At 52.3% G+C, this 50,993-nt stretch carries 72 protein-coding genes and 4 tRNA genes (2 of these 76 cut by a window edge); 35 read left to right on the top strand and 41 right to left on the bottom strand.

The window, feature by feature from the left end; translation table 11 throughout:
* The 23 genes from EAW52_RS10845 to EAW52_RS10730 all read right to left on the bottom strand — a co-directional run.
* Positions 1–1,247 carry the 5' portion of a DUF4055 domain-containing protein gene (locus EAW52_RS10845; protein ID WP_122042405.1) on the bottom strand. The gene continues 202 nt to the left of window position 1, outside the view, so the window shows 1,247 of its 1,449 coding nt (coding positions 1–1,247); its start codon is at positions 1,245–1,247; the stop codon falls past the left edge of the window.
* The gene (locus EAW52_RS10840) at positions 1,247–2,560 is read right to left on the bottom strand and encodes a terminase large subunit domain-containing protein (protein WP_122042404.1); all 1,314 of its coding nucleotides are present in this window, start codon (positions 2,558–2,560) and stop codon (positions 1,247–1,249) included. Before EAW52_RS10840 ends, EAW52_RS10845 begins: the two co-directional genes overlap by 1 nt.
* Positions 2,538–3,053 carry an HGGxSTG domain-containing protein gene (locus EAW52_RS10835; RefSeq protein WP_122042403.1) on the bottom strand — a complete coding sequence of 172 codons (516 nt, stop codon included), beginning with the start codon at positions 3,051–3,053 and terminating at the stop codon, positions 2,538–2,540. Before EAW52_RS10835 ends, EAW52_RS10840 begins: the two co-directional genes overlap by 23 nt.
* A 376-nt stretch (positions 3,054–3,429) precedes the next feature.
* On the bottom strand, positions 3,430–3,585 hold the full coding sequence (locus tag EAW52_RS10825) for a hypothetical protein (protein WP_162997619.1): 156 nt from the start codon (positions 3,583–3,585) through the stop codon (positions 3,430–3,432).
* Between the two features lie 5 nt (positions 3,586–3,590).
* A complete protein-coding gene (locus tag EAW52_RS10820) occupies positions 3,591–5,225 on the bottom strand; it encodes a cellulase family glycosylhydrolase (protein ID WP_122042400.1) in 1,635 nt (544 codons plus the stop codon).
* 61 nt (positions 5,226–5,286) lie between these two features.
* Positions 5,287–5,790, bottom strand: coding sequence for a DUF2514 domain-containing protein (locus EAW52_RS10815; RefSeq protein WP_122042399.1), 504 nt, complete (start codon positions 5,788–5,790; stop codon positions 5,287–5,289).
* Entirely contained in the window at positions 5,787–6,278 is a 492-nt protein-coding gene (locus tag EAW52_RS10810; RefSeq protein WP_122042398.1) for a glycoside hydrolase family 104 protein, read from the bottom strand. Before EAW52_RS10810 ends, EAW52_RS10815 begins: the two co-directional genes overlap by 4 nt.
* Before the next feature lie 8 nt (positions 6,279–6,286).
* Positions 6,287–6,640, bottom strand: coding sequence for an alanine-zipper protein (locus EAW52_RS10805; RefSeq protein ID WP_122042397.1), 354 nt, complete (start codon positions 6,638–6,640; stop codon positions 6,287–6,289).
* On the bottom strand, positions 6,640–7,008 hold the full coding sequence (locus EAW52_RS10800) for a hypothetical protein (RefSeq protein WP_122042396.1): 369 nt from the start codon (positions 7,006–7,008) through the stop codon (positions 6,640–6,642). Before EAW52_RS10800 ends, EAW52_RS10805 begins: the two co-directional genes overlap by 1 nt.
* A gap of 208 nt (positions 7,009–7,216) precedes the next feature.
* Positions 7,217–7,762, bottom strand: coding sequence for an HNH endonuclease (locus tag EAW52_RS10795; RefSeq protein WP_122042395.1), 546 nt, complete (start codon positions 7,760–7,762; stop codon positions 7,217–7,219).
* On the bottom strand, positions 7,762–8,259 hold the full coding sequence (locus EAW52_RS10790; protein WP_122042394.1) for a hypothetical protein: 498 nt from the start codon (positions 8,257–8,259) through the stop codon (positions 7,762–7,764). Before EAW52_RS10790 ends, EAW52_RS10795 begins: the two co-directional genes overlap by 1 nt.
* Before the next feature lie 38 nt (positions 8,260–8,297).
* Positions 8,298–8,924, bottom strand: coding sequence for a recombination protein NinG (locus tag EAW52_RS10785; RefSeq protein ID WP_122042393.1), 627 nt, complete (start codon positions 8,922–8,924; stop codon positions 8,298–8,300).
* Complete coding sequence (locus EAW52_RS10780) at positions 8,921–9,343, bottom strand: hypothetical protein (protein WP_122042392.1); 423 nt, start codon at positions 9,341–9,343, stop codon at positions 8,921–8,923. Before EAW52_RS10780 ends, EAW52_RS10785 begins: the two co-directional genes overlap by 4 nt.
* Positions 9,340–9,516 (bottom strand): hypothetical protein, encoded by a 177-nt coding sequence (locus EAW52_RS25925; protein WP_162997618.1) that lies wholly within the window; start codon positions 9,514–9,516, stop codon positions 9,340–9,342. The genes EAW52_RS10780 and EAW52_RS25925 overlap by 4 nt, the downstream gene beginning before the upstream one ends.
* Positions 9,513–9,701 (bottom strand): hypothetical protein, encoded by a 189-nt coding sequence (locus EAW52_RS10775; RefSeq protein WP_122042391.1) that lies wholly within the window; start codon positions 9,699–9,701, stop codon positions 9,513–9,515. The genes EAW52_RS25925 and EAW52_RS10775 overlap by 4 nt, the downstream gene beginning before the upstream one ends.
* A 193-nt stretch (positions 9,702–9,894) precedes the next feature.
* Entirely contained in the window at positions 9,895–10,299 is a 405-nt protein-coding gene (locus EAW52_RS10765; protein ID WP_122042389.1) for a recombination protein NinB, read from the bottom strand.
* A complete protein-coding gene (locus EAW52_RS10760; RefSeq protein ID WP_122042388.1) occupies positions 10,296–10,487 on the bottom strand; it encodes a hypothetical protein in 192 nt (63 codons plus the stop codon). Before EAW52_RS10760 ends, EAW52_RS10765 begins: the two co-directional genes overlap by 4 nt.
* The gene (locus tag EAW52_RS10755) at positions 10,484–10,762 is read right to left on the bottom strand and encodes a hypothetical protein (RefSeq protein WP_122042387.1); all 279 of its coding nucleotides are present in this window, start codon (positions 10,760–10,762) and stop codon (positions 10,484–10,486) included. Before EAW52_RS10755 ends, EAW52_RS10760 begins: the two co-directional genes overlap by 4 nt.
* Complete coding sequence (locus tag EAW52_RS10750) at positions 10,759–10,956, bottom strand: hypothetical protein (protein WP_122042386.1); 198 nt, start codon at positions 10,954–10,956, stop codon at positions 10,759–10,761. The genes EAW52_RS10755 and EAW52_RS10750 overlap by 4 nt, the downstream gene beginning before the upstream one ends.
* Positions 10,953–11,732, bottom strand: coding sequence for a hypothetical protein (locus EAW52_RS10745; RefSeq protein WP_074830601.1), 780 nt, complete (start codon positions 11,730–11,732; stop codon positions 10,953–10,955). The genes EAW52_RS10750 and EAW52_RS10745 overlap by 4 nt, the downstream gene beginning before the upstream one ends.
* Positions 11,719–12,681, bottom strand: coding sequence for a hypothetical protein (locus tag EAW52_RS26180; RefSeq protein ID WP_177411902.1), 963 nt, complete (start codon positions 12,679–12,681; stop codon positions 11,719–11,721). The genes EAW52_RS10745 and EAW52_RS26180 overlap by 14 nt, the downstream gene beginning before the upstream one ends.
* A gap of 123 nt (positions 12,682–12,804) precedes the next feature.
* On the bottom strand, positions 12,805–13,113 hold the full coding sequence (locus EAW52_RS10735) for a CII family transcriptional regulator (protein ID WP_122042385.1): 309 nt from the start codon (positions 13,111–13,113) through the stop codon (positions 12,805–12,807).
* A gap of 2 nt (positions 13,114–13,115) precedes the next feature.
* Positions 13,116–13,319 (bottom strand): Cro/CI family transcriptional regulator, encoded by a 204-nt coding sequence (locus EAW52_RS10730; RefSeq protein ID WP_122042384.1) that lies wholly within the window; start codon positions 13,317–13,319, stop codon positions 13,116–13,118.
* On the opposite strand from EAW52_RS10730, the gene EAW52_RS10725 reads away from it, so the two are divergent.
* The 23 genes from EAW52_RS10725 (at position 13,318) to EAW52_RS10615 (ending at position 24,802) form a co-directional block, all read left to right on the top strand.
* The gene (locus EAW52_RS10725) at positions 13,318–14,184 is read left to right on the top strand and encodes a LexA family protein (RefSeq protein ID WP_372238889.1); all 867 of its coding nucleotides are present in this window, start codon (positions 13,318–13,320) and stop codon (positions 14,182–14,184) included. The genes EAW52_RS10730 and EAW52_RS10725 overlap by 2 nt on opposite strands.
* A 75-nt stretch (positions 14,185–14,259) precedes the next feature.
* Positions 14,260–14,499, top strand: a complete 240-nt coding sequence (locus tag EAW52_RS10720; protein ID WP_122042383.1) for a DUF1654 domain-containing protein — start codon at positions 14,260–14,262, stop codon at positions 14,497–14,499.
* A gap of 421 nt (positions 14,500–14,920) precedes the next feature.
* Complete coding sequence (locus EAW52_RS10715; RefSeq protein ID WP_122042382.1) at positions 14,921–15,199, top strand: hypothetical protein; 279 nt, start codon at positions 14,921–14,923, stop codon at positions 15,197–15,199.
* A gap of 140 nt (positions 15,200–15,339) precedes the next feature.
* Positions 15,340–15,537, top strand: coding sequence for a hypothetical protein (locus tag EAW52_RS10710; RefSeq protein WP_122042381.1), 198 nt, complete (start codon positions 15,340–15,342; stop codon positions 15,535–15,537).
* 470 nt (positions 15,538–16,007) lie between these two features.
* Positions 16,008–16,154, top strand: coding sequence for a hypothetical protein (locus EAW52_RS25920; protein WP_162997617.1), 147 nt, complete (start codon positions 16,008–16,010; stop codon positions 16,152–16,154).
* Positions 16,141–16,395 carry a hypothetical protein gene (locus EAW52_RS10700; RefSeq protein WP_122042380.1) on the top strand — a complete coding sequence of 85 codons (255 nt, stop codon included), beginning with the start codon at positions 16,141–16,143 and terminating at the stop codon, positions 16,393–16,395. The genes EAW52_RS25920 and EAW52_RS10700 overlap by 14 nt, the downstream gene beginning before the upstream one ends.
* A 15-nt stretch (positions 16,396–16,410) precedes the next feature.
* On the top strand, positions 16,411–16,626 hold the full coding sequence (locus EAW52_RS10695; RefSeq protein ID WP_122042379.1) for a hypothetical protein: 216 nt from the start codon (positions 16,411–16,413) through the stop codon (positions 16,624–16,626).
* Positions 16,623–16,805: a DUF1382 family protein gene (locus tag EAW52_RS10690; protein ID WP_122042378.1), complete on the top strand. Its 183-nt coding sequence runs from the start codon at positions 16,623–16,625 to the stop codon at positions 16,803–16,805. Before EAW52_RS10695 ends, EAW52_RS10690 begins: the two co-directional genes overlap by 4 nt.
* Positions 16,802–16,963: a hypothetical protein gene (locus tag EAW52_RS25915; RefSeq protein WP_162997616.1), complete on the top strand. Its 162-nt coding sequence runs from the start codon at positions 16,802–16,804 to the stop codon at positions 16,961–16,963. Before EAW52_RS10690 ends, EAW52_RS25915 begins: the two co-directional genes overlap by 4 nt.
* Positions 16,960–17,463: a hypothetical protein gene (locus tag EAW52_RS10685; RefSeq protein WP_122042377.1), complete on the top strand. Its 504-nt coding sequence runs from the start codon at positions 16,960–16,962 to the stop codon at positions 17,461–17,463. The genes EAW52_RS25915 and EAW52_RS10685 overlap by 4 nt, the downstream gene beginning before the upstream one ends.
* A gap of 82 nt (positions 17,464–17,545) precedes the next feature.
* On the top strand, positions 17,546–18,028 hold the full coding sequence (locus tag EAW52_RS10680; RefSeq protein ID WP_162997615.1) for an HNH endonuclease: 483 nt from the start codon (positions 17,546–17,548) through the stop codon (positions 18,026–18,028).
* On the top strand, positions 17,985–18,590 hold the full coding sequence (locus EAW52_RS10675) for an ERF family protein (protein ID WP_256680779.1): 606 nt from the start codon (positions 17,985–17,987) through the stop codon (positions 18,588–18,590). The genes EAW52_RS10680 and EAW52_RS10675 overlap by 44 nt, the downstream gene beginning before the upstream one ends.
* Positions 18,591–18,599: 9 nt before the next feature.
* On the top strand, positions 18,600–19,058 hold the full coding sequence (ssb, locus tag EAW52_RS10670; protein WP_122042375.1) for a single-stranded DNA-binding protein: 459 nt from the start codon (positions 18,600–18,602) through the stop codon (positions 19,056–19,058).
* Positions 19,059–19,315: 257 nt separating this feature from the next.
* Positions 19,316–19,522 carry a hypothetical protein gene (locus tag EAW52_RS10665; protein ID WP_122042374.1) on the top strand — a complete coding sequence of 69 codons (207 nt, stop codon included), beginning with the start codon at positions 19,316–19,318 and terminating at the stop codon, positions 19,520–19,522.
* An 8-nt stretch (positions 19,523–19,530) separates the two neighbouring features.
* The gene (locus EAW52_RS10660; protein ID WP_122042373.1) at positions 19,531–20,373 is read left to right on the top strand and encodes a DNA cytosine methyltransferase; all 843 of its coding nucleotides are present in this window, start codon (positions 19,531–19,533) and stop codon (positions 20,371–20,373) included.
* A gap of 184 nt (positions 20,374–20,557) precedes the next feature.
* Entirely contained in the window at positions 20,558–20,884 is a 327-nt protein-coding gene (locus tag EAW52_RS10650; RefSeq protein ID WP_122042371.1) for a hypothetical protein, read from the top strand.
* A gap of 75 nt (positions 20,885–20,959) precedes the next feature.
* Entirely contained in the window at positions 20,960–21,265 is a 306-nt protein-coding gene (locus EAW52_RS10645; protein ID WP_122042370.1) for a hypothetical protein, read from the top strand.
* A complete protein-coding gene (locus tag EAW52_RS10640; RefSeq protein ID WP_122042369.1) occupies positions 21,258–21,794 on the top strand; it encodes a hypothetical protein in 537 nt (178 codons plus the stop codon). The genes EAW52_RS10645 and EAW52_RS10640 overlap by 8 nt, the downstream gene beginning before the upstream one ends.
* Positions 21,787–22,038, top strand: a complete 252-nt coding sequence (locus EAW52_RS10635; protein WP_122042368.1) for a hypothetical protein — start codon at positions 21,787–21,789, stop codon at positions 22,036–22,038. Before EAW52_RS10640 ends, EAW52_RS10635 begins: the two co-directional genes overlap by 8 nt.
* A 109-nt stretch (positions 22,039–22,147) precedes the next feature.
* Positions 22,148–22,417 carry a hypothetical protein gene (locus tag EAW52_RS10630; RefSeq protein ID WP_122042367.1) on the top strand — a complete coding sequence of 90 codons (270 nt, stop codon included), beginning with the start codon at positions 22,148–22,150 and terminating at the stop codon, positions 22,415–22,417.
* A gap of 548 nt (positions 22,418–22,965) precedes the next feature.
* Positions 22,966–23,517: a hypothetical protein gene (locus EAW52_RS10625; protein WP_122042366.1), complete on the top strand. Its 552-nt coding sequence runs from the start codon at positions 22,966–22,968 to the stop codon at positions 23,515–23,517.
* 44 nt (positions 23,518–23,561) lie between these two features.
* Positions 23,562–23,768 (top strand): DUF4224 domain-containing protein, encoded by a 207-nt coding sequence (locus tag EAW52_RS10620; protein WP_122042365.1) that lies wholly within the window; start codon positions 23,562–23,564, stop codon positions 23,766–23,768.
* 2 nt (positions 23,769–23,770) lie between these two features.
* Positions 23,771–24,802 (top strand): tyrosine-type recombinase/integrase, encoded by a 1,032-nt coding sequence (locus tag EAW52_RS10615; RefSeq protein ID WP_122042364.1) that lies wholly within the window; start codon positions 23,771–23,773, stop codon positions 24,800–24,802.
* Between the two features lie 69 nt (positions 24,803–24,871).
* On the opposite strand, the gene EAW52_RS10610 is transcribed toward EAW52_RS10615, so the two are convergent.
* The 7 genes from EAW52_RS10610 to EAW52_RS10580 all read right to left on the bottom strand — a co-directional run bounded on the left by EAW52_RS10610 (position 24,872) and on the right by EAW52_RS10580 (position 28,623).
* Positions 24,872–24,958: transfer RNA gene (locus tag EAW52_RS10610), tRNA-Leu, on the bottom strand.
* 125 nt (positions 24,959–25,083) lie between these two features.
* A tRNA-Cys gene (locus EAW52_RS10605) sits at positions 25,084–25,157 on the bottom strand.
* 41 nt (positions 25,158–25,198) lie between these two features.
* Positions 25,199–25,274 (bottom strand) — tRNA-Gly (locus tag EAW52_RS10600).
* A gap of 64 nt (positions 25,275–25,338) precedes the next feature.
* Positions 25,339–25,896: a CDP-diacylglycerol--glycerol-3-phosphate 3-phosphatidyltransferase gene (gene pgsA / locus EAW52_RS10595; RefSeq protein WP_122042363.1), complete on the bottom strand. Its 558-nt coding sequence runs from the start codon at positions 25,894–25,896 to the stop codon at positions 25,339–25,341.
* Between the two features lie 32 nt (positions 25,897–25,928).
* Positions 25,929–27,755, bottom strand: coding sequence for an excinuclease ABC subunit UvrC (gene uvrC / locus EAW52_RS10590; RefSeq protein ID WP_122042362.1), 1,827 nt, complete (start codon positions 27,753–27,755; stop codon positions 25,929–25,931).
* Between the two features lies 1 nt (position 27,756).
* Complete coding sequence (uvrY, locus tag EAW52_RS10585) at positions 27,757–28,401, bottom strand: UvrY/SirA/GacA family response regulator transcription factor (RefSeq protein ID WP_010794643.1); 645 nt, start codon at positions 28,399–28,401, stop codon at positions 27,757–27,759.
* A 132-nt stretch (positions 28,402–28,533) separates the two neighbouring features.
* A tRNA-Ser gene (locus EAW52_RS10580) sits at positions 28,534–28,623 on the bottom strand.
* Positions 28,624–28,747: 124 nt separating this feature from the next.
* On the opposite strand from EAW52_RS10580, the gene EAW52_RS10575 reads away from it, so the two are divergent.
* From EAW52_RS10575 to EAW52_RS10545, 7 genes are read left to right on the top strand one after another with little or no spacing between them, the layout of a single operon-like run.
* Entirely contained in the window at positions 28,748–29,416 is a 669-nt protein-coding gene (locus EAW52_RS10575) for a Bax inhibitor-1/YccA family protein (RefSeq protein WP_010794644.1), read from the top strand.
* A gap of 46 nt (positions 29,417–29,462) precedes the next feature.
* Complete coding sequence (tusD, locus tag EAW52_RS10570) at positions 29,463–29,855, top strand: sulfurtransferase complex subunit TusD (protein WP_122042361.1); 393 nt, start codon at positions 29,463–29,465, stop codon at positions 29,853–29,855.
* The gene (gene tusC, locus EAW52_RS10565; protein ID WP_122042360.1) at positions 29,855–30,214 is read left to right on the top strand and encodes a sulfurtransferase complex subunit TusC; all 360 of its coding nucleotides are present in this window, start codon (positions 29,855–29,857) and stop codon (positions 30,212–30,214) included. Before tusD ends, tusC begins: the two co-directional genes overlap by 1 nt.
* On the top strand, positions 30,211–30,510 hold the full coding sequence (tusB, locus tag EAW52_RS10560; protein WP_026004118.1) for a sulfurtransferase complex subunit TusB: 300 nt from the start codon (positions 30,211–30,213) through the stop codon (positions 30,508–30,510). Before tusC ends, tusB begins: the two co-directional genes overlap by 4 nt.
* On the top strand, positions 30,507–30,821 hold the full coding sequence (locus EAW52_RS10555) for a TusE/DsrC/DsvC family sulfur relay protein (RefSeq protein ID WP_122042359.1): 315 nt from the start codon (positions 30,507–30,509) through the stop codon (positions 30,819–30,821). The genes tusB and EAW52_RS10555 overlap by 4 nt, the downstream gene beginning before the upstream one ends.
* Complete coding sequence (locus EAW52_RS10550; protein ID WP_122042358.1) at positions 30,818–31,789, top strand: glycosyl transferase family protein; 972 nt, start codon at positions 30,818–30,820, stop codon at positions 31,787–31,789. The genes EAW52_RS10555 and EAW52_RS10550 overlap by 4 nt, the downstream gene beginning before the upstream one ends.
* A 30-nt stretch (positions 31,790–31,819) precedes the next feature.
* Positions 31,820–32,827: a glutathione S-transferase family protein gene (locus EAW52_RS10545; RefSeq protein ID WP_122042357.1), complete on the top strand. Its 1,008-nt coding sequence runs from the start codon at positions 31,820–31,822 to the stop codon at positions 32,825–32,827.
* Here the strand turns inward: EAW52_RS10545 and cysG are convergent.
* From cysG to EAW52_RS10515, 6 genes are read right to left on the bottom strand one after another with little or no spacing between them, the layout of a single operon-like run.
* Complete coding sequence (cysG, locus tag EAW52_RS10540; RefSeq protein WP_074824346.1) at positions 32,824–34,215, bottom strand: siroheme synthase CysG; 1,392 nt, start codon at positions 34,213–34,215, stop codon at positions 32,824–32,826. The genes EAW52_RS10545 and cysG overlap by 4 nt on opposite strands.
* Positions 34,215–35,495, bottom strand: coding sequence for a serine--tRNA ligase (gene serS / locus EAW52_RS10535; protein WP_122042356.1), 1,281 nt, complete (start codon positions 35,493–35,495; stop codon positions 34,215–34,217). Before serS ends, cysG begins: the two co-directional genes overlap by 1 nt.
* Before the next feature lie 13 nt (positions 35,496–35,508).
* Positions 35,509–35,883, bottom strand: a complete 375-nt coding sequence (crcB, locus tag EAW52_RS10530) for a fluoride efflux transporter CrcB (RefSeq protein WP_010794653.1) — start codon at positions 35,881–35,883, stop codon at positions 35,509–35,511.
* Positions 35,880–37,208 (bottom strand): replication-associated recombination protein A, encoded by a 1,329-nt coding sequence (locus EAW52_RS10525; RefSeq protein WP_122042355.1) that lies wholly within the window; start codon positions 37,206–37,208, stop codon positions 35,880–35,882. Before EAW52_RS10525 ends, crcB begins: the two co-directional genes overlap by 4 nt.
* A 9-nt stretch (positions 37,209–37,217) precedes the next feature.
* Positions 37,218–37,841, bottom strand: coding sequence for an outer membrane lipoprotein chaperone LolA (gene lolA / locus EAW52_RS10520; protein ID WP_122042354.1), 624 nt, complete (start codon positions 37,839–37,841; stop codon positions 37,218–37,220).
* 21 nt (positions 37,842–37,862) lie between these two features.
* Positions 37,863–40,340 carry a DNA translocase FtsK gene (locus tag EAW52_RS10515; protein ID WP_122044772.1) on the bottom strand — a complete coding sequence of 826 codons (2,478 nt, stop codon included), beginning with the start codon at positions 40,338–40,340 and terminating at the stop codon, positions 37,863–37,865.
* A gap of 279 nt (positions 40,341–40,619) precedes the next feature.
* Between EAW52_RS10515 and aat the strand changes: the two genes are divergently transcribed.
* The 3 genes from aat to infA all read left to right on the top strand — a co-directional run bounded on the left by aat (position 40,620) and on the right by infA (position 42,378).
* Positions 40,620–41,309 (top strand): leucyl/phenylalanyl-tRNA--protein transferase, encoded by a 690-nt coding sequence (gene aat, locus EAW52_RS10510; protein ID WP_122042353.1) that lies wholly within the window; start codon positions 40,620–40,622, stop codon positions 41,307–41,309.
* A gap of 41 nt (positions 41,310–41,350) precedes the next feature.
* A complete protein-coding gene (locus tag EAW52_RS10505; RefSeq protein ID WP_010794658.1) occupies positions 41,351–42,058 on the top strand; it encodes an arginyltransferase in 708 nt (235 codons plus the stop codon).
* Between the two features lie 101 nt (positions 42,059–42,159).
* Complete coding sequence (gene infA / locus EAW52_RS10500; RefSeq protein ID WP_002553999.1) at positions 42,160–42,378, top strand: translation initiation factor IF-1; 219 nt, start codon at positions 42,160–42,162, stop codon at positions 42,376–42,378.
* Between the two features lie 51 nt (positions 42,379–42,429).
* Here infA and clpA read toward each other — a convergent pair whose 3' ends face one another.
* Together clpA and clpS are read right to left on the bottom strand one after the other, a co-directional pair.
* A complete protein-coding gene (gene clpA / locus EAW52_RS10495; protein WP_074824332.1) occupies positions 42,430–44,697 on the bottom strand; it encodes an ATP-dependent Clp protease ATP-binding subunit ClpA in 2,268 nt (755 codons plus the stop codon).
* 26 nt (positions 44,698–44,723) lie between these two features.
* Positions 44,724–45,083 carry an ATP-dependent Clp protease adapter ClpS gene (gene clpS, locus EAW52_RS10490; protein ID WP_026004116.1) on the bottom strand — a complete coding sequence of 120 codons (360 nt, stop codon included), beginning with the start codon at positions 45,081–45,083 and terminating at the stop codon, positions 44,724–44,726.
* Between the two features lie 227 nt (positions 45,084–45,310).
* Between clpS and cspD the strand changes: the two genes are divergently transcribed.
* Positions 45,311–45,583: a cold shock domain-containing protein CspD gene (cspD, locus tag EAW52_RS10485; RefSeq protein WP_010794662.1), complete on the top strand. Its 273-nt coding sequence runs from the start codon at positions 45,311–45,313 to the stop codon at positions 45,581–45,583.
* A gap of 31 nt (positions 45,584–45,614) precedes the next feature.
* Here cspD and EAW52_RS10480 read toward each other — a convergent pair whose 3' ends face one another.
* Positions 45,615–45,926 (bottom strand): SelT/SelW/SelH family protein, encoded by a 312-nt coding sequence (locus EAW52_RS10480; RefSeq protein ID WP_122042352.1) that lies wholly within the window; start codon positions 45,924–45,926, stop codon positions 45,615–45,617.
* Between the two features lie 65 nt (positions 45,927–45,991).
* Between EAW52_RS10480 and EAW52_RS10475 the strand changes: the two genes are divergently transcribed.
* Positions 45,992–48,193, top strand: coding sequence for a patatin-like phospholipase family protein (locus tag EAW52_RS10475; protein WP_122042351.1), 2,202 nt, complete (start codon positions 45,992–45,994; stop codon positions 48,191–48,193).
* Positions 48,194–48,221: 28 nt separating this feature from the next.
* Here the strand turns inward: EAW52_RS10475 and EAW52_RS10470 are convergent, their stop codons facing one another.
* A complete protein-coding gene (locus EAW52_RS10470; protein WP_122042350.1) occupies positions 48,222–50,513 on the bottom strand; it encodes a FimV family protein in 2,292 nt (763 codons plus the stop codon).
* Between the two features lie 171 nt (positions 50,514–50,684).
* Positions 50,685–50,993: the 3' portion of a MarR family transcriptional regulator gene (locus EAW52_RS10465; protein ID WP_010794666.1), read on the bottom strand. It continues 135 nt past the right edge of the window; the window shows 309 of its 444 coding nt (coding positions 136–444); the start codon falls outside the window, past its right edge; the stop codon is at positions 50,685–50,687.

Genomic DNA, 50,993 nt, shown 5'->3' with positions numbered 1-50,993 from the left:
GAGTCTATCTGTACGCGGACAAAGTTCTGATTGAGGGTGTACTCCATCTTGCCGGTGGCATTCATGAAGAGACCCATCCACTCCAGCACCTTGCTGTAGGCTTCGGATACGTTACTGACGACAAGCGATAGAACCGAATGCTCAGCAGCGTTCTCGTTCTGCTCCTGAGTTGCTGTCTTGGCTCCACTGCCCTGCTCGATCAGGCGAGCACCGAGAGCGATCATCTGCCGTTCTTTGGCGTCCATTGCCTCCTTGGCTAACGTGTTGGGCTGAGCTTGTAGAATGCCTGCAGCACCGCCTTGAGGAAGCAGCAGAGGCGCCCGAGATCCGAAGTAGATCCCGTTCGTTTCCATGTGATCACGCCACTGCTCATCAAGGCCTGAGATGAATACCTGCGGCTGACCCACTAGATAGGCGCTGTCTTCGTAGTCAGCACTGTTCCGGTAGTGGGCAATGTTCAGCTCCGCCATGTCGTATAGCGGGGCATCATCGAGATTGGCGTCGTTGCTCTGCGATCCAAGGAAGGTAAACGGAATTTCAGTCCAGGCAGCGCCGCGACCATCTGTTGGCTCACGAGCGTCGGAGATGTTCCAGCCACCCTCATTCCGCCATATCTCGACGGCATAACGTCCTTCATCGGTCAGCCTGAGCACTCGGTACTGGTCTTTGACCTCCTGACCGAAGCCGTCTGCAGTGTCTTCCTCGTATTGCTCCTTCAGAACCACAAGGGACAGGACGTGCTGACCACCGACCTGACGAGTACGCCAGTTGATGATGTCCTCGGCCTTGTATCCCGTTACCGTTGCCCTTATGCGCCCGGCCTGCATGTCAGCAAGCGATGCTCCACCCTCAATGGCTGGGTAATCTACCAACAGGCCATGCCGACCAGTCTCAAGCAAATGACCGATGACCGCCTGACTCTGCTGGTAGATGCTGACGCCTTGACCGTCGATGTCCTCGCTGACGTACTGGAGCAGAGAGGGAACCTTGAGCGTCGGCCATGTAGTGAATACCGCACCGACCAGACCGTTCTTTGTACGCCCTGTGGCGTTATAGAACACAGCACGAGCAAGGTAGGAGTCATAGCGCGCCTGGTTGGCCTCACTCTTGTCTTCAGGGTTGGGCCTAGGCAGGTAGTGCCACTTCTCGCCCTTGATCTTCTCCGAGCCTTTGCAAACGTCTCGCACGAGCCGCCAACGGCTAAGCGCGGCTGTCAGCTCGGGCCTTGTATATGTGACGTCGGACATCAGCGTGCAAATCCCATAGCAATAGTGGTGACAGGCTTGACGATCGGATAGTCCTTGTGGATGAAGTACCCACCGGCATCGTTCGCATGGTCATTGCCTTGTGTCTTGTCTGGCTCGCCGTTAGCAGCCCATACCTGCTGCTCTAGTGAGTCGGCATAGGTCGGGCACTTGTCGGCATTAACTCGGTAGCGGCGCTCACCCTGGGCATTGCAGAACATCGCATTCATGGCGTTGATGCGATCCTTCACCGGAGGGTTGCTTGGCGGCGCTATGACGGCAAAGCCTGCTTGTTTCAGCTGGGCTATGTCCGTTGTGCTGGCATTCACTGACTTTCGTGAGTCACCAGAGGCGTCAGGGTAAATCCTGATCTGCCGTGTGTTGCGATACTGACCATCGGCGTATAGCCAATAGCGTTCCTTGATCTTCTTGATCATATCGGGCGTGTCATAGCCGTTGATGATCTCATCCACAGCATGAGGCATACCCAGGCGCTTGACGTGGACGATGGCCGACATCTTGCCAACGTTGAAGTCCATGCCAATGAACAGGGGTTCTGCCGGCTGTATCGTCTCCTGCGAGGCGTTCAGCTTGCGGTCATACGTGTGGTAAATCGATCCAGACGTCAGGTTGACGAACTGGCCGTTCAGGTATGCTCTGATTAACTGCTCGGGATAAGACTCGAACAGTGAGGGAATGTAGTCATCAGGAAGGTTGAGTTCGTTGTCGTAGGTGCTCGCCTGGATCATTCCATAGCGCTGACCTAAACCCGGCTTCTCCCTTACCTGCTTGACGAACTGCTGATAGACGAACTTGAAGCCTTCCGGCGTTGTTGTAACGTCTACTCCGTTCTTCAGCCCGTCTACGTTGTAGCGCATACGAGCAATGATCTTTCGCCATGCCTGCTGAGCCTTAACCGCGGACATAACGTCCAGCTCATCCACAAGCGCATGACCAATCTTGAAGCCTACAATGGTTTGCGGCTTCTCCATGGATCTGCAGATGATCGTGCCTCGGTAAGCACGGCCACTGTAGACATGGATTTCGTGGTTGCTTTCCTTGATATCAGCTTTCAACCCCCAGTCATAAGCAACCTCTTCGAACGTAGGGTAGAAGATGTCGCGTATCTGACTGTACGTTGGAGCAAAATAGCCAGCGTTGACTCTGGGCCATTCCCAGAAGTGCTTGCAGGTCGCAGAGGATCCAACCCATGTTTTACCTGAGCCGAATCCAGCAACGAACGCCCTAAACTTCTGCGGCATTGCGAGGAACTGCGACTGCGGCACGTTCAGGTTAGGCTTCGGGGCGTCTCGCATCTGTTACTACCACCTCAACGCGTTGCGGCGGCGGACCTTCATCATCGCCTTCCAGCTTCTTCATGATGTCGGCTCGCTTGGCCTCAAGATCCCCGATACGACCCAACAGACGATTAATGATGTCTTCATATCCACGACGCTTACGTTGCCTCGTGATGGTTGAGCCAGCAGGGCCACTTGAGTCTGTGTCTACCTCAAGCTCGAGACCGTCACCATCTTCTGCTTTAGCCTGGGCTACCAGGGCCCGTCTAAGCTGAAGCTTGGCGATTTTGATGTCATCATCCAGTGTGCCTACGCCAATCTCATCCCAAATACTCTGCTCTTCGTCGGTGAGCGAGTCGGAATAGATGCCGTGTTTCCGAGCATTCTGGTTGCCGAAAGAATTTTTGGGGCCGGTACTTGTTCCGCCGTGAACACGGCAGCGGCCATTGGCCATTGCAGGGGCTTTGCATTTCCCACCGGCACGGGTTTTTGCCCCGCACTCATTGGGCATGAAATTCACCGCTTATGGGGTTTGTTTCGCGAAAAGGGCTATATAGATATAGCTCTAAATGAAAAAGGGACACATATGCTTAATCTTGATGAGTATCAACGCCAATACATGAATGAACTACGAATGCTCACAACTGATTTAGAGGGAAATGAGGTAATCGTAGGTCTCACAGTGGAAGAGTCTAAAAAGTACCTTTTACTAAACCCTCTCATGCAAGACAGCCACCAATCCGATGAGGAGGGGGATGAATACTTGCGACTCCATGAAAAACATGAGATTGCTCGACGCGAAATGGTGCTAGCGGAGAATGAGGCTCGCAGAAACACATCCCCTCGCCATTGAATGATTGGGCGGCTCTGCTTCTAGCCAGACCGCCCTACTCGATCACCCGCTGTATGAGTGCAACGCCAAAGGAGGCATGAACCTCCTCAGCGCCGTCGTAGAAAATTGCACTAGCACCCTTGAGCACTACGATCTCTGCAAGGACGAACTCTTCTGATCCATCGATGTAGTAGACCTTCCACTGTGTCATGGCCTTCACCCTCGGACAGGTGTCCATTCAGCCAGGGTCTTCTTGAACCAGGGCTTGAGCATTTCGCGTGTCTTGGCGTGATCAGCAGTGTCCAGATACATCTTCTCGCCGTTCATTGCACCATCACCTGCTGCGACCCATAGCGTTACGGGCACATTAGCCTTCTCTGCATCATCCAGAGCGACAGCGAGCGCTGCGCGAGCTGAATCGGTCGGAGGTATACCCGTCTCACCAATAAAGGATCGAACACCCTTGGCAGCGAAATACTTGTAGGCAGGCGTGAAGACCTTGGTTAGCTGATCAGTCGGGAAGGCATTCAAGTCTCCTGTCTGATACTTACCGCTTGAGTCATTGCTCAGGTCGCCGTATCCGTGCTTTTCGAAGATGAGGTTATTGGCTGGATCCTTAATGCTTCCTACGAACGAGGCGCTAAATTCAGCCCAGTTTCTTGCGCTTGCCCACCAGTTACCACATACGAATGCAGGCTTCTTGGTGACAGTACGGAAGATTGGCAAAGCGATGTTCAGGTCGGCTACAACCTTCTTTTCCATCTCTTGCCATGTGATGCCGTCAAACCCACCGCTAGACGGGTATGGTTCGTTGCCCATGCCGAAGCCCAGGACCATTGGGTCATCAAGGTCACGTGCGAAGTTGGCAAGGTGTAAACCCAGTTCTTTCGCTCCCCATCCATTCTTGTCATCGATGAGGATACGTTCCTGCACCTTCCAGCGATTACCTTGGCCAGCGGCTTGATTCGCAGCAAGCAATGCACCTGTCTGTTTTCCATTTGATGTCTGGTTTCGCCAGATACGCCAGTAGTGGTGAGGGTCGAAGATGATCCGTGCTTCACCATTGGAAGCCGCTCTGATCCATTCGTACCGCTCTTTAACCTTGGCCTTGAACGTCGAATCCAATTCGCACGTCTTGCTTGGTAGGCCAGTAGAGGTTTCAGCGACCATCGAACGCTGTAGATCATAAGGCCAACGGATGAGACGAACGCCCATCTCGCCAACCCAGTAGTCCACGTCTTTCTTGCTGAACCACTTGAAGTGGGTATTGGCCTCACCCGGCTGCACCTGAGATGCGTTAGGGTGAGCGCCGAAGTTCAGGCCAACCATTGGAATATTGGTCAGCTTCAGTGCTGTGCCTGGTACTGGAGCCGGATCATTGGCCGGTACGCTTGGAGTCACCGGGGCGGGTGACCCCTCAGACTTTGGGACAGTGAATACCACCGGCTTACCAGCCACCTTGCTAGGATCGAGCTTGTTACCTTCAAAGGTTACGCTGGTCTTATCATTGAACACTTCAACGTTGATGACCTTGCGGGTTGTGCCATCGCCGAGCGTTGCAGACTGGCCTATCTTCAGAGCCGCATTACTGGCTACTGAGATACGTGCAGCGTCGTCTGCTACCCATACGCCTAGGTTCCAATCACCTGTAGTTACCTGCTCATTAGGCCCAAGGCTCAAAGTGGTCATTTCTGCGCCACCCTCGGGCTCAGTAACCACGGGGGTTTCAGGGGTGTTAGGTACTGTTTTTGGGGGTGTTTCTGCACCACCCTTAATCACAGCTTCTAGCGCCTCTACGCGCTTCTCCAGCTCATTGAACTGGTCTAGGGTTGTTACCGTTACACCGGCCATGTGACTCTTCCTCGTTTGGTTGCCGCGCCGGACTACACAAACTCGGTCACTGGCCTATGGGTTATTGGTTGTTTCGGATTGAATCGTATGAACGTTCACAGGCACTGCCGGAAGACCTTGCTCGGTCAGCAATTTGAGCCAGCTCTCCCGCTCTTTCATCAGCCCTGCGGAGCAACTCGGCGAGCAAATCAGCGGTGTTGGCTCTTGTCTGGCTTCCGCTGGCAATACCGGTATTCGTGGAGCAGCTACGGAGGGATGCGGCGAGACGATCTGTTTGTTCGAGCAGGCGCTTACGAGTAGCGTCAGCACTACGAGCATCAGCCTGTTGCTGAGCCTTGATCTTTTCAGTCTCTGCACGGACGGTCTCTATATCATCTTGGTTGCGCTGCTCTTTCTCTCGCGCCGTTCTCTCTTCCTGCGCCCTGAGCGTTGCTTGCGCGGCCTGGGCGTCACTCTGCTGCTTTTCCCACTTGGCATTGGTTACGTTCACTCCATGCCGATAGGCTCCAAATAGGCAGCCAAGCGCGATGGCTAAGACTATTGCCCATTTCCAGAGGATGTTCACGCAAGCGAGCCTCCTGCCTGCTTATAGGCTGCAACGAGGTTTTCCATTCGGTGTTCAGGTTGTCCGTATCCAGCTCCAGGCAGCGATGCCCAGATGTTCCGACACTTGTAGATAGCTTCTTCAAAGTGTCCGGACTGAATGTGTCTGTATGCGCCCTGCTCTTTCAATTGCTGGATTGCGTACAAGTCCTGATTGATCGGGCCGAAGTCTTGAAGGTTGAGTTTGGCTTTGTAGTGCGGCCAGTAGCGGTACAGGATCTGGTATCTACCAGCGGCCGTTGAGTTCAATGGCTTGTAGTAGATATTTGGGTGATCGCTGTAGTCCCGCATAAGGATCAGCTTGTTAGGCGTTGAGCCAACCAACACACGGTATCCGTCATCGGTTGACGCATCGGCAAGCATCGCTTTACCAATCTCACTAAATGCAATGGTGTCTAGAAAGGCGATGACGTTTTCACCGCCTGCCTTGTCTGCGGTGATACGCGCCATGATTCTTCCTACTGAACGGGTTGCACTTTCTGGACGGCTTCAGAGGCTTTATCAGCGGCCTCGTTAGCCTTGCTTGCTGCCTGATCAGCCTTCTCTACCGCCGTATGGACAGTGGTGGAAAGCTGTCTGCTTAAGATTTGGTTCTGATCGATAAGCTCGCGGATACGCTTGACGCGTAGTGCGTCTTGGCGCTCGTAGGATTCGGAAAGAATGCGAACGGTTGTACTGGTGTTTGCAGCGTTGTATTGGCTTCCAGCCATGAAGCAGGCAATGCCTACAGCCGCTAAAAGAACCCAACTGCCGTGATGATCCCACCAGCGCCGAGTCTTTCCCTGTCTACGTATAAGCTCTGCGTCGGTCATTAGGGGTTCCTCTTGAGAAGCTCTGCCTTTAGTTCGGCTATCTCTTCCGTGAGGTACGTGATGTTTAGTTCCATCTTGGCGTTTGCAGCCTTGATATCGGCGAATTCTCGAATCAGGGCATTGTTCTGCTGCCTGGACTCCTCAAGAAGTCGCTGCACCTCGTCCCTGTGCGCCTTGGTCTCTTTATGAGCCTCGCGCTCTTGTGCCAGGGCATCGAGTATTTTTTCGCTTTCTTTTCCTTTGCCGCTTTTTTCCCACCAGCCCTTGAAGATGAACCCGCCTGCAAACATGACGGCGACGATTCCCCAAGCGATCCATTCGGATAGCCCAGCATTAGGCCCCGGAGGTGGCGGCAGATTTGTTGGCATCAGCCTTCTCCGGTTGAGGTGATGAATTAATTGGCCAGTACGTCGGCCAGCGCTCTGTCACGGCATGGGGCCTTATTCCACAAAGGAGGCACGCATGGGACTAAATAGGGCCTTATTTCAGGCAATAAAAAACCCGCCACTGAGGACGGGTTCTTCGATGTAAAATAGTTGCGATGCGTTGAAATGCACGAAACCGCAGGTTATATATTTATACGATCACTCGATCAGTATTGCAAGCGTCCTCAAGAATAAATTTGTGGATTCCATGATTTGCATACTCGCCATGCGCTAGCTCACGAGCGGCTCGAACAGCCTGAATGGCTTCCTCCTTGGTCTTGTAGCGCTTCATGAATACTGGCCGTCTTTCTATTGCAACCTGGGCAGTCCAAGTCTTACTCGCCTCGCAGTAGCTAACACCTTTCACTCCAGACTTATTGTGAGAAGGTTTTTGCGAGTTATGAACGTTCTGTGCGGCCGTAACTTCTCGCAGATTACTTATCGCATTGTTTAGCCTGTCACCATCGATATGGTCGAGTGCCATGTCGGGGAATTTCCCATACACATACAGCCATGCCAGTCTGTGCACCAGATATCTCTTCCCCATGATCTGCATGGAAGCATATCCCGTATCGGTCTTTGTGGTGCCAACCAGAACCCATTTATACCCTTTGCGCTTTGTCCCAACTCTCTTCTCGAACACTCCTGCCAAGGGACTGTAATGAAACTTCGCCTTCAATTGCTCTTGAGTGATCATCAAGCAGCCTCCTTGAAGATCATTCCAGCGTCGTCCAACAGCAAGCCAGCCCTCTTGTAGGCTTCTGTAAGTGTGTTTTCTAGCCAGCGATTAGTCTGTCCCCTCCATCTGCGCAAGGTGCTTTCAGGAGTGCCGTCAGTATCCCAAGTGTGCAATTGGTAGAACGACTCCTTTACTCGTCTCCGCTGCTTAGGCACAGCCCAGGCGAACACCGCCTTCGTGATGAATAGCCTATGCGCGGGGCTTTCTGCCCGAGGAATCAGATAACGGATAGCCGCATCCACTTCCATGTAGTTGAGGGAATATTTTGCAGACAGAATCGCCCAATGGAGTTCGCTCAACTCTCTGTGAAGGAGCGCTCTTGCCATGCTGTCCTGGGTAAGCTGATCGAATCTATCGAGAGGGCAAGGATTATCGCTGCGCCCTTCCTCGTAACCCGACTCATACTTATTCTGCCAGTCAGATTTGGCATGGAGGCTTATCGCGTCCACGGTCATAGCTCTTACTACTCCATGCGCTGCGTCTCGATAAACACTCATACTGCCGCCCTCTTCAATTCTCGTGTCAGTGCTCGGTAATGGGCCGTGATGGCCTTCAGGTCTTCAATCGTGTACTTGCGAACGCTCTGGTCAGCTTCCAGCGCTTCCACAGCCTCAAGGCCTATGCGCTGGATCAGTCCTATGCGGTAGTCAACGGCATTGCCGGATAGGTAGCGGTTGTCCTGCTTGCTCTGGGCATGGCAGTTGCGCTCATCGAATCTCAGGTGAGGCGCAGCACCTACGCTGCGATAGTGGCCGGCATCTACCGCATTGCCGTTCCAATCCAGGGGGCGACCGCTGGAGATGCAGCAGTGACCAGCCAGACGATCCCTCTCACGGATGAAAGCGTTGAACGAGATTTGTGCTTCCCTCATGTAGTCGGATCGGCTTTTCAGCTTCTCCTTGCGCACCTTGATCTCTCGACGGTCCCTTTGCTCCAAGGTCTTGCGCTCTTTCTGCTTCTTGGCCGCAGTGATCGCTATTGCGCAGTCAGGGCTGCACCAGGTCTGGAAGCTTCGTGCGGGAACGAACTCAGCGCGGCAGGCTGGGTTCTTGCACTTCTTAGCCTTGAGGCGGCGCGGCGATCTGGGAATGCCGGAAGGCTTTATGGCTAGACCACTCATACCGCCACCTCAACTGGAATCCACTCCAGTTGGCTTTCGCCATTACCGAAAGCAATTTGTGGGCGGCTCCATTCGTTAATCAAGCCGGACGCGGAAACCTTGAAGATGATGTAGTCGCCATACCCATGATCGCCATGGCAAAGGAAATCGTTAGGCACATAAAACCCTGACCACTTGGCTACCCTGCCTAAATTTTCGTCCAATAACCAATACTCACCGGCATCACAAACCTTGTAGTGAATATCGGCTTCTACTCCTTCAGGCCAATCCATGACCATTCCATCTTCCAGCCTAATGACAGGGCACCAGAGGCTGCCTTTCTTCAATGGAATCAAATTCCCATTGACGTCTTCTGCCCCGTTTACTAGGGCGTCTTCCCAGTATCTGACTTCAGCACTGACCTCTATGTACTTGATCATTGCCCAGCCTCCAGTAAGTTGTATTCACGTAGCCAGTCAGCGCCTAGGTCGTCATAGTGCTCACCGTCACCATGCGAAACCGCAACCCTGTCGGTCCTTTCTTCGTTGAAGTCATAGAGGTGCGGGTGTTTCTCTTGGCTGAACATGTCCAGCTGATCGTCTGGGAATCTCATAGGAAATTCACCTCATCCAGAGGCTTGTCAGCCAGCAACTTCATGACTCGCATTCTTTTCTTTTCGTCATTGATCTTGTCGGCGTACTCGCAAGCCGCGGCAAAGGTCTTGAACGTCACCGTTACCCCGTCATGATCAACAGTCACAGCACTGGGGTTTCCGTTGTTGATGATTAGGCCGGTCATTGGTAGACACTCCCTTTCTGCCCAGCCTCATTGCTACCCGCGCACTCCAGTTCGTGATCGCTGGCTTTCGGGCATCGCTTGTTGCCACAGGATGGGCAAAGAATCATGCGGTCTACCATTCCCTTCAGGACTATCTTCGTGCCGGGAATGACGGTCTCAAGGTCCGCAGTGCACTTATGGCAATTTCCACAGTTCATGCTGCGATCCCCCAATAGTCAGCGGTGGTGAACCGCACGCCCTTCTCAGCCGCAAAGGCTTCCATTACTTCAAACATGTCAGAGAACCACTGCTTGCTTTGCTTGCGGGTGGAGATGCCCAGCACGACGAACCCACCTTCCAGACCGGGGACGGCACGTTGTTTCTGTACTGCGGCGCTGAAGACATGTTTCCAGTCTTCCTCGCTCAGCTTCTCGCCATACCACTCCACCTGACGGGAGATGTCGCGGAGCATTGCCCACATGCGGCGGTTCTGAGCGTCTGTCCGGGCTTCTTCCTTCAGGCTCCATGTCCAGCCTGCAGATAGGTCAACCTTCTGCAGAAGCGCGATAGCGCGTTGGCGGTCCATCTCGTTGCGTAGAGGGAATGAAGGCTTTGTCATTTCTTACCTCCCACGCTGAACAGACGAGGCTCCACATCACGGCAGCGAGCGTGGTAGTACGCCTCGGTCTTGAACACGTCCATTGGGTCGCCCTTCTCGCTCACAGTAGCGGCGCAGCGGTAGCCGTCATCGAACAGGCTTTCTGCAAACTCTCTGAGCTGGTCACTAGTGAGGGTGTAGGTCCTCATGGCTTGGCCTCCTGAACCTTTTCCTCGTCCGGCACGAAGTCGGCATCAAGAGGAACGAAGAACCTAACCGGTGCATATGCCCCATATCCTTCAGGGATACTTGGGTGGGTGAACAGGTAAGCGTCTTCAGTGGAACGGATAATCCTCCCGTCCAAACGCTCTCCAAGCTGCCGCGCTGGCTTGAAGCGCACTATCTGCACGACACTGCCCGGCATAACCTGACGAACATCAGTGGTGATAATCGCAAGATCACCGGGCTTGAATTGATGTCTCATGCCGCTTCCCTCCCCATGATCTGCAAATGACGCTCACAGCGCTCCTTGGCTTCCTTCACGGTCTTGCAGGGAAAGCCAATGGCCTCCATCCCTAGCCATGCTTGGTAGTGCGGCTCGTCGATAACCATGTACTTAGCCACTTGATAGCCGTGCTCGCCCTTGAGGACGTATTTACCTGCTGGGGTCCAGTTCATGCCTGCTTCTCCTTGAGCGCAGCCAGTGCGGCCTGAGCTTTGGCCTGCCGTTCCTGAAGGTCTCGAGTGATGTCCTGAATCTGTCGATTGCGAGCAGCTTGCTTCTCGATACGCTTTTTCTTCAGTTCCGCCCGGATCTCATCCAGCTTTTCCTTCACATCGACTGTGGGTTGCGAGACGGAACCAGTGAGAAGTCCAGCGATAGCAATGCCGTTGGTTGTTGGCTGTTCGTAAGCAAGGCGAAGCTTGTGCTCTTGGGCTACTTGAGGAGGTAGGCGCTTCAGACGTTCTGCCTCTTCTATGGCAGCCAGTCGGCGCTGGGCATCGAATCCAACCGAAACCGACCACTTCACAGGAATACCTTGTTTGCGAGCATCCTCAACAAGTCGCTCGTAGGTGGACAGGAAGGCCATGCGGGCGCCCACCTTGTCGCCAGCGCTCAGGATCGGACGCGCAGATGACATGGCCTGCATGATTTCGTCAGTCATCACAACGGTGTCGAACTCATCGTTCGAAGCCAGAGCGATAGACCAAGCCTCATCCTTGCCCGGACGGCCATCAGCAGCCTGGATGCGCTGGAGAATGGCAGCCAGAGTAAGTTTGCCTGTCAGCTCGCGGCGGCAGGCTCGCAGCGCATCACCAATCACTTGCTTTTCAAAGCAGGCCAGATCTTCAGCCATGATCTTTGCCGCGCCGGCGCTGATGGTCTGCCCTAGTGTTTCAGCGGTGGCGCAGATAGCCATGGCGAGATCTGCAATGTCATCAGAGGAAAGCATTCTTGTTGCCTCCTTGCTTGATCAGGCTTGCAGCTTCTTGCGCTGCGTTGAGGTTGGCTTGCGTGTCTTCCATCTGGCGAGCGGTGCGGCTGTTCATCTGGCGGCCGGTTACCCACTGGGTATGGATGGCTTCAGCCTTAGCCAGCAGCAGGCTCAAGCTGTGGCACTCGTTGATCAGGCGGGCATCGTTGATAGTTAGGTAGTAAGCGGCAACTTGAGGGGCGGCCTCCACACCGATGCGGTCAATCAGCTGGCTCAGCTGTCCACCAGCCTTGGCATTCCAGACAGGCCAAGTGGTGTAGCGCTTGCGATAGGCGAATGCGTAATTGGCCCAAGCCTTGTAGGTTTTGCATCCAGCGTCTTTAGGGCCGGGCATGTCTTCAGGGATAGCGCAGCGAGGACCTGACTGCGTGATCGGGTTAACCGGGATCAGGTCCTGACCTTGATCCTCATCGATCAACTCACCTTCGATGACCGCACTGACCGCTTCAGCGGGCTGGGTCGGAATACTCTCTGAGGTAGTCTCTTGAGTAATCTCTTGTGTATTCTCTGTAATAGTTGTGCCGATAAGGGCTAGCCTGTCCTGCCCATTAGCAACAACCAGTTCTGCCGTTGGGGCACAACTTGTTATTACCTTCTGGCCGGACAAGTAATCCATTAGAAGGACGGTATCGACTCGGTAATGCATCTTTGCCGGGATTCCCTTGCGGATCTCTTCCAGCAGATCGATAGCAACGAGAGCCTTACGTGATGAGCGGACTTCTTTGATGGACAGGCCGATTTCATCCATCCACTCAGATTCAGTCTTGTAAAACCAACCGTCTTCAGTGCGCTCAGTCCAGTACACAGCTTGCGAGAGGAACTGAGCAGCAGCAGCGTTCAGGCCTAGAACCTTACGAAAGGCCGGATAGACGGCGACCGCATTGCCGGCCACTTCGTTGAGCTGCATTCTCAACTGCCCTTTACTTATTGATCGAAGTACTGCCATAATTTTTCTCGCTAAGTGCGTTATTGATTAAGCCGGTCTAGCCACCGGCTTTTTCTTGCCTGCAATTTGCCTTTTTCATCTCGATCAGTCCTCTTCCAGCTGATCTACGTGCTGTACGTGCTCCATCCAACGCTTTGCCTGATGGAACAGAGCCTCTACATCACGCTCATTGAAAACCCTCATCTCGGTCGGAACGATCTTCAGGTCCAGGACTGATAAAATTTGCGAGAAGCGTTCGAACTGTTCTGGCTTCATGCGGCTGATTGTTGCTTCATCAACTCCTACTGCCTGAGCCACTGGCGCATTGCCGATCGACATCAGCTTCTGCATGAGGATTGAGTAATTCTTGCGGGACCTTACAAGCTGATCCGGGCTTAATTGGTGTGTGGACATGGTTAAGCGACCTTCCGCTTTGGGCGGGCCGGTATGGGGCGAAGCTCATTGGCTTCAAGAACCCCGTTTGGGTGGATGGTAATTTCAATGTTTCTGCCTGCGCGGAGCATCTGAGAGATAGCGCTTTGCTGTACGCCCAAAGCAGTTGCAAGCGCGGCTTGAGTGCCGTGCTTGTCTAGGTATTCACTCAAAGTGACTTTCAACATGGATTCTTGCTCCGTATTACGTATATCGAATAGTAGCACTGCTAATTTTATTGTTCAAGAAAATATGAGCGCTGGTGTTTGCGAAAATAGCAGCACCACTAATACAGTTGCGCGCATGAAAACCCGCCGCGAACTAACACCCGAAGAATTGGCTGAGAGCGCCCGCCTGAAAGCGATTTACGAGAATCGCAAGGCGGCGGCGAAGGCTCGTGGAAGCAGCCTTACCCAGGCTGATGTTGCTGAACAATGTGGCTGGTCAGGCCAGAGCGCATTCAGTCAATACGCCACTGGAAAGATCCCGTTAAACCTTGATGCTCTACTTGTGCTGTCTCGCGTACTAGACTTCGCCGTAGAGGAAGTCAGTCCGCGCCTTGCAAAGGAGCTGGCTGCTGCTGGAATCGAATCTTTCAGAACGAATCGAACTGCAAGCGGATCGAACGTTCAGATGGCATTACAGCATCGTGACAGTTACGAATATCCCATTATCAGCTGGGTAATGGCTGGAGCATGGGAAGAAGCCATAGAGCCTTGGCCGCCAGGTTTTGCAGATCGCTACGAATTGACTAATTATAAAGCTAAAGGATCAGCCTTCTGGCTTGAGGTGAAGGGCGACTCAATGACCGCCCCGATGGGCCAGACGTTTCTAGAAGGCACCCTAATCCTCGTAGATACCCAGGTTGAGCCTACTCCTGGCCGATACGTTGTCGCCAAATTAACAGACAGCAACGAGGCCACCTTCAAGAAGCTTGTTGAGGACAACGGCCAGCGCTATCTGAAGCCGCTAAACCCTGCCTATCCAATGATCAAGATCGACGGCAACTGCAAAATCGTTGGCGTCGCAGTTGAAACTAAGCAAAAAATCTAAACGAGACGCAGATCTCGCTTGCATAACATAGCAACCTAACAATACTGTATATAAAAACAGTAATAGGAGGTTGCTATGCCCGCTTCAGCTTCACCGTCGTTGTCGTCTTATCAAGCTATCGCCAACCGTATTCGCTTTCTACTTTCATCTCCGGCCATTCAGGTATCAAAGCGATTGACCGTTGCTCGCTTGGATCATGAGTGCCCTAGGGAATGGGATAGGTTGCTTGATGAGATTGCCGACACTGAAGGTGTGGAGCTGGCAAAAGAGGATGATGGCAGCGCAACTATTCGCTGGACCAATGCTACAGACTAATCAAACCTAGTTCGCAGTTCTAATAATAGGCTCGCCAAGCGCGGGCCTTTTTTATGAGCAAACAAAAAAATATTAGCAATGCTATTGACCTATTTTATTAGCATCACTACTATTAGCACATGCCAGCCAACACGGCGGCAACGAAGCCCAGGCTTCACCGCTCTTTACACAATTCAGAATCCCTCCGCAGTCCCGGCTTGCCGACGGAGGTTAAACAGACTGCCCTACGGTGTGACGGCAATGCACCCATACAGGCCCAAGCTCTGTATGCGATCAGCCACTAGCTGCTCATGTTGACGCCAGTAGCGGACATGAGATGTCGGGAGGACCCGCTGCAAGGAAGGTGGTTGAGAGACAGACGGTTTAAGGCAGCCAGTTCGAGTTAGCTGGCTGTCGCTTAAACCCACTGGAGGTAAACAAGATGTGTACCTGCAAATCAGATAACGAAAAGCGCCTCACTGATCACGTAGCAAAGCAGCTTCCAGAAGGCGCAAAGAATCTAAGCGTACGGCTGACAGGCTACAGCCTGTGCATCACTAATGGCGAAATGAAAGCCTTACAGACGATGCCCGTAGAGATTGAGTACGACGCACCGGTTAAGAAGTCTCCAGGCTCGTTCAAGCCTAAGAAGCAAAAGAGCTTTCTTGCGGCTCGCTACTGCATGTTCTGCGGTGAGGCATACGAGCAAGCCGAAGCCTAATCCCCCTCTTGTACAGCCCAGAGCATGGAGACACCGCATGAACCCACTAATCCTTACAGCTGCTCTCTTACTGCTCTGGCTTGACCTGCCAGATATGAGCGGTCGTACCTAACCGGCTTCCCTGCATATGGAGATATGAGATGAGCGAGATGAACGAGAAATCAGTGGCAGCGCTAGACCCGAACACAATGCGATGTGTGGCGGTAGCCATATCCAGACCTGACAACATTCAGGACCTATGGGACGAGGGATACATATTGGTTCCTGTCACTTTGGAGACGGCGCGCCGAATCTACACGCAGCCGATAGATGACATCGCAGCCATAGCAATCAAGTAACCGCACCACCTGCCCCGCTTAAGCGGTAAGCAGTTCCCTGCCCCGGTACGCCGGGGTATGGCTCAGGTTGTAGTGGGGTTTGATCTGGCATGACAGCGGGTAGGGGTAGACCTATCCACCGGACGCTTGCGAAATCCGGAGATTGGGGTGCAGGCGCTTACAAACCCGACTTACCAGATCAAACCACCAGTACAACCTTTCCCGAGATTCCCAGCATGAACGGACCCAAATGCAGATGGTGCGGCTCACAAACTGAAGCCGAATACGTAGATGTAGGTATTGGATATCAGCAAGTCACCGGCGGGCAATGCTGGGATTGCGGGGCTCTTGAGCTTGGTCCTCATCTAGTGAAGCAAAGCAGATGCTCTGAGGTTGAGATGGCTACCTTGTGGCATGGCCCAGTCGAAGATTGCGCCGACTTCAGCCCATTCAATCCTGAACAGCAAGACTTCCCCTTCTAGCAGATCCCCATGACCACCCAACAGATTCAAGCCGAAGCAATGCGCTATCGGCAGCAGGCGGCTGCTCAAGATTCCTTCGTAGCAGCGATGTTAATCGAGCGAGCTGAAGAGCTGGAGCGTAAGGCCCAGCAAGGACGGAGAAATGGTAGTCGTTGAGATTGACATGACCGAGTTCGACGCCAGAAGCCGAATGAGCCTCATTAGCTGGACGCTGGTCAAGCTGGAAGAAGGTGGCATTAAGGCCAGAGCCTGGTTCGGCGGCGCCTATGCGTATGGCGACTTCTATCCCCTTGAGCCGGGCACGCTGGCTCGTAAATTCCTCACTGATCGACTGGTGCGTTTCACATTTACTCCTCGTGAAAACGCAGCCGATGACAACCCAGTCCCTTATTTCTAAGCAAGGAGCGCAGTAATGGACAGAGCTAGAGCAGAGCGAATCATCGAAAACCAGATCATGAGCCTGAACACTTCGGCTCATCTGACCGCTGACTACTGGGCTGCATGGGGATTCATTGAGGCCTATCACGCAGCTGACTTCATCAGTCAGGACATCCGTAATCACTACATGAAGCGCTTGGACAAGCTGCTTGGTGAGCGTCGTCAGGTAATGGGAGCGTTAGCAGCATGATTACAAGAGCAAACGCAGCCGATCTTCGCCGAGCGGCTGAGATGTCGAATCAGTTGGTTAAAGCTGGCGTGCTGTTCGTGCCGATGCCGGTGCTTAACGGGCAGGACTACCAAGAACTGGCTGAGAAGGCCAATGAGCGATTAGAGACGCTGGCACAGATGGCGGAGGATGAAGCATGAGTATTCAGGAAGTAGCAGGCCGCACCGAAGCAGACTGCTTCAAGATCGCCGTAGCCAAGGGGATCAGCAAGTATCCCCGTCAGGTTCGCAGGCAGCGCACAGATGCAGGCTGGATCTGGGTTCATCGGTACTTCGTGGGCATGAGAGGTGCAGCATGAGTATCGATTGGAGCAAGGCACCAAAAGGGTACGATTTCCATATCCAATGGACGAACATGGAAGCGGATTTCTATCGTGAAGATGGAGATCGTTATACCCGTGAAGGTGGTTATTACGCCACAAAGGCTGACTTACGTCATATGCCGTACGTGATCGTTACCCGTCGCCCATGGAGCGGCGAAGGGCTGCCGCCTGTTGGGACGGTGTGTGAGGTCCGCGTAGGGTATTTAGAGCAGCCTTATAAATATGCCGAGTGCGAAATCATTGCTCACTTCGATGGAGAATCCCAGAGGTGCGCAGCATACGTTCAGACTATTCATGATGGATCTCGAATTGTCGGGCAAGGCATTGCAGAGGCATTCCGGCCACTCCGAACCCCCGAGCAGATAGCAGCGGAAGAGCGGGATAAGGCCATTAAAGAAATGGCGGAAGATCTCGGCATTATGCACACCACTGCCGCACAGGCTTATGACAAAGGCTACCGCAAGATTGATTCTTGACTAGCCTCCCGCTACTCGCCTAACACCCCTCTCCCTCTTCCCCTTTATGCAGCCATGCATGATTCGGCTGCCTGGAGAAATCATGAATCAGGACGAACTGAAGAGACACATTCACTACGATCCTGAAAGCGGCATTATCACAAGGCTAAGCCGAAGGAATAGCGCCGGATCGTTCGATACCTACGGGTACTTGATAATCAAGATCAAAGGCAGGCAATACAAGGCTCACCGCCTCTGCTGGCTCTACGTACATGGCGTGATGCCTGACGGGAATATCGACCATATCAACGGCATTCGATCAGACAACCGAATAGCAAACCTTCGAGTGGTTAGTCAGGCCGATAACTGCCGCAATTCGACCATCAAGCCGCACCCCTCTACTGGCTTTCCTGGCGTACTCATAGATAACACCAACGGACTGAAGAAGCGTTATGCCTTCAAGTTCAAGGGTGAAACATTCCGATTCTATGACCCTGAGACAGCCTATCTAGAGCGCGTAAAACTTCTTAAGGAGAACGGCTATGGCGAACGCCATTACAAAGCCAATTGCAATGAAGCTGGCTGAAGTTCAAAAGCAACTTCATGCACCTAAAAGCCAGGAAAACAAGTTCGGTGGTTACAAATATCGTTCATGTGAGGACATCTTGCAGGCGGTAAAGCCCCTGCTTGGTGAGATGGTCATCGTGATTACTGACGAAATCGTAATGGTTGCTGACCGGATATACGTGAAGGCCACTGCGACACTCACGGATGGCGAGAGCAGCATAAGTACCAGCGCCTTCGCACGTGAGGCGCTAACCAAGAAGGGGCAGGATGAGAGCCAGATCACCGGCAGCGCATCCAGCTATGCCCGTAAATATGCCCTGAACGGTCTCCTGCTGATCGACGACAACAAGGATGCCGACAGTCAGGACAACCGCACATCAGGCCATCCGATAAACAAGCAACAGCTGAACAAGCTTGAGGCAGTCCTGAACAGTTGCAGCCCCAAGGTGCAGGCCAAGTTCGAGAAGGACTACCCAGACGCAACAAAGATTATGGCCGATGCATTTGATTCATTGATTTTCGCCCTAGAGGGCGCGGCCAGAAAGTATCAAGACCATCTATCTCAGCAGAATGCAGCATAAGGAACAGACATGGCATCTCGCGGCGTAAATAAAGTGATTTTGGTCGGGAATTGTGGCGGTGATCCCGAGGTGCGCTATGCGCCCAGCGGTAACGCATTCGCCAACGTGACTTTGGCAACCAGTGAAAGCTGGAAGGATAAGCAGACAGGTCAGATGCAGGAGCGAACTGAGTGGCACCGCGTCGTCTTCAGCGGAAAGCTAGCTGAGATCGTCGGCGAATACGTGCGCAAAGGCTCGCAAATCTACGTAGAGGGCCAGCTACGAACACGCAAGTGGCAGAACCAACAAGGTCAGGACCAGTACACGACTGAGATCGTCGTAGGCATGGGCGGGACTATGCAGCTGCTAGGCGGCAAGCCAGAGGGTGACAGTCAACCACGACAGCAAAGACCTCAGCAGACGCAACAGCGGCCACAAGCTCAGCCTGCTCCGGATTACAGCGAATTCGATGACGACATCCCCTTTTGATTAACCCCCTTTGAGTAGTTGAGGCGTCCATGAGGCGCCTTTTTCATAGGTGCCACATGCTTGTAGACACCCGCGCAATTACCCAGCGTCAGCCCTCTCGTGAGCAGCTTGCTCAAGCCCTTGAAGCGTATCTAGCCAGCGGTAAGCAGGTAACGGAGTTGGGTTAGTGCCTACCCTCAGCAGACCGTTACAACATCAGAACCCATTTCAAGCTGCCTGGAACACCAGGACCCATCGCCCAGTAGTAGGAGGCGAACATGACCCTAGCAATCAAACATCGCACACCCGAAGCAATCAGCGCCGCCGTTAGCCGTCAGGCCATATTCCTAAGCATGGACATGGATGACGAGTACTTCGAAGGCCGAGCAGCACGTGATTGCTCGCTTACAGAGAAAGCCTGCCCCTACGGCCGGACACAGATGCGCAAGCGTTGCGCCTGGTTCGCTGGCTACTACGACGCCTAGGTAATCCCATGCCTGCCGCTTATTACAACGAAATCGACCCATACGCCGGTCAATGGCTGCGCAACTTGATAGCGGCCGGCCACATTGCGCCTGGCGACGTGGATGAAAGGAGTATTGAAGATGTCCGCCCTGATGACCTTAAAGGATATACCCAGTGCCACTTCTTTGCAGGCATTGGTGTCTGGTCCCTCGCTCTTCGTAGAGCAGGATGGCCAGATGAGCTTCCTGTATGGACCGGCAGTTGCCCGTGCCAGCCTTTCAGCGCGGCAGGCAAAGGAGCTGGGTTTGATGACGAGCGGCACCTCTGGCCAACGTTCTATTGGCTCATCGCAGAGTGTCGCCCTCCAATCGTCTTTGGAGAGCAGGTTGCGAGCAAGGACGCAGACCCTTGGATCGACCTTGTACAAGCTGACCTGGAAGCCGTGGATTACGCCGTCGGGGCTCTCCCGTTCCCGTCTGCGGGCGTCGGCGCTCCGCATATCCGAGACAGACTTTACTGGGTGGCCGACACCAGTAGCGAACGACGACAACAAGACTCCAGAAGCTCATCTAGCAATGAAGAAACGAATGGGCGAGAGAGATGGCACGTTATCGCACAGAAAGGCAATAACATCCCTTCAGGTGATGGCGAAATATCTGGATATGGACCAATCCGTCCGGTTAACGGGTTCTGGCGAGATGCTGACTGGCTTAGATGCCGAGATGGGAAATGGCGGCCAGTTGAATCCGGCACATTCCCGCTGGCTAATGGGTCTCCCGCCCGAGTGGGACGCCTGCGCGCCTACGGTAATGCCATCAACGCGCAAGCCGCGCAAGTCTTCATCGAAGCAGTAATGGAGTCCATGCCATGACAACGTTAAGAGAATCAGCGCAGGCCGTTGAGGCTTGTGTGTGGCTGCACGTCCCTACCGGTGTTCGGTATCGAATCGTACTCACCTCAGACGCAGGCGTAGAGCTGGAGAACATAGCAGCGATGCGGTGTAGGCAAGTGCTTTGGAAGGACTTCAATAACTCCAGCGTATGGGAGAGGCAGAGATGAGCAGTCGTGAATTGCTAGAGCTGGCTGCCAAGGCGGCTGGGTATAGGATCAAGTTTGGCGCATCTGGTGATCCTTACATCCAGGCCGGAATGAATACTCGGGCATGGAACCCGCTCACAGACGATGGTGACGCACTGCGGCTGGCGGTTAAGCTGGATATCAACATCCGTTATCACAGCGTACTAGGACAAGCCTTTGCAAAAAATGCCGGTATAGAAAGGCAAATAGAGCAGAACGTCGAAGAGTGTAATAGCGATCGATATCAAGCCACCCGACGAGCCATAGTCCTCGCTGCTGCTGAAGTAGGGCGGACCATGCCATGACCCTCCTATCCGCTCTACTCCCTCCCCTAACCCTCACTATCACAGTCATAGCCTATCTGGCTTGGAGCGTTACGCATGAACATTGATATCGATGGATTGATTGAGCTAGCGAAGAAGGCAACGTTTGGCCCTTGGAGAAGAAAAGGTTATGGGGAAATTATTGCTGAATCAGGCCGTTTAATAGCCAGATCAGAGGAAATAACGGCTAATGCTGAGTACATAGCAGCAGCCAACCCCGCCGTCATCCTCGCCCTCTGCGAACGCCTGCGCGAAGCAGAATCAGCCATGAAGCTATCCCTAAAGCTGCTCCAAGACGGTGAGGTAGATAGCGCTATCGATCAGATAGAGGAAGCGCTGAACCCGGAGGTAGGTGATGAGTGAGCAATTTGCCGAATGGCTAAAGCGTGAAATGCCAGCGGGAACGGTAATCAGCGATCCAGAGTGGTGGGCACCTCGCATATTGAAGGCCGCCCGTACCGCATCAGCTGAGCCTGTGGCCTGGGTTAACGGTGACGAGCTAAACAACATGCTGGACGACAGGTCAGCAGTGATTGCGGGAAAGATGGACGGATACCGCAAGACGCCACTCTACACAGCACCTGACGCACTCCAGGCAGAAGTAGAGCGGCTGAAGACTGAGGTTAGCGACTATACGAAAGGCTACGAGGAAGTATTGGACGAGAACCAGCGCTTACGGGAGGAGCGGGACAGCTACCATCGTGTAGGTATCAAGGCAATGGAGGAGCGTGACGCGCTGAAGGCTGACGCTGAGCGGTATCGCCACATACGCGAGAACGCAGACACGATGCATTGGGAGAACATGCTCAAGGCGGATATTGAGACGCTGGAAGATATTGATGCCGCCATCGACGCAGCCCGCACAGCCAAGCCAGAGGTGGATCATGAGTGAGATAACGCGATACAAACTGCATTGCGGCTGGCTGTATGAGTGCGCTTCTTATTTCAAACCGGCTGCAATTCAGGATGACGTGCCGATGGTTCTGGCCTCCGACCATGACAGGCGCGTGGCTGAGCTTGAGGAAAAGCTCGAGGAGATGACGAAGAGAGCAGGAGAGTTCGAGGAAATGCTCTGCGCTCTCGAGACACTGACGGGGGTATATCGTCGCAGAGACCTCCACGGTGACAAGTCATGATCATGGTCATTGCCTTCCTTGCCACTGCCGTAACGACCCTTGCGCTGGTTCAGTCGCCCATGTGGGCATCCCTTCTGCCGTTTGTGATGTTTAGTTTGGAGATAGAGTCATGAGTATGCGCGAAGAGTTCGAGGCGTGGGCGATCGAATCCGGCGAAACAGCTTTATCGAAAGCTCACATGCTCAAGAGCGAAGACGGCGAGTATTACAACTACGCAGCAAAAACCTATTGGAAGGCATGGCAAGCCTCCCGCGCTGCACTAGCGATTGATATTGGCGAAGGCACCCCAGCAGGCGAATTCCGAGAAGGCGCAAAGGTTATAAGTATTTCCGAGGCTATTGCACGTATAGAAGCCGCTGGCGTACAGGTGAAATCATGAATCAACAAGCACCGCAGCCCTTCACGTGGGGCGAGCTCCTGGCCTGGGCGATCCTTGCCTTCTTCGCTTGGCTTTACTGTGAGGCTTACCAGATGCAGGGTGGGATATGGTAACGACGAAGTATTGCCCCCGCTGTAAATCCCCCGACCTTGCACGATTCTCAACGCTGAACCTCAAGCACTGCCCAGACTGCCGGATTGATATTCCCTGGCATTTGGATGAAGGGCAGAAGCCTCTGCTGGGTGGGCCTCCGCCTCAGAAAAACTAGCCGCTTACTTCCAAACAGATTCCCGCGGCAGAACGCCGACAACAGTCATGCACGACTCGTTGGCACAGACAATCATTGGGATTTTAAAATCAGCCCTAGCTACATACGAGTTATTGACTGCCATGAATTCAATACCTTCGCATTTAGGGCATTTCGGCTTTATCTCATCATCACGCAGCATATCCGTATAGCTCCTTAATAGATGGAGCGGTACTGATAGCACCTCTACCTACCCTTTTCAATTAATAGCCACCTGCCATTAGGCGGGATAGGAGAAGTCATGTCTGAAGAAAGCCTAGTTTATGGCCAGCTAACACCTGAAACATGGAACGACTTCGTTAAACGTCTTCGCCATGACTGCGTAGGTGCCGGGGTAAAAGAGCATTACACAGCCGATGCAATTTTTAAGGTTGAAGCCAAGCGGACTACCTACGGCATAGATCCAGACTACGGATGCACTCGTGTTGTCCTCTGGGAAGAAAGCGAGTGGTTTAGTCCTCAGGAGTATTGGAATGACGCTGAAGAGGATATGCAAGAGAACCTTGACCGTATCGCTATGGAACAAGGCGAATGTAAGTTTCTTGAGTTAAGCGAATATGATCAGTGGGAGATTCTGGCAGAGCTCGAAGATCACACAGTCACTGGGTGTAATGATCATTGGGAGTATGTGAACTCGCATTTCACTAAGGCTGCTGCTGAGGCATTCATTAAGCGTAAAAAGCATGATTATCCAAAAGGCCTGCGCGTGTACGTTGATGCCCAGTCTTACTGCTGGGAATACAACACCATTAAAGAAGCAATATTGAGCGGAAAGCTTCAGTACGTCGCTTAACCCCCTTCCCCTTCATTTATACACCTGCCCTGCAGGAGGCATCTATGAGCGTTTTATTTCTCACTCACGCTGAGGTGTGCGAGCTGACCGGCGCAAAAACCAAGGCGGGTCAGATTACGAATCTCAAGAAAAATGGTATACGGCACACGATCAAAGCCAATGGCTGGCCGGCCGTTAGCGCCTCGGCAGTCATTGGTGGCGTACAAGCACCCGAAGAAAGACCGAAATGGACGCCTAGAAAGGCAGGCTGAATATGGGAAGAAGGCCAAACAAGCCGGGCTCTATTGCTCGGCTGAGAGAAAGAAAGAAACCAAGTGGCACCATCTATTACTACTACGACGCAGGCGGAAAGCCACGTAAGGAGATACCTCTAGGAAGTGACTATGGCTTGGCAATTATGAAATATGCCGAGCTTGAACGGGACAGGACAGCAGATGCTATTAAGCGAGATGTGATCACCTTTCCCTATGTGGCTAGCCGGTACTTTGAGGAAATCGTCCCCAGCAAGTCACCGGCCACGCAGAAAGACAATGCCAGAGAGCTAAAGCAGCTGCTTTCGTTCTTTGGAGATCCACCGGCACCACTGGATGAGATTCAGCCTCAGCACATCAGGCAGTACCTGAACTTCCGAAAGGATGCCAAGGTTCGAGCTAACAGAGAAAAGGCCCTACTCTCCGCGATCTGGAACTACGCACGAGAGACAGGCTATACAGCGCTGGCAAACCCATGTTCAGGAGTAAAGGGGAATAAGGAAACGGGACGGGATGTTTACATCGAAGATTCGGTGTACAAGGCGGTACACGATGCGGCCGATGCAGGCCTGAGAGATGCGATGGATCTCGCCTACCTAACCGGGCAGCGAGTGGGCGACACGCTCAGGATGGATGAGCGAGATATCAGGGAGGGTCATATATGGGTAACGCAGTCAAAGACGAAGGCTAAGCGGCGTATTGAGATCAGCGGACAGCTGGCTGTATTGGTTGACCGAATCATGACCAGGAAGACCGGGCATAAAGTGCGATCAACAAAGTTGATTGTGACTGAGGATGGAATGGCGATGACAGCCAGTATGTTGCGGACTCGATTTGACGAAGCGCGTGAATCGGCTGGCGTCAATAAAGCAGCGTTTCAACTTAGAGATTTACGAGCTAAGGCAGGCACTGACAAGGCTGAGCTGAGTGGTGATATCCTACAGGCAAGGGACCAGCTAGGACATACGACGGTCGTCATGACCGAGGCCTACATCAGAGAGCGCAAGGGTAAGAAAATCACTCCTACCCGATAATTGCGGACCGGCCTATGATTTTGCGGACCGGTTTTTCAGGGCTCGAAACGCTCAAACCCGCATGGTTGTTGGTGCCCGGAGCCGGAATCGAACCGGCACGGAGTTTCCTCCGAGGGATTTTAAGTCCCTTGCGTCTACCGATTTCGCCATCCGGGCGGTAGCGCTCTACACTGAGCATTTAGCTAGGGATAGATAGCAAACAACCCAACTTAGCCAGCACAGCGAACAACAAAGTAAAAATAAAAAGCCCTACAGACCGCTAGATCTGCAGGGCTACATAGTGGAGGCCGAGGTCGGAATCGAACCGGCGTACACGGATTTGCAATCCGCTGCATGACCACTCTGCCACCCGGCCTCATAAGCCAACCCCAATTAAAGCGGAGCTGACTGACAAACTGGAGCGGGAAACGAGACTCGAACTCGCGACCCCGACCTTGGCAAGGTCGTGCTCTACCAACTGAGCTATTCCCGCGTCTTGGTGACGGGCGCCATTCTATACAATCCAACGACGCTGTCAACTCATTGATTCAAAAAAGTTATTTTTTCTTCGTTATGCTCAGATGCGGCCAAGCCGCAAGCAGATAACTGCACATAGACCAAAGCGTAAGCGCAGCCGCAATGATCAGAAGAACATACCCTGTCAAAACCCAGAACGTCAGTTGAGGAGGATTAGCCAACAGCACAATCAAAGACACCATCTGCGCCGCTGTTTTCCATTTTCCAAGACTAGATACAGCTACTTGAGCTCGCGCCCCTAATTCTGCCATCCACTCACGAAGGGCTGACACTACAATTTCTCGACCAATAATAATGGTAGCAGGCAACGTTAACCAAATAGTGGCATGTTCCTGCACCAGAAGCACCAAGGCCACCGCAACCATGAGCTTGTCAGCAACCGGGTCCAGGAAAGCTCCGAATGGAGTACTCTGTTTCCATCGACGAGCCAAGTAGCCATCCAGCCAATCAGTAAAACTAGCCAAGGCAAACACTGAACTCGCCGCCCAATAGCTCCAAGAAACCGGCAGGTAAAACAGAGCAATAAAGAAAGGAATGAGCAGAACGCGCAGAACAGTAAGCAGGTTAGGAATGTTCATTGGCACAGGAAATATATGAATGTCTGGACATTCTACTCACTGTGCAGTGCAGCATAAATCTGCTCAGCTAGTTTTTTGCTAATTCCTGGCGCCTTGGCTATCTCATCGACACTTGCACGATTAAGCTCTTGCAGGCCTCCGAAGTACTTAAGCAGCTCTCTACGCCGCTTCGGCCCTACTCCTGCAACATCTTCAAGTGTAGATGTCCTACGCGCCTTCCCTCTTCTTGCTCGATGCCCCGTAATAGCAAAGCGATGCGCCTCGTCACGAATCTGCTGTATCAGGTGCAATGCAGGAGAGTGACCCGGCAAGCTGAACTCATTAGAGGGATCATTCAGATAGAGTGTCTCCAAACCTGGCTTGCGAGTCACACCCTTAGCCACACCCAACAAGACGAGATCCGGAACCGCCAGCTCTTGAAGCACATCACGAGCCATTGCCAACTGCCCCTTACCGCCATCCACCAGCAAGATATCAGGCATTTTACCCTCCCCATCCTTGAGCTTACTGAAACGACGGGTCAACGCCTGATGCATGGCAGCATAATCATCACCTGCCGTGACACCCTCAATATTGTATCGGCGATAATCGGATTTAATAGGCCCCTCAGGACCAAACACCACACAGGAAGCAACTGTAGCCTCCCCACTTGAGTGGCTAATATCAAAGCACTCCAACCTTTGTGGCGCCTCAGCCAACCCCAACACATCCGTAAGCGCCTCAAAACGAGCAGCCATATGCTGGCGATTAGCAAGCCGAGTATTAAGCGCCTGCTCAGCATTTGTCACAGCCAATTGCTGCCAGCGGGCACGAGTGCCTCGAACACGATGCGAGATCTCAAGACCTCGAGAATGCAATTCGTTAAAGGCACTTATGAGGGTTGGGAAGTCCTCATGAACGGTATTTACGATGACTTCATCGGGCAAATCCCGCTCCATATGAGCAAGATAATACTGTTCCAAAAATGCAAGAAGAACGTCATGGGGCTCCTCCTCAATCGCAACCTGCGGGAAAAAGTTTTTGCTACCAAGAACACGGCCGCCACGCACAGTGATTAGATGAACGCATGCACCACCCGGATTCACCATCGCAGCGATAACATCTACATCCCCGCTCCCACCCTCTATATGCTGCTGATCCTGCACTCGTCGCACTAAGGCAATTTGATCACGCAGCTCGGCGGCCCGTTCAAAATCCAAAGCCATGGCAGCCTTTTCCATAACTGCACTTAGCTCTTCAGCCAAGGCATTGCTGCGCCCCTCTAGGAACATAGCCGAATGACGAACATCTTCAGCATATTCCTCTCGGGAAACCATATTGGTGCACGGACCCTTGCAGCGCTTGATTTGATATTGAAGACAGGGGCGAGTACGGTTCTTGAAAAAACCGTCCTCACACTGGCGCACCATAAATGCCTTTTGCAAGAGATTCAGACTTTCTCGGATAGCACCCGCACTCGGATACGGACCGAAATAGCGGCCCTGTTCCTTTTTAGCGCCTCTGTGGATAGCAAGCCGAGGAAATTCATCCTCAGTTGACAGAAAGACATAAGGATAGGATTTGTCATCCCGAAGGAGAATATTGTAAGGGGGGCGTAACTGCTTGATAAGGTTCTGCTCAAGCAGAAGCGCCTCTGTCTCATTCCCAGTAATAGTTATCTCAATCTGGGAAATTTTTGCTACTAACGCCGCTGTCTTGGGAGCCAAGCCAGTTTTGCGGAAGTAACTCGAAAGGCGCTTTTTGAGATTCTTTGCTTTTCCGACATAAAGCACCTTGGAGCTTTCGTCGAACATTCGATAAACACCTGGCCGAGAACTGCAGCCAGAAAGAAAAGCAGAAGGATCAAACGTTTCGGTCATTTCAACTCGTAGCGTCTACCATCCCGTGACGAACTGCCAATAAAGCCAGCTCCACATCACTGGTAATGGAGAGTTTCTCGTAAATACGATAACGATAGGTGTTAACGGTCTTGGGCGACAGGCAAAGCTTATCGGAGATCACCTGAACCTTATGGCAATTAGCAATCATCAATGCGATCTGGATTTCGCGCTCTGAAAGAAGATCAAACGGCGAGCCATTGCTTTGAGGTTGAAAAGACTTTAGCGCTAACTGCTGAGCAATCTGAGCGCTTATGTATCGCTGACCGCCAAATGCATGACGTATAGCAGTAATCATCTCCTGGATATCCGCACCTTTTGTAAGATAACCAGAAGCCCCAGCCTGCAACAGACGAGTCGGAAAGGGATCTTCCTCACATGCCGTTACTGCAATGACCTTTACCTCGGGATGACTACGAAGAAGCTTTCGAGTAGCTTCCAAGCCGCCGATGCCTGGCATCTTGACGTCCATGAGGACCACATCAGGCTTTAACTCTCTGACAAGCTTTAATCCATTCTCGCCAGAATCTGCCTGACCAATGACCTGAATGCCATCGACATCCGCCAACATACGGATAATACCGGCCCTTACCAGATCATGGTCGTCGACCACCAGCACTTTAATCACCGTGCACCTCATAACGCTGATGCATAAGCCAATTACAAGCCTAAGACTCGTCTCAAGCTAATAAATGCGAAAGAATGTGTAGCGACTATACACAAGTCAGAGATAAACGCACGATGACTTGGAGCAAGAAGATGGCGGAGGCGGTGAGATTCGAACTCACGGAAGAGTCTCCCCTTCGACGGTTTTCAAGACCGTTGCCTTAAACCACTCGGCCACACCTCCGCAGGTGCGGGGCGCAATATTACCCGAACGAAACACGCTGTCAAACACTTAAATCTATTTTTTTTCAAAGAGTTGTTATTATCTTATGGTATGAATAGGTTTCGACCACATTAGGAGTGTCGTTATGAACGAGCGTCAATATGCCTTCAACCCTGCGGTTGCCGAACGGCGCGACATCAGTCGCACGCTGCGCAACACCTATGCTCTGTTGGGAATGACGCTGGCCTTCAGTGGCTTGGTAGCTTACGTCTCGCAGCAGATGCGCGTTGCATATCCCAACATATTTGTAGTTCTGATCGGCTTTTATGGTCTGTTCTTTCTCACTGTGAAATTGCGTAACAGTGGCTGGGGGCTGGTCAGCACGTTTGCGCTTACCGGCTTCATGGGCTACACCCTAGGCCCGATACTGAATATGTATCTGGGCTTGCCTAATGGCGGAAGCATCATTTCTTCTGCCTTAGGCATGACTGCCCTGGTCTTCTTTGGCCTGTCGGCATATGCACTGATTACCCGCAAAGACATGAGCTTTTTGTCGGGCTTTCTAATGGCCGGATTCTGGATATTGCTAGGCGCAATAGCGCTGTCGTTCTTTGTGAATATCAGCGGCTTGCAGCTTGCGATCAGTGCGGGCTTTGTACTGTTTGCCTCGGCAGCAATTCTGTTCCAAACCAGCGCCATCATCCATGGCGGGGAAGATAATTACATCATGGCTACCATCAGCCTATACGTCTCGATATACAATCTGTTTGTCAGCCTGCTTCAGTTGCTAGGCTTTGCCAGCAGCAATGATTAACGAGACGTGCACTGGAGAGGCCCGCTTCGGCGGGCCTTTTTTATTTATGAAATTTGCTATCGTTGTATTTTCCGCACCTCACTCGCCCTCCTCCCGAAGAGCCCTTCGGTTTGCTGAGGCCGTGTTGTTCGCGCACCATGAAATCACTCGTCTTTTTTTCTATCAGGATGGAGTACACAATGCCTCTTCATCCATCGTAACGCCTCAGGATGAGCAAGACTGGGCGGGCCAATGGGGCTTATTCATTCAGCAAAATAAGCTGGATTCAGTCGTCTGCATTTCTGCCGCTTTACGGCGCGGCATTCTGAGCTCGGAAGAGGCTCATCGCCATGGGCGCCAGAGTGCCAACCTTTACGAGCCCTGGCAGCTTTCTGGTCTAGGGCAGCTTCATGAGGCTGCACAGGAAGCCGATCGCCTCATTTGCTTTGGAGACATTTAATGGCAAAGTCGCTGCTCATTATTAGTCGGCAAGCGCCATGGTCGGGCATGGCAGCCCGAGAAGCTCTAGACATTGCCCTAGCAGGCGGCGCTTTCGATTTACCCATTGCCATGCTCTTCATGGATGACGGTGTTTTCCAATTACAACCCTCTCAGGCCGCTTCACATCTTGAGCAAAAAGATCTGACCGCTAATCTACAAGCTCTTCCCTTGTTCGGCGTAGACAAACTGTATGCATTAGAAAGCAGCTTACTGGAGCGCAACGTAATGCAATCAATGCTTGAACTGGAAGTTGAGATCCTATCTACCGAAGAGGCTCGGCTGCTTTTAAATCAGCACGACATGGTGATTACGCTGTGAAGACGCTTCACCTTATCTCGGCTTCGCCTTTCCAGAGCAGGATGCTAGACAGCGCCCTGCCGCTACTTGCGGAGCAGGATGCACTTTTATTAATGGGCGACGCTACATACCTGCTACAAGAAAGCTCGCGAACAGCGGCTCTGCTTGAAACACTTCAAACCGGCGTCAAAGGCTTTGCTCTTCAAGAAGATGTCGAGGCCCGTGGACTCAGAGAAACATCTCGTTTTGAAATGATTGACTATGATCGTTTTGTGGCTCTTTGTGTAGCTTATGACAAGGTACATAGCTGGCCATGACTGCACTCAATGTTGACAAGGAAGGCTATTTACTGGATCTAGGAGACTGGTCCGTTGAAATAGCTGAGGAGCTAGCTCTTCGAGAGGGTCTCTCTCTTACGCCTGAACACTGGGAAATCCTTCATGCTCTTAGAGATTTCTATGCTGAGTTCCAGCTTTCCCCAGCTAATCGTCCGCTGATTAAATATATTGCGCAAACCTTAGGTCCCGAGAAGGGTAACAGCCTTCATTTGAATCTCCTTTTCAAAGGAAGCCCCGCCAAGCTAGCAGCCAAGCTGGCAGGACTTCCAAAACCGACTAATTGCTTATGATAACGACGCCTGAAGAACATCCCTTTGCTCAATTCATACGCATACTCGGCAAAGGTAAACGCGGTTCACGCAGCCTAACTCGCGAAGAAGCCCAGTGCGCCATGGGGATGATCCTTGAGGGAAATGTCGAGGATGCTCAACTCGGCGCTTTTCTTATGCTGCTTCGACACAAGGAAGAAAGCGCAGAAGAGCTTGCCGGCTTTACCGATGCTATTCGAGCACATCTCAACGCCCCGACCATTCCAGTAGATCTGGACTGGCCTAGCTATGCAGGTAAAAAACGCCACTTACCATGGTTTCTGCTTGCCACCAAATGCCTGTCATCCCATGGTGTGCGGATTCTGATTCACGGCGGCGGCGCTCATACAGCAGGACGACTATATACTGAGCAGGTTCTAGAAACGCTGGGTATTCATCTTTGTAACGATTGGCACCAGACACAGGAAGCTTTAAATAAAGACCACCTGGCGTTTATGCCACTGGAAAACTGGATGCCTGCCTTGCAGCATATGATCAACTTACGCAATACGTTGGGATTGCGTTCGCCTATTCATTCGCTGGTCAGACTGTTAAATCCGCTCAACGCAACTTGCATCCTGCAAAGTATCTTTCACCCAGGCTATCAACCCATTCACCGTGAAGCCAGCCGCCTGTTAGGCGACAAGGCTATCGTGATTAAAGGCGAAGGCGGTGAAATTGAAGTCAACCCAGACAATGATTTTCATCTCTATGGCACAGAGTACGGCACTGAATGGAATGAAGCCTGGTCTGCACTTTCAGAAAGAAGACACGTCAAACCTGAGCGGCTGGATGCCAATCATCTATTAGATGTATGGACCGGCAAAGCAAACGATGCCTACGGCGAACTGGCCGTTCTTTCTACGATAGCCTTGGGTTTGAGAGCGCTTGGCCACAGCCGGGAAGCCGCTCTAGCCAAGGCAAAAGATTACTGGAGCCAACGTCACTAATAGACGGCTCCACAATACGGAGAGGAGCCGATGGGCCTATTGATAGAAGGCAAATGGCAGGACCGCTGGTACGACACCGGCGAAGATGGAAGCTTCAAGCGGGAAAGCGCCCAGTTCAGACACTGGGTAACGCCCACTGGTGAGCCTGGCCCTACAGGCGAGGCAGGCTTCGAGGCAGAGCCTAACCGCTACCGCTTGTATGTTTCTCTAGCCTGCCCCTGGGCTCATCGCACCCTTATTTTCCGAAAGCTTAAAGGCCTTGAGAGTATTATCGACGTATCCGTTGTTAGTTGGCTTATGAAGGACAAAGGATGGACTTTTGATCAAACGCTCGGCTCAACGGGTGACACACTTGATGAAGCCAAGCGGTTTCTTTATGAGCGCTACCTAGAGGCTACACCTCATTACACAGGTCGCGTTACAGTACCAATGCTTTGGGATAACAAGCATAAGCGCATCGTTAACAATGAGTCTGCCGATATCATCCGCATGATGAATCATGCATTTGACGGACTGACAGGCAACAGCATCGATTTTTATCCAGAACCATTACAGCAAGACATCGACTCACTTAACGAGCTTATCTATGCCAAGGTGAATAACGGTGTTTATAAGGCTGGATTTGCAACAGAGCAGTACGCTTACGAACTCGCCTTTGAAGAGCTGTTTACTACTCTTGATCAACTAGAAAATCGCCTGAGCAGGCATCGCTATCTGACAGGAAAATACCTGACAGAAGCAGATTGGCGACTTTTTACAACATTAATACGGTTCGACTCAGTCTATTACGGACACTTCAAATGCAATCTACGCCGCATTACAGACTACCCTAACCTTCAGGGATGGCTGAAGGAGCTCTATCAGTGGCCAGGCATTGCAGGGACTGTCAACTTTGAGCATATCAAGCATCACTATTATGGCAGTCACGAAACGATTAACCCTAACGGGATCATTCCCAAAGGGCCAGCACTCGACTTAACGTCGCCTCACGATCGAGAGCAGTTGCCCGCTGTAGGTTTATGGCAGCGTGACCGTTAAGGATGCGATTGGCCTTCGAACCAGGCCAGCTTTTCACGCAAGGTTACGACCTCACCTACGATTATTAGCGTAGGCGCATGAACCTCATGGCGCGCTACGAGAACAGGTAAATCTGCCAGCGTTCCCGTAAATACACGCTGACTTGAGGTGGTGCCTTGCTGAACCAAGGCGGCCGGCGTACAAGCGTCACGCCCGTGCTTGATAAGCTGCTCGCAAATGATTGGTAGCCCAACCAACCCCATATAAAAAACCAACGTTTGCCCCGGAGAGGTCAAATCACTCCATGGCAAATCACACGTGTCATTTTTTAAATGGCCTGTGATAAAGCGTACAGATTGGGCATAGTCTCTATGCGTCAGCGGTATGCCGGCATAGGCCGCACAGCCACTGGCAGCTGTAATACCCGGCACTACCTGGAATCCGATCCCATGGGCAGCCAGACGCTCAATTTCTTCGCCCCCGCGCCCAAAGATAAACGGATCGCCGCCTTTAAGCCTTAGAACACGCTTACCTTGACCGGCCAGATCAATTAAAAGCTGATTGATTTCTTCTTGCGGAACCGCGTGCTCAGCCCTTTTTTTGCCTACATAGATTCTATCAGCGTCTCTACGACACATATCCAGGATAGCGGGAGCAACCAAGCGATCGTATAAGACTACATCGGCCTGCTGCATGAGGCGTAAAGCCCTGAATGTCAGCAAGTCAGGATCACCCGGTCCCGCGCCCACCAGATAGACTTCGCCCTTAACGCTTGAGGATGCGTTACAAAGTTTCTCTTCAAGCAAACGCTCAGCTACTTGAGGCTGGCCAGCGAGTACCTTTTCGCCAATTTCGCTTTGGAATACCTCTTCCCAGAAGACGCGCCTCGCCTGGACATCACCAAAACGGCGCTTAACCTTAGAACGAAATTTCTTAGCCAGGCCGGCTAGCTCACCATATGCAGCAGGTATCCAACTCTCTAGTTTGGCTCGTACAAGCCGAGCCAAGACAGGCGCATCTCCCCCGCTCGAAACTGCGACAATCAAAGGTGAGCGGTCAATAATTGCAGGAAAGATAACAGTGCACAGTGAAGGAGAGTCCACCACATTAACTGGCACACCTATCGCCTTGGCTTGGGCCGAAACCTGGATGTTAAGGTCTTCATTATCGGTTGCAGCAATAACCAGGACGGCCCCACCCATATCATCTGCCTGGTAGGGCCGCTCGATCAACGAATCGCCACCATTTTCAATCAATTCTCGCATGGCCGGATGAATGCGTGGCGCAACAACCTTGAGCATTGCCCCAGCATCCTTAAGTAAACGCGCCTTGCGTAAAGCGACCTCACCTCCACCAACAATCAGTACAGGGCGGCCGCTCAGATTGTGAAACAGTGGCAAGAACTCCATCAGCCAATAACCTCAACGCCACCCATGTACGGCTTGAGGACTTCCGGCACGCGAATGGTTCCATCGGCTTGCTGATAATTTTCCAGCACAGCCACTAACGTACGACCCACTGCTAAGCCCGAGCCGTTTAATGTATGTACGAGCTCTGGCTTGCCCGTTTCCGGGTTACGCCACCGAGCCTGCATACGGCGCGCTTGGAAATCACCGCAATTAGAGCAGGAAGAAATCTCGCGATATTTATCCTGACTCGGAATCCATACTTCAAGGTCATACGTTTTGGTGGCACTGAAGCCCATATCGCCAGTGCAGAGAGCAAGCACACGATAGGGCAACTCTAGAAGTTGCAGAACACGCTCAGCATGACCTGTCAGAGCCTCTAATGCCTCGAAAGATTTTGCAGGCTCAACGATATGTACCATTTCAACCTTATCGAACTGGTGCTGACGGATCATGCCCCGCGTATCGCGTCCGGAAGCACCCGCCTCGCTACGGAAGCATGGGGTATGGGCTACCAACTGAATAGGCAGTGCCTTGGTGTCCAAAATCCTGCCTGCTGCGATATTGGTCAATGTGACCTCCGCAGTCGGGATCAGATAAAGCGGACTTTCACCGTCACGCGGAACCTTGAACAGATCTTCCTCAAACTTAGGAAGCTGCCCTGTGCCTTGTAAGGTCTCGGCCTGGACAAGATAAGGTGTGTAAGCCTCCTCGTAACCATGCTCGCCCGTATGCAGATTGATCATAAACTGCGCCAATGCACGGTGTAGACGGGCTATAGGGCCTCGCATCAAGACAAAGCGAGCACCCGAGAAGCGAGAGGCCGTATCAAAATCCAACCAACCATGAGCTTCACCCAGGGTTACATGATCCTTAACCTCAAAGTCAAAACGCTTAGGAGTGCCCCAACGGCGAACCTCTACGTTCTCCTCCTCGCTGGTGCCTACTGGAACGGACTCATGTGGCAAGTTAGGCAGCCCTAGCAGCAGAGCATCCAATTCAGACTGAATCACGTCCAGCTCACGCTTGGCGGTCTCCAGTTCGCCTCCCATACGGTCCACATCGGCCAGAAGCGGCGCGATGTCTTCACCGCGCGCCTTGGCTTGACCAATGGCCTTTGATCGACTGTTACGTTCAGCCTGAAGCTCCTCGGTACGTGTTTGCACAGACTTGCGAGTTGATTCCAAGGATTCGATGCGCTGTACATCAAGCGTGAAACCACGCGCGGCAAGGCGTTCTGCCACTTCCTGAGGCTGTGTACGTACCAGTTTTGCATCAAGCATGTTTTTTCTCGTATCAGAGTTTTGTCAATGACAGGCCTGCCCACGTAGCAAGCAAACCACCTACGACGCTGGCCGTGGCATATCCAATGGCAAGCAAAGCCTGGCCACCTTCCAGCAAGCGTAATGTATCAAGGGAAAAGGAAGAAAAAGTTGTTAAGCCACCTAGAAAGCCAACGATAAGCCCTGCTCTTAGCTCCGCAGGCACATCAGGTCGAATAAGGAAAAGACCGTATAAAACACCGATCAGCAAGCAGCCCACATAGTTGACGATCAATGTGCCCATGTAGAAATGCTTAGGCCAGCTCGCCGTTATCCAGGATGTCGTGATAAATCGCAACAGAGTGCCTAGTACACCACCCGCTGCGATAGCCAGGATCATGGGCGTCATGGCGCTTTCCGCCGCTGGCGCAGACTGGCCCTATCCAAGTCAGCCAAATGACTGAGCTTGTCACGAATTTTTAGTTCTAAACCGCGCGGTACAGGCTCGTAGTAATGAACCGGCGCCTTATCCTCGGGAAAATAATCTTCACCTGCCGCATATGCATCAGGTTCATCATGTGCATAGCGATACTCCTCACCATACCCCAACGACTTCATCAGTTTGGTTGGCGCATTACGAAGATGTACAGGAACTTCATGAGAGCCATTCTGCCTGACATCTGCCATTGCCATGTTGAATGCTTTGTATACCGCATTGCTTTTAGGCGCACAGGCCAAGTAAACCAAGGCCTGCGCAATAGCAAGCTCACCCTCCGGGCTGCCCAACCGCTCTTGGACATCCCAGGCAGAAAGACAGATTGATAATGCACGCGGATCGGCATTACCGATATCTTCACTGGCCATCCGCACAACACGACGAGCAATGTAGAGCGGATCGCAGCCTCCATCGATCATACGGGCATACCAATATAAGGTTGCGTCGGGATTAGAACCCCGAACAGACTTATGCAACGCAGAAATTTGATCGTAAAACGCTTCACCGCCTTTATCGAAACGGCGGCGCCCATCACCGAGCAAGCTTTGTAAAAGATCCGGACTTATGTCTGTGCCGTCTTCAGCCAGATCGGCCGCATTTTCAAGTAGATTGAGTAACCTGCGGCCATCTCCATCGGCAGCGGCCAACAAAATTTTCCGACTTTCCTCTGGAAGCCTTAACCGGCGCTTACCAAGGCCCTTGTCTTCAAACAGCGCTCGATTAGTAAGCTGAGTTAAGGCCTCTTCATCCAGGCTTTTGAGAACATAAACACGTGCTCTCGAAAGAAGCGCATTATTAAGTTCAAAAGAAGGGTTCTCAGTCGTCGCTCCAATAAACAAAAGGGTGCCGTCTTCCACATAGGGAAGAAACGCATCTTGCTGGGATTTATTGAAGCGGTGAACTTCATCAACGAACAATATGGTTCGACGCCCATACTGAGCAGCCTGCTGCCGGGCTATCTCAACAGCCTGACGGATCTCCTTTACACCGGAAAGAACCGCCGAGATCGTCTCGAAATGAGCATCGCTGACTTCAGCCAGCAAACGCGCCAATGTCGTCTTGCCGACGCCTGGTGGGCCCCAGAAAATCATGGAATGCAGCGCGCCCTGCTCCAGTGCTTCTCGCAGAGGTTTTCCTCGGGCAAGCAAATGCTGCTGGCCAACGTATTCGTCCAGGGTGGTGGCACGCATACGAGCAGCCAGCGGCTGGGCCACAGGCGTTGCGCGGAATAGATCCATGGGGCAGGATCACTCCTGAATGACGTCGGCACCTTTAGGAATTTCAAACACGAATTCCGAGGCGTTTACCGGCTCATTCATTTTTACGTTGAAGAACAGGATATTGGTGCGTTGACCGACGCTATCGATCAGCTGCATATCGTTGATTACGTTACCGCGAAATGAGAGGCGCAAGCTGTCAAACAGCGTATCGCTGGTTTTAGGCTTGAGCACAAAATCAGTCACGTTACCGCTTTGCTTGTAGGTAATTGTAAAACTGTCCTCAATCTTCGACACATCACCGGACAATAGCAACGCAGGCGTCTGGGTTAGGCGCTGATCCAGCTTCTGAATAGTCACCTGCTCAAGGTCTGGATCGTATAGCCATACCTTTTGCCCATCAGACACCAGCAACTGCTCCATGGGAGAATCTGTATGCCAACGAAAAAGACCTGGCCGCTTGAGACTCAAATTACCCGCAGTCTCCTGAAGACGGGTCCCGGAGCCATCTAGAGTCAGCTGGGAAAAGCGAGCCGTCATGGTCTGCGCTTTCTCCAGATACTGGGAAAGACGGTTCGCTGCATCCGATGCAGCCTGAGCCGAGACGCTTAGAAAAGTTGTAATTGCTAGGGCAAACAAGCGAGTCAATCGCATGGAATTCCTCTTAAACATTGGTTAATCACGCACAGGAGAAGGTGCAATCACCTCTCTTGAACCGTTCGTATTCATAGGCGTGACAACTCCAGCCATCTCCATAGCCTCGATCATTCGCGCAGCACGGTTATAACCGATCTTGAGCTTGCGCTGAACTGCAGAAATCGAGGCCCTGCGGCTTTCCGTTACAAAGCGGACAGCCTCATCGTAAAGGGGATCGTCTTCATTTCCTTCACTGCCATCACCACCGCTACCACCCTCAAACGAGCCACCGCCCTCATCTGCCCCCGCAAGGATGTCTTCAATGTAGTCAGGCGCGCCGCGTTGTTTCCAGGCTTCAACCAGGCGATGCACCTCGTCATCTGAGACGAAGGCGCCATGGACACGAATAGGAAGACCCGTGCCTGGTGGGAGATAGAGCATGTCACCATGCCCCAGCAGCTGCTCTGCACCACCTTGATCAAGAATGGTTCGAGAGTCGATCTTGCTCGATACTTGGAAAGCCATACGCGTCGGGATGTTGGCCTTGATCAGGCCGGTAATCACATCTACCGAAGGGCGCTGCGTGGCCAGGATCAGGTGAATACCTGCAGCACGCGCCTTTTGAGCAATACGCGCAATCAGTTCTTCCACTTTTTTGCCAACAATCATCATCATGTCGGCGAATTCATCGACAACTACAACGATCGTAGGCAGCGCCTTTAGAAGCGGCGCTTCGTCATCCATGCTTTCGCGTCGATAAAGAGGATCTGTCAGAGGTGTCCCTGCCTCCTCCGCGTCCTTGATCTTGCGGTTGAAGCCAGCAAGGTTTCTGACCCCCATAGCAGCCATGAGCTTATAGCGCCGCTCCATTTCGGCTACGCTCCAGCGCAGCGCATTGGCAGCCTCTTTCATGTCCGTCACGACAGGGCAAAGAAGGTGTGGAATACCTTCGTAGATAGACAATTCCAACATCTTGGGGTCGATCATGATCAACCGCGCTTCTTCGGGCGTCGACTTGAACAGGATCGACAGAAGCATAGCGTTTACGCCAACGGACTTACCCGAACCTGTGGTACCCGCTACAAGCAGGTGCGGCATTTTGGCCAGATCCGCGATAACAGGCCTACCGCCAATGTCATGGCCTAGGGCGAGCGTCACGGGCGACTTAGAGGCCTCATACTCAGGAGACTCCAGCACTTCAGAAAAACGCACCATCTGTCGGTCTTCATTTGGAATCTCGATACCGACGGTAGTCTTGCCCGGAATGACTTCAACAACCCGAACACTGAAAACAGCCAGTGAGCGAGCCAGATCCTTCGCCAAGTTAGAAATACGGCTGACTTTTACCCCAGCGGCAGGTTGTATCTCGAAACGAGTAATGACCGGTCCCGGGTGAACCGATTCGACTATGACTTCGACACCAAACTCCTTGAGCTTTATCTCAAGCAGACGTGACATGGTCTCAAGTGACTCTGGAGAAAAACTCTGCTGTTTTTTCTCTGCCGGATCCAGCAAGGATATCGGTGGTATCGTGCCTTCAACGGCTGAATCAACAACGTGCGCGGCAGACGGAGCGGATCGTTTTGCCTCGATCGGCTTAGGGATTGGAGCAGGCGCTGGCATATTGATCTGAGGTGCCGGCTTGGCAGCCTGAGGCTTTTCCACTACAGACCGTTCATTAACTGGCATAGCGGGAGCGGACTTGCGCTCAGGCACCAGAACTTCATCATCAAGCTCAACGGTTTCAACGACACGCTCACGAGTCTTTTTAGCTTCTCGCTTGATAGGCGCCTGAGGTTCTTCCTCCTCAACCTCAAGCTCTTCATCGTCGTAATACTCTTCATCCTGCAGTTGTGAAGCAAGACGCTTCCGCTCACCGCGGCTACCCATCCAGCGGCTGGCGCCTCCCTGAATAAGCTCAAATAAATCAAGCGTAATCTTTCCTGTCAGGTCCATGACCTTAAACCAGGAAAGATCAGTGAAAACGGTCAAGCCCAACAGGAATACTGCTAAAAATAGCAATGTACTGCCCTGCACATTTAGAGCATTAAGAGCAAGTTGTCCTAGGCTTTCTCCAAGCGCACCGCCTGCCGACGCCGGCAAATGGGCGTCAGCGTGAAAGTGAATGTAAGCCAGTGCAGAGCCTGCCAGAATAAGGAAAACCAGTCCGGTCAGACGCCATGAAAACAGCCACCCGCTCCATTCCCATGGCATATAGCGATGCCTGAATACCTGCCAGGTTTTGATACCCAACAGCAACGGAAAGATGAAAGCGAAGTACCCCAACGCCATGAAGAGGACATCAGCCAGCCATGCGCCAGCACGTCCTGCAGCGTTGTGGATCTGATCTATACGACTGGTATGCGTCCAGCCTGGATCAGAGGGGTCATAGGTCAATAAAGCCATCAGTGTATACAGACACAATGCGGCTAATGCGATAAGCAACACCTCCTTCAAACGATAATGAAGGTGTTCGCGCCACTGTGTCACATGGCTGGCAGAAGTAGATTGTTTCAAACGCGACTTTTCCTGCACCGACAACGTGAAGATGAAAAGAAACAAGGCAGCATTCTACGACCCTACGCAGCTCGTTCCATACGAAAAACCGAGTCGCAACAACAATGACCTATTTTTACCACGACTTTAGCCGTGAACCATGCATTGGAACATTCTTTTGCTGTTGTGACAAAGAGTTATGCAGCATTCCTCAACAAAGTTTAAATCAAAAGGGAAAACTGGCGCTTGCCAGTAATCGGAGTTAGCCTGAAGACTACTTTGTTAACCCCCTCCCCTTCCATGCTGACTTGGTTGAAACGCGACTTTATACAATTTCCGCCGCTCAGTAGTGCGCTGAGCGAACCTAATGGGCTGCTTGCGATAGGCGGCGACCTTTCACCCGAGCGCTTGATTGCCGCTTATCGTCACGGCTGCTTTCCATGGTTCCAGGCTGACCAACCCATTCTTTGGTGGTCACCCGACCCCAGAACGGTATTGATACCTGCAGAGATCCATATCTCTCGCAGCCTTGCAAAGCTGATTCGTCAGCAACGCTTTACGGTGACCTTCGACAAAGATTTTGCGCAGGTTATCAAGGGGTGCTCTGAACCACGAGATTATACCCACGAAACATGGATCACCTCGGAAATGCAGCAGGCCTATGTAGAGCTTTACAAACGAGGCATTGCTCATTCAGTCGAAGTTTGGGAGGAAGACTCGCTCGTCGGCGGCCTGTATGGCTTGGCAATCGGTAAACTATTCTTTGGAGAGTCCATGTTTAGCCGCACCGCCAACGCGTCCAAGGTTGGTTTCGCTACATTGGCTCAGCAACTGGCAGAATGGGACTTCGCGCTGATTGATTGCCAGATGCCCACGCGACATCTTGAAAGCTTTGGCGCGACGAGCATTTCTCGTACGCAATTTTCGAACTATTTGGCACGATACCTGGACGAAACATCTAAAGCAGACTGGTCTTCGCAACCGGCATGACAGGATTGATTACCTTCCTCATGTTTTCCTAGAGGTAGATTATGAGTGAGCTGGCCCGATTGAAGTTTTACGCCACTCAGCCGCACACATGCAGTTACCTGCCTGACCAGCAGGCAACCACGCTCTTTCTCGACCCCGCCCAACCCATGAGCGGCCAGCTATATGCCGAACTCTCTGAATTAGGTTTCAGGCGCAGCGGAGATCATCTTTATCGACCTCACTGCCAGCAATGCAAGGCGTGCGTTCCGGCACGTATTCGCGCTGCCGATTTTGTTCCCGATAGACGTCAGAAGCGTATTCTCAAGCGAAATGCAGATATCACCATTGAAAAGCGTAGGCCTCGCTTTACAGAAGAGCATTATCGACTATATGCACGCTACATTACGGAACGGCATGCAGACGGAGACATGTACCCTCCAAGCCGAGAACAGTTTACGACCTTTCTTATCCGGGAGCTGCCTTACGCCTTTTTTTACGAAATGCGCTTGGGCGAACGCTTGGTTGGCGTTGCAGTAACCGATGTGTTACCCAACGGACTGTCTGCAGTGTATACCTTCTATGATCCAGACGAGGAACGTAGAAGTCTTGGTACGTTTGGCATTCTCTGGCAGATCGCGGAAACGGCACGCCTGAATCTTGAAGCGGTTTATCTCGGTTATTGGATCAAAGGCTGTCGAAAGATGTCCTATAAGACTCAATATCGGCCAATCGAACTTTTTGTCAATCAACGCTGGGTTCGAGTGTCCTGACATCAGACATGGCATCGATTGAGTTTTTCGGGCACAATGCATGCCGATTTTCCGCCTGGATGGTCCAGGCATTTTTATGTTACCGAGGGGCTTCATAACCTATGTCGAAAGAAGACAGCTTCGAAATGGAAGGTACTGTCGTCGACACCCTGCCTAACACCATGTTCCGCGTGGAGTTGGAAAATGGGCACGTCGTTACGGCGCATATTTCTGGAAAGATGCGCAAGAACTACATTCGTATCCTAACCGGAGACAAGGTGCGCGTGGAACTGACGCCCTACGATCTGAGTAAAGGTCGAATCACGTATCGCGCTCGTTGATACCTCCACAAAAAAGCCCGGCATATGCCGGGCTTTTTTGTGGGCGCAACCTTATGCAGGCTCCGCTGTGGTTTCGTACTCAAAGGCCAACTCATCACCCTTGAGATCGATGTGAACCACGCCCCCATGTTCAGCCAACTCACCAAACAAAATCTCTTCAGCCAGCGGCCGCTTGATCTTATCCTGAATAAGACGCCCCATGGGCCGAGCTCCCATCTGAGGATCATAACCATTGGTAGCCAGCCAGCCGCGGGCAGCATCCGAGACCTCAAGCTGAACGCGTTTATCTTCCAGCTGAGCTTGCAACTCAGTGAGGAATTTATCCACGATGCTCTTGATGGTTTCGTGGCTAAGGCGACCAAACTGGATAATGGTATCCAGGCGGTTACGGAACTCAGGTGTAAAGCTCTTCTTGATAACTTCCATTGCGTCGGTTGAGTGATCTTGCAACGTGAAGCCGATCGAGGCACGAGAAGCGGTTTCAGCACCTGCGTTGGTCGTGAGAATCACAATAACGTTACGGAAATCAGCCTTACGGCCGTTGTTATCCGTCAACGTACCATGATCCATGACCTGCAGAAGCAGGTTAAAGACCTCAGGATGCGCCTTTTCGATCTCATCAAGCAGAAGTACACAATGCGGCGTCTTGGTAATAGCTTCAGTCAGCAGACCGCCCTGGTCAAAGCCAACGTAGCCAGGAGGCGCACCGATCAAACGCGAAACGGTATGACGCTCCATATACTCCGACATATCGAAGCGGATCAATTCGATCCCTAACGCTTTAGCTAGCTGTCTTGCCACCTCTGTCTTACCAACACCGGTAGGACCGGCAAACAGGAAGGAGCCGACGGGCTTGTCGGGCGATTTAAGACCAGCTCGCGAGAGCTTGATAGCAGTCGACAGCGAGTCGATTGCCATGTCCTGACCAAATACCGTCAATTTCAGATCGCGCTCCAGATTACGCAGAAGCTCCTTGTCCGAAGTATTGACCGTCTTTGGAGGAATTCGAGCAATCTTGGCAACGATGTCCTCAACCTGTGCGACTTCGATACGCTGCACACGCTTCGATTCAGGCTGTAATCGCTGGAAAGCACCCGCCTCATCAATGACGTCGATAGCCTTGTCCGGCATATGTCGATCATTAATATAACGCGCAGCCAAATCAGCGGCGGCACGCAGTGCCTCATCACTGTACTCAATACCATGATGTTGCTCAAAGCGAGCTTTCAGGCCTCGCAAGATACCAAAGGTGTCTTCAACGGAAGGCTCAACCACATCAACTTTCTGGAACCGGCGCGCCAAGGCACGATCTTTCTCAAAAATACCGCGGAATTCCTGGAAAGTTGTTGAGCCGATGCAGCGGATTTCACCCGATGACAACAATGGCTTGAGCAGGTTGGAAGCATCCATTACACCACCAGATGCGGCACCCGCACCGATGATTGTGTGGATCTCGTCAATAAACAACACAGCATGGGGACGCTTACGCAACTCGTGTAGCAACCCCTTGAAGCGCTTCTCAAAATCGCCGCGGTACTTGGTACCAGCCAGCAGCGCACCCAAGTCAAGTGAATAAACGACACTATCAGCTAGCAGATCCGGCACTTGCCCATCAACGATGCGCTTGGCCAAACCTTCAGCAATCGCCGTTTTGCCTACCCCGGCCTCACCCACCAGCAAAGGATTGTTCTTGCGGCGGCGAGCCAGAATCTGGGCGACACGCTCTACTTCGTTCTCACGACCGACAAGAGGATCGATACGACCCTGACGAGCCAACTCGTTCAGATTACTTGCATAAGCCTCCAGAGGATGGTTGCTAGCGGTTGTTTCTCCGCCCTCCTCGTCAGGCTGATCCTGCTCTTGGTCTCTCTCATTGGTGCCAGGCACCTTGGAGATCCCATGAGCGATAAAATTGACAACATCAATACGCGCTACGCTCTGTTGCTTGAGCAAAAAGACCGCTTGGCTTTCCTGCTCTGAAAAAATCGCAACAAGGACGTTCGCTCCGGTTACCTCTCGCTTGCCGGAACTTTGCACATGGAAAACAGCACGCTGCAGGACACGCTGGAAACCAAGCGTAGGCTGGGTTTCACGCTCTTCATCTTGCTGCGGGATGAGCGGAGTCGTCGAGTCGATAAACTCGTGCAGATCCCGCCGCAACTTATCCATGTTCGCACCACATGCACGAAGCACTGTTGCAGCCGCTTCGTTATCCAGCAACGCGAGGAGGAGGTGTTCGACAGTCATGAATTCATGACGCTTCGTTCTTGCCTCCTTGAAGGCAAGATTGAGGGTGACTTCGAGCTCACGATTCAACATAGCTTCACCTCATAGCCAGGCACAGATCAACTTTCTATTTCAATCTCACAAAGGAGCGGATGCTGGCTCTCCCTAGCATATTGATTCACTTGCATGGCCTTGGTTTCAGCAATGTCGCGAGTAAAGACTCCACACACAGCCTTACCTTGGGTGTGAACGACCAACATTATCTGTGTGGCCTTTTCACGATTCATGCTAAAGAACTTCTCAAGCACCTCAACAACAAACTCCATCGGGGTGTAGTCGTCGTTGAACATAAGTACCTTATACAACGACGGAGCCTTCAATGCAGGTTTTGCTTCCTGGACAGCCAGGCCTGCACCGTCATCCTCGTGATGTGAAGGGCCTTGTTCTGATGTTAGTCGAATATGGCTGATTGGATGCATGCTCAAGAAATTTTTTCTAGTGAATGGATTAGAAGGTCCGCAAAGACCTTGATCTACTTCTCAGGCGAATATCGCATCGCCTTGACTAACCCTAAAAGGGTGTTAAAACCTTTGGATACCCATAAGGGTACCAGGGGTTCCGTGTTTTAGTGCGTTCAAGACTATCTGAACGGGACTGTAGTGGGATAATACTCCACCTGTGGAGTCCTTTGCAGAGGGATGCCAGCATGCTCAGCGGCAAAGTCAAGTGGTTCAACAATGCCAAGGGATACGGCTTCATAGTAGCGGAAGGAAGCGACGAAGACCTATTCGCTCATTATTCAGCAATCCAGATGGACGGCTATCGAACACTGAAAGCTGGCCAGGCCGTGAATTTTGAAATCATTCAAGGCCCCAAGGGCTTGCATGCCGTTAACATCCGCGCTGCGGAAGTAGCTGCACCAGCAAGAACCGAACGAATCAGCGAGCCTGCCAATGCAAGGATGACCTCCGAGGTGTGACGCCAGGATTCGCAGTTATGCCTGAGCGGCTTTATCGCTCAGGCATAGAATCTTGCTTACCTTGCCGATCACTATGACCTAAATCCCTATCCGGATTAATAAGGTCGCGAACACGCTGTTTCAAGACCTTGGCCTCAGGAAAACCTCCATCCCGTTTTCTTTCCCATATGAGAGCCCCATCGCAAGTAATCTGAAAAGTACCACCTGTCGATGGCTCAAGGCTGACCCGGCCCAGTTCAGTGGCAAAGGTACTCAACAACTCCTGCGCCATCCAGGCCGCTCGCAGTAGCCACTGGCATTGTGTGCAATAGGTAATAACCACCTCTGGCTTTTGCTCAGTCATCCCATTCTCCTCTTTTGAGCTGCTTATAATAAGCTTCCCGTCTCTCGCCTGCCTGTGACTTGCTCATGCGATACCTATTTCTTTGCTTACTACTGTTACTGCCAAGCCTTTCATGGAGTGATCAAGCTCACTCTAAAATAGGGCTGGTATTATCTGGGGGCGCAGCGCGCGGACTCGCTCATATCGGCGTATTGAAAGCACTGGAAGAACAAGGCATTCATGTCGATGCCATCGCTGGAACCAGCATGGGTGCAGTCATTGGCGGTTTGTATGCAGCTGGCTACAAAGTTGATGAAATTGAGCGCATTGCCAAAGAAATGGACTGGCAGCAGGTACTTTCGGATCAACCTCCCCGTAAGGACGTTCCGTTTCGACGAAAGCAGGATGACAGAGACTTTCTCATCAAGCAGCAACTCAGCTTTCGAGACGATGGAGCGCTGGGCCTTCCGATTGGTGTCATTCAAGGCCAGAACCTGTCCATGCTACTGGAAAGCCTGCTGGTCCACACGAGCGAAACGCGAAACTTCGATAAATTGGCTATTCCCTTTCGTGCCGTTGCCACTGATATCGTGACAGGCGAAAAAGTTGTGTTCAGCCAGGGACATTTGCCCCGGGCTATTCGAGCCAGCATGTCAATTCCAGCCGTATTTGCACCGGTTGATGTAGACGGACGCTTGCTAGTCGATGGTGGCATGGTTGATAACATCCCTATCGATGTCGCTCGCAGCATGGGCGTTGATAGGGTTATTGCTGTTGATATCGGCACTCCACTATTGAAACGCAAGGAGCTTACTACCGTTGTAGACGTGCTCAACCAGTCCACTACCCTGATGACACGCAACAACTCTGAAGCTCAGCTGGCAACACTGACATCCAAAGATATTTTGGTTGAGCCTCCGCTGGCTGCTTACACCAGCGCTGACTTTGGTAGCGTCAATGAATTAATTGACGCTGGCTATCGCGCCACTCAGGCGTTGTCTTCTCGCCTGGCCAGTCTGAGGCGCCCGCCGGTGGACGATACGGACATTGCATTGTCCATTGCACGCCAGCCGGGGCAGCGAAACCCGATCATTACAGAGGTACGGATCGAAAACGACTCCAAGGTAAGCGACAGTGTTATCCGGCATTACGTACGTCAGTCATTAGGCGAACCGCTTGATCTAGAAAAGCTAAAAGACGATATGGGCACCATTTATGGGCTCGACTACTTTGACCAAGTGGAATACCGCATCGTCCGACAAAAGAAGAAAGGCGAAGACAATAACGTTCTTGTAATTCATGCGCTTGGAAAACGCAGCGGCACTGATTTTCTGCGGCTAGGCTTGAGTCTTTCAGACGACATGGAGGGCGACAGCGCTTTCAATATAGGCGCCAGCTATCGGATAAACGGCATCAATAAATTAGGCGCCGAATGGCTGACCCGCCTTCAGGTTGGCGACAAACAAGAACTTTACACAGAGTTCTATCAGCCGCTGGATGTAGGCTCACGATATTTCTTTGCGCCCTATCTGAGTGCGGACGCACAAAACATCGAAGCCGTCCAGGATAATGATCCTATAGCTGAATATCGTCGTGAGCGGTATGGGTATGGATTTAATGTGGGGAGACAGATCAACAACAATGGCGAGATCCGCTTTGGCATCGGTCAGCGCTGGGGTAAAACGAAGATCCATATCGGCAATTCGAATCTCCCGACCGATACCTTTAGCGAAGGCTTCTATGAGCTGAAATACTCATTCGATACCATGGATAATGTGGACTTTCCCAATGAGGGAGAAGATATTTCTGTAACCCTTCGCCAATTTGATACCAGCCTTGGCTCGGATGAGCGTTACCAGCAGATGGAGTTCAAATTAGACAAGGCGTTGACGTTTGGCCAGGACACTGTAGTTCTAGGTGGTTATTACGGCCGAACGTTCAACGATATTGACACGGTAACCAGCAGCTATCTCTTGGGCGGCGCAAGGCAACTTTCCGGTTATCGACAGGATGCCCTGTCTGGCCAGAATTACACGTTGGGGCGGCTGATCTATTATCGTCGGATGACAGAGCGCTCACTCCTACCGCTCGACTTCCCTGTTTATCTCGGAGGAAGTCTTGAGCAAGGGCGTATCTGGAACAATGGAAATAACTATGACAGCGGCTCAATCACCGCAGGTAGTATTTTCCTGGGATTCGATACTCCACTGGGGCCGCTTAACTTTAGCTATGGATTAAATGATGACGGCCAACGAGCGGTTTACCTGAATCTCGGAAATAACTTCTAAGGCTCAAATTAGACGTTTACAGCGCGCATCAAGCAATGCGCGCCAGTAGTACCTCTGCCTCATGGCGCTGTGCATCGTTTCCTTCATTGAGGATCCGCTGAAGAATAGCGCTGGCTGCCCGCATATCGCCTTGGGCCATGCAGGATTTCGCCTGTTGCAACAGAGGGCTGGCTGGATAATCGCTCAGCTCATTGTCTGCCACCGAGGCGCTCGGCACATGGCTGGCGAAATGCTCGTCCAGCGTCATGTCCAGCTCATCCACTGATGGCAACTCTCCTAACGTATAAGGAAAATCATCGTCCAGCGCCTCAGCAGGCTTGGCTTTTTCATGTCCTTGCTCAGCGTCTAGCAGCTCCGTAAGGGCAATAGCGTCATCAAAACTGAGGTCCTGTAAATCCAGATCGAAATTTTCGATATCGGCTTGAGTGGGCTTCATTTCGTCAGCTTTCAAGTCAAGCTGAGGTTTCCACTCCTCTTCCAGACCGTCGGGCAGATCAAGAGAAACCTCCAGAGGTTCCTCCTCAGCTTTGACGCTCTGCTCCTCAGCCGACTCCTCGATCATGCCTGGAAGGAGTGCCTTTAGCTGATCGATTGCCTGCGTATCGCCACCCAATTCACGAACGGCCGCCTCTTGAACGGCGAACAGCTTTCTCTCACCTAAAGCAGCCAGCACCTGGAGCAGCATCATGCGCAGATCCAGGCGGCCAGGCTGCTCGGCGATGCCTTCCTCAAGCACCTCACGAGCCTGGTTATAACGTCCATAAGCCAGGTAAATTTCGGCACGTCCCAGAAATTCATCGTCAGCCTTGGGCGTGGCATGCTGGGGTGAAATAGGTATCAGAGGCTCAGCATCATGCGGTTCCGCACGGCTAGCTATAACCGCTGGCTCGACAAGCGGCACAAGAGCATGACCGTCACGATCGGGCTCGCCCTCCTCAGGCAAACCAGCCACTACAGCAGCTGTCGATTCTTCTTGCGTGCGTCGACGACGTATCGCAATGAGGACCGCTGCCAGCAAGGCGGCAATAGGAACCAACCATAAATAATAGGATGACCAGTCTTTTTCCTGCTCTGCGTCGACTTGCACTGGTAACGGTGCGACAAGAGGGCTTAGGGTCTGCGAAGCGCTCTGTTCAGGCAGCGTGGTTGTAGCAGACGGAGCAATAGTGGGTGCCTGTGAAGGATCTTCAGACGGCGCCCGAGTTACCCCTGTATCACTATCGGAAAAAGTTGACGGGGACGGCGCCAAAGATGGATCTGCTGGCAGGGGGATATCGCTTGCTTTTTCAAAGGTACGCAGCTGAGTAACCTCCTGCTGCAACGCTGCGATCTGGTTATCCTTATCCCTTACGGTTTCATCCAGACGAGCCTGGAGTTGCTCCAATTGAGTTTGCAGCTGAGCCATACGAAGCAGAAGCTGATCCTGCTGAGCAACCGCCGTAGGTGCTTGCTCCACTCCAGCCTGTACCGGGGCAGTATTCGTGGGCGACTCTGACGGTACGGGCTGTTCACGAGGAGGATTTTGCGCCGGAGCTACAATCGATGCGGCGTTTTGCTCAGCCGCTGCTACAGGAGCAGAAAAGTCGGCAGGAAGACGTAACGTGTGCCCCACCCTAAGCCGGTGCATGTCGCCCGCGGCAAATGCATTGATATTCAGCGAATATAAGTCCTCCATCATTTGCCGAACAGAACCTTTACCCGCCTGGCGAACCAGCTTCTGTGCAATCTGCCAGAGCGTATCGTTTGCACGTGTCGTGTAGGTAGCAGCACCTGCCTGAAGGTCTGGTCTCGGTGTAGGTGCAGGAGGCATAGAAGGCCGCGAAGCACGGGGTACAGCAGGACGTGATACCTCTACCTGTGCATAGCTGTTGCTCCGGCTCACCGCAGGGCTTGCAGACACCTGATAGCCGGGCGGATCTATCAGCACAGTGAACTCACGCAACTGACGCCCGCCGGGCAGCTCAAGACCAACCAGAAAACTCAAATAAGGCTCGCTAACCGGACGGGTCGATGTGACGCGAATATAACTCCTGCCGCCCGGCTCAATCACTGGCGTGAAGTGCATGTCGCTCATGAACTGAGTACGATCGAGGCCAGAACGCGCAAACTCGTCATTAGACGCAAGGCCGATGTGAAAATCGCTGGCCTCAAGCTCACCGACATCCACCAGCTCGATACGCGCACTAAGAGGCTGATAGAGGGAAGACTGAAGCGCGATGTTGCCCAGCCCGACCGCAAAGACAGAGTTGCTGCCAACGCCCAGCACCAGGCCGGATACCATTATGAGAGTTCGAAAACGATTAACGTTTTTCGTGGCCATTCAGCGCCCTAACTGCAAATAAAAAAATTACCGCCCTGACAACGGCAACGGCTGCGCTCGTAGAAAGTTTAGAAAATCGACTAGCGAGCGCTATTCAAAAAAAGTAGCACTGAAAGTATAGAGGAACAAACCGATACGACGCGGCCCTCAGCGGAGCCGCGAGGATTCCGATTACTGGCCTCGTTTTTCGAGGTTGGCCAGTACTTTCTGATGGACTTGCTGGCAAATATCAATCGCGGAGTCATCAATACCCGCCAGCAACTCTTCACGCAGCTCATCCGCAATGGCTTGGATCTTTTCAATAAGCGGGCCAGCGGCAGCTGTAAGCATGATGCGCTTGGCTCGACGATCTTCACTCACCGCCACTCGGCGCACCAGTTTCTGAGCTTCAAGTCCGTCCAAAAGACGAGCCAATGTTGGCCCCTCTACACTGACACTTTGGGCCAGCTCTCGTTGAGTAGGATGCTGATCCTTCATGCG

Origin of the sequence: Pseudomonas sp. LTJR-52 (genome assembly GCF_003691465.1) — a bacterium.
Lineage (GTDB): Bacteria > Pseudomonadota > Gammaproteobacteria > Pseudomonadales > Pseudomonadaceae > Chryseomonas > Chryseomonas luteola.
This window is presented reverse-complemented; position numbering and strand designations above follow the sequence as displayed.

Excerpts from the sequence above, each read along its gene's own strand:
- EAW52_RS10840 (WP_122042404.1), bottom strand. The coding sequence starts at position 2,560 with ATGCGAGACGCCCCGAAGCCTAACCTGAACGTGCCGCAGTCGCAGTTC.
- EAW52_RS10835 (WP_122042403.1), bottom strand. The coding sequence starts at position 3,053 with ATGCCCAATGAGTGCGGGGCAAAAACCCGTGCCGGTGGGAAATGCAAA.
- EAW52_RS10825 (WP_162997619.1), bottom strand. The coding sequence starts at position 3,585 with ATGACACAGTGGAAGGTCTACTACATCGATGGATCAGAAGAGTTCGTC.
- EAW52_RS10820 (WP_122042400.1), bottom strand. The coding sequence starts at position 5,225 with ATGGCCGGTGTAACGGTAACAACCCTAGACCAGTTCAATGAGCTGGAG.
- EAW52_RS10810 (WP_122042398.1), bottom strand. The coding sequence starts at position 6,278 with ATGGCGCGTATCACCGCAGACAAGGCAGGCGGTGAAAACGTCATCGCC.
- EAW52_RS10805 (WP_122042397.1), bottom strand. The coding sequence starts at position 6,640 with ATGACCGACGCAGAGCTTATACGTAGACAGGGAAAGACTCGGCGCTGG.
- EAW52_RS10800 (WP_122042396.1), bottom strand. The coding sequence starts at position 7,008 with ATGCCAACAAATCTGCCGCCACCTCCGGGGCCTAATGCTGGGCTATCC.
- EAW52_RS10795 (WP_122042395.1), bottom strand. The coding sequence starts at position 7,762 with ATGATCACTCAAGAGCAATTGAAGGCGAAGTTTCATTACAGTCCCTTG.
- EAW52_RS10790 (WP_122042394.1), bottom strand. The coding sequence starts at position 8,259 with ATGACCGTGGACGCGATAAGCCTCCATGCCAAATCTGACTGGCAGAAT.
- EAW52_RS10785 (WP_122042393.1), bottom strand. The coding sequence starts at position 8,924 with ATGAGTGGTCTAGCCATAAAGCCTTCCGGCATTCCCAGATCGCCGCGC.
- EAW52_RS10780 (WP_122042392.1), bottom strand. The coding sequence starts at position 9,343 with ATGATCAAGTACATAGAGGTCAGTGCTGAAGTCAGATACTGGGAAGAC.
- EAW52_RS25925 (WP_162997618.1), bottom strand. The coding sequence starts at position 9,516 with ATGAGATTCCCAGACGATCAGCTGGACATGTTCAGCCAAGAGAAACAC.
- EAW52_RS10775 (WP_122042391.1), bottom strand. The coding sequence starts at position 9,701 with ATGACCGGCCTAATCATCAACAACGGAAACCCCAGTGCTGTGACTGTT.
- EAW52_RS10765 (WP_122042389.1), bottom strand. The coding sequence starts at position 10,299 with ATGACAAAGCCTTCATTCCCTCTACGCAACGAGATGGACCGCCAACGC.
- EAW52_RS10760 (WP_122042388.1), bottom strand. The coding sequence starts at position 10,487 with ATGAGGACCTACACCCTCACTAGTGACCAGCTCAGAGAGTTTGCAGAA.
- EAW52_RS10755 (WP_122042387.1), bottom strand. The coding sequence starts at position 10,762 with ATGAGACATCAATTCAAGCCCGGTGATCTTGCGATTATCACCACTGAT.
- EAW52_RS10750 (WP_122042386.1), bottom strand. The coding sequence starts at position 10,956 with ATGAACTGGACCCCAGCAGGTAAATACGTCCTCAAGGGCGAGCACGGC.
- EAW52_RS10745 (WP_074830601.1), bottom strand. The coding sequence starts at position 11,732 with ATGCTTTCCTCTGATGACATTGCAGATCTCGCCATGGCTATCTGCGCC.
- EAW52_RS26180 (WP_177411902.1), bottom strand. The coding sequence starts at position 12,681 with ATGCAGCTCAACGAAGTGGCCGGCAATGCGGTCGCCGTCTATCCGGCC.
- EAW52_RS10735 (WP_122042385.1), bottom strand. The coding sequence starts at position 13,113 with ATGTCCACACACCAATTAAGCCCGGATCAGCTTGTAAGGTCCCGCAAG.
- EAW52_RS10725 (WP_372238889.1), top strand. The coding sequence starts at position 13,318 with ATGGATTCTTGCTCCGTATTACGTATATCGAATAGTAGCACTGCTAAT.
- EAW52_RS10730 (WP_122042384.1), bottom strand. The coding sequence starts at position 13,319 with ATGTTGAAAGTCACTTTGAGTGAATACCTAGACAAGCACGGCACTCAA.
- EAW52_RS10720 (WP_122042383.1), top strand. The coding sequence starts at position 14,260 with ATGCCCGCTTCAGCTTCACCGTCGTTGTCGTCTTATCAAGCTATCGCC.
- EAW52_RS10715 (WP_122042382.1), top strand. The coding sequence starts at position 14,921 with ATGTGTACCTGCAAATCAGATAACGAAAAGCGCCTCACTGATCACGTA.
- EAW52_RS10710 (WP_122042381.1), top strand. The coding sequence starts at position 15,340 with ATGAGCGAGATGAACGAGAAATCAGTGGCAGCGCTAGACCCGAACACA.
- EAW52_RS25920 (WP_162997617.1), top strand. The coding sequence starts at position 16,008 with ATGACCACCCAACAGATTCAAGCCGAAGCAATGCGCTATCGGCAGCAG.
- EAW52_RS10700 (WP_122042380.1), top strand. The coding sequence starts at position 16,141 with ATGGTAGTCGTTGAGATTGACATGACCGAGTTCGACGCCAGAAGCCGA.
- EAW52_RS10695 (WP_122042379.1), top strand. The coding sequence starts at position 16,411 with ATGGACAGAGCTAGAGCAGAGCGAATCATCGAAAACCAGATCATGAGC.
- EAW52_RS10690 (WP_122042378.1), top strand. The coding sequence starts at position 16,623 with ATGATTACAAGAGCAAACGCAGCCGATCTTCGCCGAGCGGCTGAGATG.
- EAW52_RS25915 (WP_162997616.1), top strand. The coding sequence starts at position 16,802 with ATGAGTATTCAGGAAGTAGCAGGCCGCACCGAAGCAGACTGCTTCAAG.
- EAW52_RS10685 (WP_122042377.1), top strand. The coding sequence starts at position 16,960 with ATGAGTATCGATTGGAGCAAGGCACCAAAAGGGTACGATTTCCATATC.
- EAW52_RS10680 (WP_162997615.1), top strand. The coding sequence starts at position 17,546 with ATGAATCAGGACGAACTGAAGAGACACATTCACTACGATCCTGAAAGC.
- EAW52_RS10675 (WP_256680779.1), top strand. The coding sequence starts at position 17,985 with ATGGCGAACGCCATTACAAAGCCAATTGCAATGAAGCTGGCTGAAGTT.
- ssb (WP_122042375.1), top strand. The coding sequence starts at position 18,600 with ATGGCATCTCGCGGCGTAAATAAAGTGATTTTGGTCGGGAATTGTGGC.
- EAW52_RS10665 (WP_122042374.1), top strand. The coding sequence starts at position 19,316 with ATGACCCTAGCAATCAAACATCGCACACCCGAAGCAATCAGCGCCGCC.
- EAW52_RS10660 (WP_122042373.1), top strand. The coding sequence starts at position 19,531 with ATGCCTGCCGCTTATTACAACGAAATCGACCCATACGCCGGTCAATGG.
- EAW52_RS10650 (WP_122042371.1), top strand. The coding sequence starts at position 20,558 with ATGAGCAGTCGTGAATTGCTAGAGCTGGCTGCCAAGGCGGCTGGGTAT.
- EAW52_RS10645 (WP_122042370.1), top strand. The coding sequence starts at position 20,960 with ATGAACATTGATATCGATGGATTGATTGAGCTAGCGAAGAAGGCAACG.
- EAW52_RS10640 (WP_122042369.1), top strand. The coding sequence starts at position 21,258 with ATGAGTGAGCAATTTGCCGAATGGCTAAAGCGTGAAATGCCAGCGGGA.
- EAW52_RS10635 (WP_122042368.1), top strand. The coding sequence starts at position 21,787 with ATGAGTGAGATAACGCGATACAAACTGCATTGCGGCTGGCTGTATGAG.
- EAW52_RS10630 (WP_122042367.1), top strand. The coding sequence starts at position 22,148 with ATGAGTATGCGCGAAGAGTTCGAGGCGTGGGCGATCGAATCCGGCGAA.
- EAW52_RS10625 (WP_122042366.1), top strand. The coding sequence starts at position 22,966 with ATGTCTGAAGAAAGCCTAGTTTATGGCCAGCTAACACCTGAAACATGG.
- EAW52_RS10620 (WP_122042365.1), top strand. The coding sequence starts at position 23,562 with ATGAGCGTTTTATTTCTCACTCACGCTGAGGTGTGCGAGCTGACCGGC.
- EAW52_RS10615 (WP_122042364.1), top strand. The coding sequence starts at position 23,771 with ATGGGAAGAAGGCCAAACAAGCCGGGCTCTATTGCTCGGCTGAGAGAA.
- pgsA (WP_122042363.1), bottom strand. The coding sequence starts at position 25,896 with ATGAACATTCCTAACCTGCTTACTGTTCTGCGCGTTCTGCTCATTCCT.
- uvrC (WP_122042362.1), bottom strand. The coding sequence starts at position 27,755 with ATGACCGAAACGTTTGATCCTTCTGCTTTTCTTTCTGGCTGCAGTTCT.
- EAW52_RS10575 (WP_010794644.1), top strand. The coding sequence starts at position 28,748 with ATGAACGAGCGTCAATATGCCTTCAACCCTGCGGTTGCCGAACGGCGC.
- tusD (WP_122042361.1), top strand. The coding sequence starts at position 29,463 with ATGAAATTTGCTATCGTTGTATTTTCCGCACCTCACTCGCCCTCCTCC.
- tusC (WP_122042360.1), top strand. The coding sequence starts at position 29,855 with ATGGCAAAGTCGCTGCTCATTATTAGTCGGCAAGCGCCATGGTCGGGC.
- EAW52_RS10555 (WP_122042359.1), top strand. The coding sequence starts at position 30,507 with ATGACTGCACTCAATGTTGACAAGGAAGGCTATTTACTGGATCTAGGA.
- EAW52_RS10550 (WP_122042358.1), top strand. The coding sequence starts at position 30,818 with ATGATAACGACGCCTGAAGAACATCCCTTTGCTCAATTCATACGCATA.
- EAW52_RS10545 (WP_122042357.1), top strand. The coding sequence starts at position 31,820 with ATGGGCCTATTGATAGAAGGCAAATGGCAGGACCGCTGGTACGACACC.
- cysG (WP_074824346.1), bottom strand. The coding sequence starts at position 34,215 with ATGGAGTTCTTGCCACTGTTTCACAATCTGAGCGGCCGCCCTGTACTG.
- serS (WP_122042356.1), bottom strand. The coding sequence starts at position 35,495 with ATGCTTGATGCAAAACTGGTACGTACACAGCCTCAGGAAGTGGCAGAA.
- crcB (WP_010794653.1), bottom strand. The coding sequence starts at position 35,883 with ATGACGCCCATGATCCTGGCTATCGCAGCGGGTGGTGTACTAGGCACT.
- EAW52_RS10525 (WP_122042355.1), bottom strand. The coding sequence starts at position 37,208 with ATGGATCTATTCCGCGCAACGCCTGTGGCCCAGCCGCTGGCTGCTCGT.
- lolA (WP_122042354.1), bottom strand. The coding sequence starts at position 37,841 with ATGCGATTGACTCGCTTGTTTGCCCTAGCAATTACAACTTTTCTAAGC.
- aat (WP_122042353.1), top strand. The coding sequence starts at position 40,620 with ATGCTGACTTGGTTGAAACGCGACTTTATACAATTTCCGCCGCTCAGT.
- EAW52_RS10505 (WP_010794658.1), top strand. The coding sequence starts at position 41,351 with ATGAGTGAGCTGGCCCGATTGAAGTTTTACGCCACTCAGCCGCACACA.
- infA (WP_002553999.1), top strand. The coding sequence starts at position 42,160 with ATGTCGAAAGAAGACAGCTTCGAAATGGAAGGTACTGTCGTCGACACC.
- clpA (WP_074824332.1), bottom strand. The coding sequence starts at position 44,697 with ATGTTGAATCGTGAGCTCGAAGTCACCCTCAATCTTGCCTTCAAGGAG.
- clpS (WP_026004116.1), bottom strand. The coding sequence starts at position 45,083 with ATGCATCCAATCAGCCATATTCGACTAACATCAGAACAAGGCCCTTCA.
- cspD (WP_010794662.1), top strand. The coding sequence starts at position 45,311 with ATGCTCAGCGGCAAAGTCAAGTGGTTCAACAATGCCAAGGGATACGGC.
- EAW52_RS10480 (WP_122042352.1), bottom strand. The coding sequence starts at position 45,926 with ATGACTGAGCAAAAGCCAGAGGTGGTTATTACCTATTGCACACAATGC.
- EAW52_RS10475 (WP_122042351.1), top strand. The coding sequence starts at position 45,992 with ATGCGATACCTATTTCTTTGCTTACTACTGTTACTGCCAAGCCTTTCA.
- EAW52_RS10470 (WP_122042350.1), bottom strand. The coding sequence starts at position 50,513 with ATGGCCACGAAAAACGTTAATCGTTTTCGAACTCTCATAATGGTATCC.